General features: G+C 69.1%; 36 protein-coding genes (1 of these 36 running past the window's edge). 15 read left to right on the top strand and 21 right to left on the bottom strand.

All coding sequences use genetic code 11. The annotated features are described in order from the left end of the window. The 6 genes from nirB to AB4089_RS10745 all read left to right on the top strand — a co-directional run. On the top strand, nt 1-1,773 hold the 3' portion of the coding sequence (gene nirB, locus AB4089_RS10770) for a nitrite reductase large subunit NirB (protein WP_441409279.1). Its footprint begins 909 nt before the window's first position; only the last 1,773 of its 2,682 coding nucleotides appear in the window; its start codon lies beyond the left edge, outside the window; it ends in the stop codon at nt 1,771-1,773. A gap of 2 nt (nt 1,774-1,775) precedes the next feature. Continuing rightward, complete coding sequence (gene cobA, locus AB4089_RS10765) at nt 1,776-2,810, top strand: uroporphyrinogen-III C-methyltransferase (protein ID WP_441409278.1); 1,035 nt, start codon at nt 1,776-1,778, stop codon at nt 2,808-2,810. 8 nt (nt 2,811-2,818) lie between these two features. After that, the gene (locus AB4089_RS10760; RefSeq protein WP_441409277.1) at nt 2,819-4,060 is read left to right on the top strand and encodes a uroporphyrinogen-III synthase; all 1,242 of its coding nucleotides are present in this window, start codon (nt 2,819-2,821) and stop codon (nt 4,058-4,060) included. Nucleotides 4,061-4,244: 184 nt separating this feature from the next. Then, a complete protein-coding gene (locus AB4089_RS10755; RefSeq protein ID WP_441409276.1) occupies nt 4,245-5,162 on the top strand; it encodes an FAD-dependent oxidoreductase in 918 nt (305 codons plus the stop codon). 163 nt (nt 5,163-5,325) lie between these two features. After that, complete coding sequence (gene deoC / locus AB4089_RS10750; protein ID WP_441409275.1) at nt 5,326-6,024, top strand: deoxyribose-phosphate aldolase; 699 nt, start codon at nt 5,326-5,328, stop codon at nt 6,022-6,024. Nucleotides 6,025-6,077: 53 nt separating this feature from the next. Beyond that, nucleotides 6,078-6,302, top strand: coding sequence for a hypothetical protein (locus AB4089_RS10745; protein ID WP_441409274.1), 225 nt, complete (start codon nt 6,078-6,080; stop codon nt 6,300-6,302). A gap of 51 nt (nt 6,303-6,353) precedes the next feature. Here AB4089_RS10745 and AB4089_RS10740 read toward each other — a convergent pair whose 3' ends face one another. Continuing rightward, nucleotides 6,354-7,178, bottom strand: coding sequence for a metal-dependent hydrolase (locus AB4089_RS10740; protein ID WP_441409273.1), 825 nt, complete (start codon nt 7,176-7,178; stop codon nt 6,354-6,356). A 4-nt stretch (nt 7,179-7,182) separates the two neighbouring features. Then, the gene (mfd, locus tag AB4089_RS10735) at nt 7,183-10,839 is read right to left on the bottom strand and encodes a transcription-repair coupling factor (RefSeq protein ID WP_441409272.1); all 3,657 of its coding nucleotides are present in this window, start codon (nt 10,837-10,839) and stop codon (nt 7,183-7,185) included. Nucleotides 10,840-11,103: 264 nt separating this feature from the next. Between mfd and AB4089_RS10730 the strand changes: the two genes are divergently transcribed. From AB4089_RS10730 to AB4089_RS10710, 5 genes are all read left to right on the top strand, one after another. Next, a complete protein-coding gene (locus tag AB4089_RS10730; protein WP_441409271.1) occupies nt 11,104-12,627 on the top strand; it encodes an SDR family oxidoreductase in 1,524 nt (507 codons plus the stop codon). 46 nt (nt 12,628-12,673) lie between these two features. Beyond that, on the top strand, nt 12,674-13,171 hold the full coding sequence (locus tag AB4089_RS10725) for a DUF2505 domain-containing protein (protein ID WP_441409270.1): 498 nt from the start codon (nt 12,674-12,676) through the stop codon (nt 13,169-13,171). A gap of 4 nt (nt 13,172-13,175) precedes the next feature. After that, on the top strand, nt 13,176-13,397 hold the full coding sequence (locus AB4089_RS10720; RefSeq protein WP_441409269.1) for an SCO4848 family membrane protein: 222 nt from the start codon (nt 13,176-13,178) through the stop codon (nt 13,395-13,397). 111 nt (nt 13,398-13,508) lie between these two features. Further along, nucleotides 13,509-13,952: a VanZ family protein gene (locus AB4089_RS10715; protein ID WP_441409268.1), complete on the top strand. Its 444-nt coding sequence runs from the start codon at nt 13,509-13,511 to the stop codon at nt 13,950-13,952. A 29-nt stretch (nt 13,953-13,981) separates the two neighbouring features. Beyond that, a complete protein-coding gene (locus AB4089_RS10710; RefSeq protein WP_441409267.1) occupies nt 13,982-15,295 on the top strand; it encodes a UDP-glucose dehydrogenase family protein in 1,314 nt (437 codons plus the stop codon). Between the two features lie 54 nt (nt 15,296-15,349). Here the strand turns inward: AB4089_RS10710 and sufU are convergent, their stop codons facing one another. The 5 genes from sufU to AB4089_RS10685 all read right to left on the bottom strand — a co-directional run bounded on the left by sufU (nt 15,350) and on the right by AB4089_RS10685 (nt 21,581). Continuing rightward, complete coding sequence (sufU, locus tag AB4089_RS10705) at nt 15,350-15,805, bottom strand: Fe-S cluster assembly sulfur transfer protein SufU (RefSeq protein ID WP_441409266.1); 456 nt, start codon at nt 15,803-15,805, stop codon at nt 15,350-15,352. A gap of 11 nt (nt 15,806-15,816) precedes the next feature. Beyond that, nucleotides 15,817-17,124 (bottom strand): SufS family cysteine desulfurase, encoded by a 1,308-nt coding sequence (locus AB4089_RS10700; RefSeq protein WP_441409265.1) that lies wholly within the window; start codon nt 17,122-17,124, stop codon nt 15,817-15,819. An 88-nt stretch (nt 17,125-17,212) separates the two neighbouring features. Further along, a complete protein-coding gene (locus AB4089_RS10695; RefSeq protein WP_441409264.1) occupies nt 17,213-18,766 on the bottom strand; it encodes a glycerophosphodiester phosphodiesterase in 1,554 nt (517 codons plus the stop codon). Beyond that, nucleotides 18,763-20,076: a hypothetical protein gene (locus AB4089_RS10690; protein ID WP_441409263.1), complete on the bottom strand. Its 1,314-nt coding sequence runs from the start codon at nt 20,074-20,076 to the stop codon at nt 18,763-18,765. The genes AB4089_RS10695 and AB4089_RS10690 overlap by 4 nt, the downstream gene beginning before the upstream one ends. A 74-nt stretch (nt 20,077-20,150) precedes the next feature. Then, a complete protein-coding gene (locus AB4089_RS10685; RefSeq protein ID WP_441409262.1) occupies nt 20,151-21,581 on the bottom strand; it encodes a polysaccharide biosynthesis tyrosine autokinase in 1,431 nt (476 codons plus the stop codon). A gap of 481 nt (nt 21,582-22,062) precedes the next feature. Here AB4089_RS10685 and AB4089_RS10680 point away from each other — a divergent pair, with 481 nt between their 5' ends. The 4 genes from AB4089_RS10680 (at nt 22,063) to AB4089_RS10665 (ending at nt 27,242) form a co-directional block, all read left to right on the top strand. Continuing rightward, on the top strand, nt 22,063-23,223 hold the full coding sequence (locus AB4089_RS10680; protein WP_441409261.1) for a glycosyltransferase family 4 protein: 1,161 nt from the start codon (nt 22,063-22,065) through the stop codon (nt 23,221-23,223). Further along, complete coding sequence (locus AB4089_RS10675) at nt 23,220-24,734, top strand: lipopolysaccharide biosynthesis protein (protein WP_441409260.1); 1,515 nt, start codon at nt 23,220-23,222, stop codon at nt 24,732-24,734. The genes AB4089_RS10680 and AB4089_RS10675 overlap by 4 nt, the downstream gene beginning before the upstream one ends. After that, complete coding sequence (locus tag AB4089_RS10670; RefSeq protein WP_441409259.1) at nt 24,727-25,773, top strand: glycosyltransferase family 2 protein; 1,047 nt, start codon at nt 24,727-24,729, stop codon at nt 25,771-25,773. The genes AB4089_RS10675 and AB4089_RS10670 overlap by 8 nt, the downstream gene beginning before the upstream one ends. Nucleotides 25,774-26,189: 416 nt before the next feature. Then, the gene (locus AB4089_RS10665; protein WP_441409258.1) at nt 26,190-27,242 is read left to right on the top strand and encodes a hypothetical protein; all 1,053 of its coding nucleotides are present in this window, start codon (nt 26,190-26,192) and stop codon (nt 27,240-27,242) included. A gap of 93 nt (nt 27,243-27,335) precedes the next feature. Here AB4089_RS10665 and AB4089_RS10660 read toward each other — a convergent pair whose 3' ends face one another. The 14 genes from AB4089_RS10660 to AB4089_RS10595 all read right to left on the bottom strand — a co-directional run bounded on the left by AB4089_RS10660 (nt 27,336) and on the right by AB4089_RS10595 (nt 57,319). Continuing rightward, entirely contained in the window at nt 27,336-29,072 is a 1,737-nt protein-coding gene (locus tag AB4089_RS10660; protein ID WP_441409257.1) for a hypothetical protein, read from the bottom strand. A 100-nt stretch (nt 29,073-29,172) separates the two neighbouring features. Then, nucleotides 29,173-31,806, bottom strand: coding sequence for a PKD domain-containing protein (locus tag AB4089_RS10655; RefSeq protein ID WP_441409256.1), 2,634 nt, complete (start codon nt 31,804-31,806; stop codon nt 29,173-29,175). A gap of 89 nt (nt 31,807-31,895) precedes the next feature. After that, nucleotides 31,896-35,717, bottom strand: coding sequence for a PKD domain-containing protein (locus AB4089_RS10650; protein WP_441409255.1), 3,822 nt, complete (start codon nt 35,715-35,717; stop codon nt 31,896-31,898). A 30-nt stretch (nt 35,718-35,747) separates the two neighbouring features. Beyond that, nucleotides 35,748-39,335: a PKD domain-containing protein gene (locus tag AB4089_RS10645; protein ID WP_441409254.1), complete on the bottom strand. Its 3,588-nt coding sequence runs from the start codon at nt 39,333-39,335 to the stop codon at nt 35,748-35,750. Between the two features lie 86 nt (nt 39,336-39,421). Further along, nucleotides 39,422-40,345, bottom strand: coding sequence for a hypothetical protein (locus AB4089_RS10640; RefSeq protein ID WP_441409253.1), 924 nt, complete (start codon nt 40,343-40,345; stop codon nt 39,422-39,424). Beyond that, nucleotides 40,342-41,166 (bottom strand): hypothetical protein, encoded by an 825-nt coding sequence (locus AB4089_RS10635; protein WP_441409252.1) that lies wholly within the window; start codon nt 41,164-41,166, stop codon nt 40,342-40,344. Before AB4089_RS10635 ends, AB4089_RS10640 begins: the two co-directional genes overlap by 4 nt. Further along, nucleotides 41,163-41,960: a CDP-alcohol phosphatidyltransferase family protein gene (locus AB4089_RS10630; RefSeq protein ID WP_441409251.1), complete on the bottom strand. Its 798-nt coding sequence runs from the start codon at nt 41,958-41,960 to the stop codon at nt 41,163-41,165. The genes AB4089_RS10635 and AB4089_RS10630 overlap by 4 nt, the downstream gene beginning before the upstream one ends. Beyond that, nucleotides 41,957-43,132, bottom strand: coding sequence for a DUF1972 domain-containing protein (locus tag AB4089_RS10625; protein ID WP_441409250.1), 1,176 nt, complete (start codon nt 43,130-43,132; stop codon nt 41,957-41,959). Before AB4089_RS10625 ends, AB4089_RS10630 begins: the two co-directional genes overlap by 4 nt. Next, nucleotides 43,129-43,590: an adenylyltransferase/cytidyltransferase family protein gene (locus AB4089_RS10620; protein ID WP_441409249.1), complete on the bottom strand. Its 462-nt coding sequence runs from the start codon at nt 43,588-43,590 to the stop codon at nt 43,129-43,131. Before AB4089_RS10620 ends, AB4089_RS10625 begins: the two co-directional genes overlap by 4 nt. Nucleotides 43,591-43,644: 54 nt before the next feature. Beyond that, nucleotides 43,645-45,231: a sugar transferase gene (locus AB4089_RS10615; RefSeq protein ID WP_441409248.1), complete on the bottom strand. Its 1,587-nt coding sequence runs from the start codon at nt 45,229-45,231 to the stop codon at nt 43,645-43,647. Nucleotides 45,232-45,885: 654 nt separating this feature from the next. Next, entirely contained in the window at nt 45,886-48,759 is a 2,874-nt protein-coding gene (locus AB4089_RS10610) for a helix-turn-helix transcriptional regulator (RefSeq protein ID WP_441409247.1), read from the bottom strand. A 71-nt stretch (nt 48,760-48,830) separates the two neighbouring features. Further along, nucleotides 48,831-51,569 (bottom strand): LuxR C-terminal-related transcriptional regulator, encoded by a 2,739-nt coding sequence (locus tag AB4089_RS10605; protein WP_441409246.1) that lies wholly within the window; start codon nt 51,567-51,569, stop codon nt 48,831-48,833. Nucleotides 51,570-51,855: 286 nt separating this feature from the next. Next, entirely contained in the window at nt 51,856-54,552 is a 2,697-nt protein-coding gene (locus AB4089_RS10600; protein ID WP_441409245.1) for a LuxR C-terminal-related transcriptional regulator, read from the bottom strand. Nucleotides 54,553-54,574: 22 nt separating this feature from the next. Continuing rightward, nucleotides 54,575-57,319 (bottom strand): LuxR C-terminal-related transcriptional regulator, encoded by a 2,745-nt coding sequence (locus AB4089_RS10595; RefSeq protein WP_441409244.1) that lies wholly within the window; start codon nt 57,317-57,319, stop codon nt 54,575-54,577. Between the last annotated feature and the right edge of the window lie 352 nt (nt 57,320-57,671).

Genomic DNA, 57,671 nt, shown 5'->3' with positions numbered 1-57,671 from the left:
GAGGTCGCCAACTTCGGCGGCATGTGCCTGGGCCTCGTGGCCCCAGCCAACACCATGGCCGAAATCGTCGCGGACCGGCTGCACGGCGGCGATGCAACCTTCCCCGGCTTCGACACGGCCACCAAGCTCAAGCTCTCCGGCGTCGACGTCGCCAGCTTCGGCGACGCGTTCGCCCGCACCGAACACTCCCTCGAAATCGTCTACGCCGACCCCGCCCGCGGCGTCTACCAGAAGATCGTCACCACCGATGACGCCAAGACCCTGCTCGGCGGCATCTTCGTAGGCGACGCCACCCCCTACACTTCCCTGCGCCCCATGCTGGGCCGCGAACTGGCCGCCGAGCCCGGCGCCTACCTCACCGCGGCCGGCGGCGGCGACGCCCCGGAAACCGAACTGCCGGACGACGCCATCCTGTGTTCCTGCAACAACGTCTCCGCGGGAACCATCCGCGACACCGTCAACGGCTGCGGGGCCTGCGACGGCAACGCACCCGTCCAGGAACTCGGCGAGCTGAAGGGCTGCACCCGCGCCGGAACCAGCTGCGGCTCCTGTGTCCCGATGCTCAAGAAGCTGCTCGAAACCGAACTGACCAAGTCCGGCGTCGAAGTTTCCAAGGCCCTCTGCGAACACATCGAACTGTCCCGCCAGGAACTCTTCGACGCCATCCGCGTCCTGGAACTGACCTCCTTCGAGGAGATCATGGCCAAGTACGGCACCGGGGACGGCTGCGATATCTGCAAGCCGACCATCGCCAACATCCTGGCCAGCCAGAACAGCGCCTACGTCCTGGACGCCGGCCGCGGCACCCTGCAGGACACCAACGACCGTGCCCTGGCCAACATGCAGAAGGACGGCACCTACTCGGTGGTTCCGCGCATCGCCGGCGGCGAGATCACCCCGAAGAAGCTCGGCGTGATCGCCGCGGTCGCCGAGCAGTACGGCCTCTACACCAAGATCACCGGCGGCCAGCGGATCGACATGTTCGGCGCCCGGCTGGAGCAGCTGCCGGAAATCTGGAAGCTGCTGGTGGATGCCGGCTTCGAATCCGGCCAGGCCTACGGCAAGAGCCTGCGCACGGTGAAGTCCTGCGTCGGCTCCACGTGGTGCCGCTTCGGGGTCCAGGACTCGGTGGCCATGGCCATTCAGCTTGAGCTGCGCTACCGCGGCCTCCGCAGCCCGCACAAGCTGAAGATGGGTGTCTCCGGCTGCGCCCGCGAATGCGCCGAGGCCCGGGGCAAGGACGTCGGCGTCATCGCCACCGCCGACGGCTGGAACCTGTACGTCGGCGGCAACGGCGGGGCCACCCCGGCGCACGCCCAGCTGCTGGCCAAGGACCTCGACGACGAAACCCTGATCAAGTACATCGACCGCTACTTCATGTACTACATCCGCACGGCCGACCGCCTGCAGCGCACCGCGCGCTGGCAGGAAGAGCTCGACGGCGGCATCAAGCACGTCGAGGACGTGGTGGTGCACGACACCCTGGGCATGGCCGCGGACCTCGAGGCCGCCATGGCCAAGCACGTGGACACCTACATCGATGAGTGGGCCGACACCCTGAAGGATCCCGAGCGCCTGCGCCGCTTCCGCTCCTTCGTCAACGCCCCGGACCAGAAGGACGACTCCATCACCTTCGTCCCCGACGAGCGCGGCCAGATGCGCCCGGCCACGGCAGAAGAGAAAGCCTTGGCCGGACAGCAGCCAGTCCTGATCGGTTCGTCCATTCCGGTCCGTGCCACCACCCCTGAACTGCTTGACCAGAACGAGGTATAGCCATGCAGCTCACCATTGACCTCACCGGACGCGAAGTCCTGGTCACCGGCGCGGACCACGCCGCGCGGCAGGCCGTACGGCGCTACGAGGCGGCCGGCGCCGTCGTGCACCGCCTGAGCACCCCGCACGGCGCCGGCATGAACGGGCCGCTGCCCGAGCGCCCGTTCCTGGTGGCGGCCGTCGAGGACGGCCAGCCCGGCTGGGAGGCCCTCCTGGACCGGTGCCGGGCCACCGGCATTCCGGTCGCAACCGAGCCGGCTGCCGGCCCGGTGGGACACGTCACGCTGGTCGGCGGCGGCCCCGGGACCACCGAGCTGCTGACCGTTGCCGCCGTGACGGCGCTGCGCGATGCCGACGTCGTCTTCTACGACCGGCTCGCCCCCTACCAGGAGCTGCCGTCCCTGACCTCGGCCGAGCTCGTGGACGTGGGCAAGAAGCCCGGCCACCACAAGGTCAGTCAGGCCGACATCGAAAGGCTCATGGTCGAAAGCGCGGTGGCGGGCAACAACGTGGTCCGCCTCAAGGGCGGGGACCCCTACGTCTTTGGCCGCGGCGGTGAGGAAGTCGCGTCCTGCGTCGCGGCCGGGGTTCCGGTCCGCGTCATCTCCGGAGTCACCAGCGCCATTTCGGTTCCGGCCGCCGCCGGTATCCCGGTCACGCACCGCGAAGTCAGCCACATGTTCACGGTGGTTTCAGGCCATGCCCCGCTGACGGAGAACGAACTGAAGCACCTGGCCGGGCTCGGCGGGACTATCGTGGTCCTGATGGGCATCGGCACACTGCACCACCTCGCCGCCGGACTCCACCGGGCCGGAATGCGGGCCGACATGCCGATGGCCGTGGTTGAACGCGGTTACCGGCCCGGCCAGCGCACCACCATCGCCGAACTGGGCACCATCACCTCCGCCGCCGCGGGCTGCAGCAACCCCGCCGTCCTGGTGATCGGGGAGGTTGTCCGGGTTGCCGAGGCCAACCGGGGCTGCGCCGAGGCCACGGCGGAGCTTGACCGCCTGGCCGCATCACTGCTGGAAGCATAAGGATTTTCATGAACGCACTGAACGCCGCCGCCGCAACCTTCCCGGAGCCCGGCGCACCCCTGACCCCGCTGACTCCGGCCACCCTGATCCCGGCGACCCTGATCCCGGCGTCCGCCGGGACGCCCCCGCCGGAACCTGCCGACGATGCGGCCGACCGGGACCTTCCCCTGGACGGTTTCCGGATCGGCGTCACCTCGCACCGCCGCTCGCAGGACCTCATCGAGGCCCTCGAGCGCCGCGGTGCCGAGGTGCTTCACGCCCCGGCGCTGAAGATCGCCCCGGTCCGGGAGGACGAGAGCCTGATCGAGGACACCCGGGCCATCATCGCCGCCCGGCCCGATCTCTGCGTCGCCACCACCGCCTACGGCATGCGCCGCTGGTGCGAGGCCGCGGACACGTTCGGCATTGGCGACCAGCTGCTGGAGACCCTCTCCGCCACCCGGATGTTCGTCCGCGGTCCCAAGGCCCGCGGCGCCGTGCGTGCGGCCGGGCTCGCCGACGTCGGCATCAGCAGCGACGAAACCACCGCCACTCTCGTGGACATGCTCCTTGCCGAGGGTGTCCGCGGCAAGACCGTCGCGGTGCAGCTGCATGGTTACACCGACGTCCGCCAGCTCGAACGGCTGCGCATGTCCGGCGCCACCGTCCTGACTGTCACCCCGTACCGCTGGGTCAAACCCGACGGCGCCGACCGGCTGCCCAAGCTCATCGAAGCCGCCTGCAGCGGCAACCTGGACGTCCTGACCTTCACCAGCGCCCCCGCCGTGGACGCGATGTGGAGCACGGCCCACGAGATGGGCGTCTATAAGCAGCTCGTGGAGAGCCTGAAGACCAACGTGGCGACCGCCGTCGTCGGCCCCATCACCGCGCAGCCGCTGATCGACGCCGGGCTGCACCCGCTGATCCCGGAACGGTTCCGGATGGGCGCGCTGATCCGGCTGGTCTGCGAGCACCTGGCGCTGAACCACGTCCGCCGGCTGGACACCGCGTCCGGCAGCGTGGAGCTGCGCGGCCGCTCGCTGCGCATCAACGGTGAGCCGGTCGAGATGGCCCCCGCGCCCCTGTTGCTGCTGCGTGCGCTGATCGGCGCCGGCGGGGCCGTGCTCTCCCGCGAGGCGCTCTCGGACCTGCTGGAACTGCGCGGCTCCGTGCACGCCCTGGACATGACCGTCAGCCGGCTCCGGTCAGCGCTGCCGGACACCCGGCTGGTGGAAACCGTGGTGAAGCGCGGCTACCGGATCCGGGTCTAACGGCGGCGGGCCGGTGGCTCTCCGCTGGGTGTGACCTACGACATTACCGGCCGGTAAATACTGGCGAACAGGCAGGTCAGAAGCGGCAACACCCGGGAAACACCCCGGAAAAATCGGAAGCCTACGCTGGGTTTCATCAAGCACACCGGCCACACGATAGCCACCCCAGCGAAAGGGCCAGCACATGTCCGCTCCGGCATTGTCTCCCACCTCCGGCACGTCTTCCTTGACCGCAGCCGCCTCCGGCACCGCCTCTCCGACGACCTCCACAACGGCCGCCCGGCCACGGATCGTCATCGCCGGCGCGGGTCCGGCCGCCCAGGCCCTCGTCCGGCACCTCACCCGGACCCCGTTCGCCGGCGCCGTCACGGTCCTCAGCAACCGCGATGACGCCCCCGAGGAACTGCTGGAGCTGGCCGCCCTGCCCCAGGTCTCCGTCCGCTTCGGCCAGCCGGCCAGCCACATCGACGCCGACAACCACGTCGTCACGACGGCCGACGGCATGGACTTCACCTACGACGAGCTCGTGGTCGCCACCGGTTCCGCTCCCGCCGAGACGCCGGTGGAAGGTGCCGCACGGTGCCTGAGCTATGCCACGATCGACGACGCCGCCCGGCTGGGCGAAGCCGTCAAGGACGTCACCCGGGTCCTGGGCCGGCGTCCCCTCGGCATCCTCGTCGGCACAGGCTCGGCCGCCGGCCAGGCCGAGGCCGTCCTCCGGGCCCGCGGCGTCCGCCCCGTCCGCACGACGGTCCGCCCGTCCGCCATCGTTCCCACCATCGCAGGGTCCGTCCTGCCGGCGTCCGGCATCGTCTTCGAGGACGGCTCCAGCATGAACGGCGACCTCGTGATCCTTGCCGAGGAGCGCATCGCGCGCGACGAACTGGCCGCCACGGCCGGGCTGGCCGCCGCTCCCGGCGGCGGGATTGTCATTGGCCAGGACTTCCGCACCTCCGTGCCGGGCATCTGGGCGATCGGCGACGCGGCAGCGTACGACGGCGTCCGGCTGGGCCTGCTGGTGGCCTCCGGTTCGGCCGCATCCGTGTGCGCGTCCCAGTTGCTGCAGGCCACCATGGCCCGGCCCCTGGCTGCTGCCGCCTGAGCGGACGGAGCATGCCCGGCCGGGGCATCGGCCGGGCATGTTCCTATGGCAAGATGGTCACCTGATAAGCCGCGCACCATGCGGCGCCGCCAAGGGCCCCGCAGGCCCACAAGGCCCGGGAAGGGACCGCCGTGTCCCCAGGCCCGCCAGGAAAGGGACCACCATGAGCCACGAAGCCGCCACCGGGGGCACGCCCGAGATTGCCTCCTACATCGACCACACCCTGCTCAAGCCGGAAGCCAGCGAGGCGGAGATCCTCAAGGTCTGTGCCGAGGCGGCCGAGTACCGGTTCAAGTCCGTCTGCGTGAACCCGGTCTGGGTCAAGACGGTCAAGAAAGCGCTGAAGGGCTCCGGTGTCCTGACGTGCTCCGTGGTGGGATTCCCGCTGGGCGCCACGCCGAGCGACGTCAAGGCCTTTGAGGCCCGCGGCGCGGTCCTGGACGGGGCCGAAGAGGTGGACATGGTCATCAACATCGCCGCGGCCCGCGCCAATGACAAGGGCGCCCTGGTGGATGACATCGCCGCCGTCGCCGAGGCCGTCCACGACGGCGGGGCCATCCTGAAGGTCATCATCGAAACGGCGCTGCTGGATGACGCCCAGAAGGTGCTGGCCTGCCAGGCTGCGGTGGAAGCCGGCGCGGACTTCGTCAAAACCTCCACCGGCTTCAACGGCGGCGGGGCCACGGCCGAGGACGTCGCGCTCATGCGCCGCACCGTGGGCCCGGACCTGGGTGTCAAGGCCTCCGGCGGCGTGCGGTCCCTGGCCGATGCTCAGGCTATGATTGCTGCAGGTGCAACACGTATTGGCGCCAGCTCCGGCATCGCGATCGTCAAGGGTGAACAGGGTTCGTCCGCGTACTGATCCGCGCCGGCAGCGCCCACAGTTTTGAGCCCCCAGGGGCCGAGGAGGAACACATGTCCAGCAACAACACCCAGTCCCGGCAGGTCGAGAACAGCCTCGGATCCAGCATCGCCGTGTTCGTGCCGATGATGGTCCTGTTCCTCGGCGCGATCTACTCGCTGTCCTTCCTGACGCTGGACAACGTCTGGCCGATGGCCATCTGCCTGGTCCTCTTTGCCCTCTCGTTCTGGATCCCGCAGACGCTGCTGGGCCGCTCGGATTCGGCCGGCGAGAACTAGGCGCCACGCTTAAAAGACTGAAGCTCCGGACATGTCCGGAGCTTCAGCCATTTAAGCGAGCCTAAGTAAGCCCTTCACCAGCCCCGCGCCCAGCGCCAGGACTGCCGGGAAGTGCGCCTTGGCCACGGCCAGGCCGGCGCCGAACATCCCCACCATCGCGTAGCCGCTGACCGGGATGAGGACGAACCATTCCCGCCGTGAGCCCGCCCGGCCCAGCAGCGGGATGGAGAACGCCCCGTTGGCTCTCCAGATGTTCTTGAGCAGCGGCAGTTTCCGCAGGACCTTCGGCGGCTTGATCACAATCGGCCAGAGCAGCGGCACTCCCCCGGTGGTGATCATGTCCCCCACAATGTGCACCAGCACGCCGGTGAGCATGGAGACCGGCAGCCAGGTCCACTGCTGCGGCGCGAACCACGTCACCAGGCCCGCCATGAGCAGCGCGAAGATCCAGTTGCTGACCACCCCGGATTTCGGAAAGAGCTTCAGCGCCTTCGCGGCGATGTTGATCATGAACATGCACAGCAGGCCGGCCCCGACGGACAACAGCCCCCACTGGGTCTGCACCTGGAACTGCCCGGCGAACGTGGCCAGCAGCACGAAGAACGCCGCGCCCAGCACCGAATGCGTGCCCTGCCGGTGGCCGCCGCTGACGTTCTCTATGCCGCGCGCCACCAGGTTGGACAGCGGCGGCAGCGCGTGCGCCACGGTGCTGGCGCGGTGGTCCCAGTCGCAGACCAGCGCGGTCCCCGCCGTCGCCATGGCGCCGATCACGATTCCCGTGGGATCCAGCGGGTACCAGCCGAGCGCGTACGGGCCGGTCGAGGCAATGGCTACCCACGCCGCGGCTCCCGACGCGGCGTGATGTCCTCCCATCATTCTTTTACTTCACCGCCGGTGTTGCTGCTACAGGAGTGTCAGATAAGATGTTGCGGATGACGCCGTTGGCCCACTCGAGGATCTCGGCGTCCTGCAGGTCCCGTCCGCCGATCTTCGCGGTCTTGGGCTTGGGGATGAGCACCGCGTCCAGGGCAGGCTTGGCCTGGGCGCCCGGGTACATCCGGGTCAGGCGCATGAGCTTGGACTCGGGCAGCTGCGCCGGGGAGAACTTGATGAAGTTGCCCTGCAGCGCGACGTCGGACAGCCCGGCCTCGCGGGCGCCCACCCGGAACCGGGCGACGTCGATCAGGTTGGTTGCGGGCAGCGGCAGTTCGCCGTAGCGGTCCACGAGTTCGGCGAGGACCTCGTCGATCGCCTCGTACGTGATGGCGCCGGCGAGTTTGCGGTATGCCTCCAGGCGCAGCCGTTCGCCGGGCACGTAGTCGTGCGGCAGGTGCGCGTTGACGGGCAGCTCGATCTTCATTTCGGCGGCCTTTTCCTCGGCCTCGCCGCGGTATTCGGCCACGGCCTCGCCGACCAGCCGGATGTAGAGGTCGAAGCCGACGCCCTGGATGTGGCCGGACTGCTCGCCGCCGAGCAGGTTGCCGGCGCCGCGGATCTCCAGGTCCTTCATTGCCAGCTGCATGCCGGCGCCGAGTTCGTTGTGCGTCGCGACGGCCTTGAGCCGTTCCAGCGCCACCTCGCCGAGCGGCTTTTCCGAGGGGTAGAGGAAGTAGGCGTAGGCGCGTTCACGGCCGCGGCCCACCCGTCCGCGCAGCTGGTGCAACTGGGACAGGCCGTACTTGTCCGCGCCGTCCACGATCAGGGTGTTGGCGTTGGAGATGTCCAGGCCGGTCTCGATGATGGTGGTGCAGACCAGGACGTCGAAGCGCTTTTCCCAGAAGTCCACGATGATCTGTTCCAGCCGGCTCTCGGACATCTGCCCGTGCGCCACCTCCACCCGGGCCTCCGGGACCAGTTCGCGGATCTTCGCCGCGGTGCGGTCGATCGTGGACACCCGGTTGTGGACGAAGAAGACCTGGCCTTCCCGCATGAGCTCGCGGCGGATCGCGGCGGAGGTCTGCTTGTCCGTGTACGGGCCCACGTAGGTCAGCACGGGGTGCCGTTCCTCCGGCGGGGTGGCCAGGGTGGAGGTCTCGCGGATGCCGGTCAGGGACATTTCCAGCGTGCGCGGAATGGGGGTGGCGCTCATGGCCAGGACGTCCACGTTGGTGCGCATCTTCTTGAGCGCCTCCTTGTGTTCGACGCCGAAGCGCTGCTCCTCGTCCACGATCACCAGGCCGAGGTCCTTGAAGCCGAAGTCCTTGGACAGCAGCCGGTGGGTGCCGATCACGACGTCCACGGAGCCGGCCTTGACGCCGTCGGCGGTTTCCTTGGCTTCCTTGCCGCTCTGGAAGCGGGACAGCGGTTTGACCACCAGCGGGAAGCCGGAGAACCGTTCGGTGAACGTTTCGTAGTGCTGCTGGGCCAGCAGTGTCGTCGGCACCAGCACGGCCACCTGCTTGCCGTCCTGGACGGCCTTGAACGCGGCGCGGACGGCGATCTCGGTCTTGCCGTAGCCGACGTCGCCGGAGATCAGCCGGTCCATCGGGATCTCACGTTCCATGTCGGCCTTGACCTCGTTGATGGTGGTCAGCTGGTCCGGGGTCTCCACGTAGGGGAAGGCTTCCTCGAGCTCCCGCTGCCACGGGGTGTCCGGGGCGAAGGCGTAGCCGCGGGAGGCCATCCGGGCCGAGTACAGCCGGATCAGCTCGCCGGCGATCTCCTTGACCGCCTTGCGGGCCTTGGACTTGGTGCTGGCCCAGTCCGCGCCGCCCATCTTGCTCAGTGCCGGGGTGTCGCCGCCGACGTACCTGGTGACCTGGTCCAGCTGGTCGGTGGGCACAAAGAGCCGGTCGCCCGGGGCGCCGCGCTTGGACGGGGCGTATTCGAGCACCAGGTACTCGCGCACGCCGTCGCCGCCGCCCGCCACCCGGCGCTGGATCAGCTCGACGAACCGGCCGATGCCGTGCTGTTCGTGCACCACGGAGTCCCCGGCCACGAGCTGGAGCGGGTCCACGGCGTTCCGCCGCTTGGACGGCATCCTGCGCATGTCCTTGGTGGAACTGGCTGAGGTCCGGCCCAGCAGGTCAGCCTCGGTCAGCAGCGCCAGCTTGAGCGGGTCCAGGACAAAGCCGCGGCCGACGGCGGCGGTCGTCACCTCGATCAGCCCGGCCTGCGGATCCGCCTCGAGGGTGTCCACCCGCGCGCAGGGGATGTCGTTGTCGTGGAAGAGTTCCGCGAGGCGCTGCGCCGGGCCGGGGCCCTCGGTGACCACGACGATCCGCCACTGGTCGCGGACGCGGGAGCCGATGAAGTCCATCATTTCCGCGACGTCGCCCTGGTATCCGCGGGGTTCGCGGGCGTGCAGGTTCAGGACGTCGACGTCGGGCAGCAGCTCTTCGTCGCTGGCCAGCGAGGTGATGGACCACCAGGAGACGCCGTGTTCCAGGGCGGCGGTGCGGGTTTCGGTCAGGGAACGGAAGCTGGCCGAGTGCAGCGCTTCGGACGCCGCGGAGGTCAGATCGAGCGGCGCGGTGCCGCCGTCGGACGCCGTGGACCAGGCGGCCTCGAGGAATTCCTCGTTGGTGGCGGCGAGGTCGTGCGCACGGGTGCGGACCTTTTCCGGCTCGATCACCACGGCGATGGAACCCGCCGGGAGCTGGTCCAGGAACGGCACCATGGCGTCCACCAGGACCGGGGCCAGGGATTCCATGCCCTCGACGGCGATGCCGCCGGCGATCTTTTCCAGCATGTCCGCCGCGGCCGGAAGCTGGGACTTCAGCGTCGCCGCGCGGGACATGACGGAGGGGGTGATCAGGATTTCGCGGCACGGCGGGGCGTGGAGCTCGGTGGGGTGGTGCAGGCCGGGCGCGGTCAGCGAGCGCTGGTCGGCGACGGCGAACCAGCGCATCTGGTCCACCTCGTCGCCGAAGAACTCGACCCTGATGGGGTGGTCCTCGGTGGGCGGGAAGACGTCCAGCATGCCGCCGCGGACGGCGAATTCGCCGCGGCGGGTCACCATGTCCACCCGGGCGTAGGCGGCGTCGGCGAGGCTCTTCACGACGCTGCTGAAGGGGGCCTCCTGGCCGACCTTCAGGGTCACGGGCACCAGTTCGCCCAGGCCGGCGACGATGGGCTGCACGACGGCGCGCACGGGGGCCACCACCACGCGCAGCGCACCGGCGGTGGACGATTCGGGGTGTGCCAGGCGGCGGAGCACGGACAGCCGGCGGCCGACGGTGTCCGAGCGCGGGGAGAGCCGTTCGTGCGGCAGGGTCTCCCAGCTGGGGAACTCGGCGACGGCGTCTGCCGGCAGGAAGGCGCGCAGGGCTTCGGTCAGGTCCTCGGCCTCGCGGCCGGTGGCGGTGACGGCCAGGACCACGGGCACCGGGCTGCCGGCTTCCTTCCCCGCGAGCGTGGCCAGCCCGTCTGCCATTTCCGCGAGCAACGTGGAGCGCATGCCGGCCGGGGCGCTGATCTGGTAGTCCTCGCTGCGGCCGGCGAACCCGCGGGCCGCCTCGGCCTGGATCCGGGCGTAATTCCGGTCTTCGGCGAGGACACGGCGCAAGCCGGTGAGAGAGGGGCCGTTGAGGCTCATGGCTGGAGCTCCTGATGGGATCACGGGGATGCAGGCAACACGAATAGCCGAAATTCGTGAGAATCCCGGGTGTTCCAAGCGTACCGCGCGGCCGGGGGCGGCCCGCACCGGCCCCGCACCCGGGCCGCATCCGGGCCAGCAGGCTCGCGGCCGCCGGGGCTAGGCTGGAAGGACCGCGGCGGGCCTGGCGGCAGTCCGCAGCCGGCCACACTCCGAATGCCTTGTATCCGAATGCCTTGCATGCGCAACGATCAGGAGCCTCCCATGAACGGCAAGCCCCCAGGCCCGAACCACGATTCGACCCCGAAAACCGTGCTGGTCACGGGCGCCACCGGCTACATCGGCGGCCGGCTTGTCCCCCGGCTGCTCGAAGCCGGGCACCGGGTCAAAGTCGTGGTCCGGACGCCGGCCAAGATCGCCGGGGTGCCGTGGCTGGAGGACGTCGAGGTGGTCCACAGCAGCCTCGACGACGGCGACGCCCTGCGGGAAGCCCTCGACGGCGTCGACGTCCTGTACTACCTGGTCCATTCCATGGCGGCCGGGGCCGGTTTCGAGGCCAAGGAAAAGGCGATGGCCGGGACGGCCGCCCGGGCCGCGGCCTCGGCCGGGGTGGGCCGGATCGTCTACCTTGGCGGCCTGCACCCGGCCGGGGCCGAACTGTCCACCCACATGCGGTCCCGGGAGGCGGTGGGAAAAGTCTTCCTGGACAGCCCCGTGGACGCCGTGGTGTTCCAGGCCGGCGTCGTCATCGGCTCCGGCTCGGCGTCCTTTGAAATGATCCGGCACCTGTCCGAGACCCTCCCGCTCATGCCGGCCCCGAGCTGGGTGCGCAACAAGATCGAGGCAATCGCCGTCCGCGACGTCCTGTACTACCTCGTGGCGGCCGCCTCACTGGAAGAGACCACCAACCGGACGTTCGATATCGGCTGCCGCCAGGTGCTCAGCTACGCCGGAATGATGCAGGAATACGCGGCCGAGGCTGGCCTGCCGCACCGGGTGGTGCTGGCGCTGCCGGTGCCCGCGCCCAAGCTGGCCGGCATGTGGGTGGCGCTGACCACGCCGATCCCGCTCTCCATGTCGCTGCCACTGGTCGAATCGCTCCAGCACGATGCCGTCTCCCGGGAGCACGACATCGATCACTACATCCCCGTGCCCGACGGCGGCCTGACCCCCTACCGGCGGGCCGTGGCCCTGGCCCTGGGCAAGGAACGCGACGGCCAGGTGGAGACCACATGGGCCAGTGCCGGCGTGGACGCCGATCCCCTGCCCAGCGACCCGGACTGGTCGGGCCACACGGTGTACGTGGACGAGCGAAGCTTCCGCAGCGACGTGGACCCCCGGCACGTGTGGACTGTCATCGAAGGAATCGGCGGCCGGAACGGCTGGTACTCCCTGCCCCTTGCCTGGCAGGTGCGCGGCTGGCTGGACAAGCTCACCGGCGGGGCGGGGCTGCTGCGCGGCCGCCGGCACCCCCACCTGCTGGCGGAGGGCGAGGTGGTGGACTGGTGGCGGGTCGAACGGATCGACCGCGGCTCTCTGCTGCGGCTGAGGGCCGAAATGAGGGCCCCGGGCCGGGCCTGGCTCGAGCTCTCCGTGGAGCCGGACGGGGCGGGCAGCCGGTACCGCCAGCGCGCCATTTTCTTCCCCAAGGGCCTCAGCGGCCGCCTCTACTGGCTCGCGGTGCTGCCATTTCACAGCGTCATATTTCCCGCCATGTCGCGGAATATCACCGCCGCCGCCCGGGAGCTGGACCATCTCGAATCGGAGCCTGCCGGGCCCACCACGTAGGATGTTGGAGCCCGAATCGTCCACTTCCACATCCCGGAGGACCCCTATGGCCCTGAGTGCATCCACCAACGTTCCGCACAGCGTCGACCGCGTTACCGCGGTTTTCGTCAATGAAGACTTCCTGCGCCACACGAGCGAACTCGTCGGCGGCACCCTGGAATCCTTTGCCATTGACGGAGACCCCGCCGGCGCTTTCAGCACCACCACCGTGCGCACCATCCCGACCACGCGGATGCCTGACCTCGCCCGGAAATTTGTCGGCGAAACCCTGAAGGTCACCCAGCTCGAGGCGTGGGAAGCCCCCGCCGCCGACGGCTCCCGGCAGAGCCAGATCTCCCTCAAGGTCGCCGGCGCCCCGCTGGACGTGAAGGCTGTCCAGCGCCTCGTGTCCGAGGGCGGCAGCACCCGGATCGAGCTCGAGGGCAACGTGACCTCCTCGGTGCCGTTCCTTGGCGGCAAGATCGCCGACGCGGCCGAACCGATGGTCGGCAAGGCCCTGAACCTGCAGTCCCAGCAGGCCCAGGCCTGGCTCGAAAGCCACTGACGCCGTGGAACTGCCCGCAGTCCTCGCCGTCGTCCTGATCGTCGCCGGCGTCTGGTCCCTGGCCGTCTGGCCGCAGTTCCTGCGCCGGGTCATGAAGGACCCGCGTGCCCGCGACGCCAACGGCAAGGCCACGCGCTTCCTGACCGTCCACGTGGTCCTCGTCAGCATCTCCATGCTGCTGGGGGCCGCGACGGCGGCGATCGGCATTGCCGGGCTGTTCAGCTAGCATCCGGCGCGCCGGCGGCCATACCGCCGCCGGTGTGCCGGATTTCCTGCCCTGGCAGCGTACCGACGGCTAGAATCAGCAAAAAGGTGGACCGCTGAAAGGGGACGCCAATTGCTATCCCGCCGCGCGGCCATCTGGGCACTGGGCGCCTATGTGCTGGTCCTGGGCGTCATCGCCCTCTGGCCCGTTCCTGTGGACCAGGGCGCATCCGATCTGCTGATGCGGTCGCTGCGGAAGCTGCACCGCTGGGGCGTCCCCACCTGGCTCGACTATGGAGTGGTGGAACTGGCTTCCAATGTCATCCTGTTCCTCCCCCTGGGCGCCCTCGTCGCCCGGATCCTTGGCCCACGGCTGTGGTGGGGCGGGGTTGCCGTCGGTTTCGTCGCCTCGGCCCTGATTGAGCTCGCCCAGCTCATCTTCCTCCCGGCGCGCTTCGCCTCAGTGGCCGACGTCGCTGCGAACACCTTTGGCGCCATGATCGGCGCCCTCGCTGCCCTGCTGCTCATGGCATTCTCTGCTGCTGTGCGGTTCCGGCGCCCACCGCGTACGCTGTGAACAGGCCACCACGGGAGGACAACGAAAGCATGCGGATCTCGGTTATCGGTTGCGGATATCTGGGCGCGGTTCATGCCGTGTGTATGGCAAAGCTGGGTCATGAGGTTGTCGGCATCGACGTCGACGAGCACAAAGTAGCGCAGCTCTCGGCGGGCCACGCCCCGTTTTATGAACCTGTCCTGGACGATCTCCTCTCCGAGCTGGAAGAGTCGGGCCTCCTGCGCTTTACCACTGACATGTCAGCCGCCCGCGGTGCCGAGGTTCACTTCATCTGCGTCGGAACGCCACAGAAACGCGGCGAGAACGGTGCCGACCTGCGCTTCGTTGACGCGGCCATCGCGTCGCTCGCGCAGTATGTGTCCCCCGGCGACATCGTCGCCGGGAAATCCACCGTGCCGGTGGGATCCGCCGCACGGCTGGCCGAGGTGCTGGCAGAATCAGAGCCCGGCGCCACGCTGGTCTGGAACCCTGAATTCCTGCGGGAAGGCCATGCCGTAACGGACACCCTGAACCCGGACAGGTTTGTCTACGGGGTGCCGGACGGCAGCGAAGACCATCCAGCGGTGGCCGTCCTCGACCGGGTCTATGAGACGCCCCTCGCGAGCGGGACGCCCCGGCTGGTGACGGACTACGCCACCGCAGAGCTCGTGAAGACGGCCGCCAACTCCTTCCTGGCCACCAAGATTTCCTTCATCAATGCCATGGCCGAGGTCTGTGAAGCCACGGGCGCCGATGTCACCAGGCTCGCCGACGCGATCGGCCTCGATGATCGGATCGGCAGGAAATTCCTGAACGCCGGCATCGGCTTCGGCGGCGGCTGCCTGCCCAAGGACATCCGGGCCTTCATGGCCCGCGCCGGTGAGCTGGGCGCCGACCAGGCGCTGACGTTCCTGCGGGAGGTGGACGCCATCAACATGCGGCGCCGCACACGCGTTGTGGAGCTCACGCGGGAGCTCTGTGGCGGCACCCTGATGGGACAAAGAATTGCCGTGCTGGGTGCGGCCTTCAAACCCGAAAGCGACGACGTCCGGGACTCGCCCGCGCTGAGCGCCGCCGCGCAGCTGCAGCTGCAGGGCGCCGTCGTGACCGTCACCGACCCGCAGGCGCTGGCCAACGCCGCCAAGCGCTTCCCGGAGCTTCCGCTGGAACCGGATCTGGACACGGCGCTGCACAGGGCCGACGCCGTGCTGCTGCTGACGGAGTGGCAGGCATACCGGGAGCTGGATCCGCATGCAGCCAAGGCGCTCGTGGCCGCGCCGCGCATCCTGGACGGCCGCAACGTCCTGGATCCGGCGAAGTGGCGGGCCGCCGGCTGGATCTACAAGGGCCTGGGCAGGCCCTGACGCGGTGCGGTCAGGACGCCTTCAAGATACGTTCAAGGTGCGGTCAGGCCGCGGTCAGGATGCCTGCGCCTGGCCGAGGGCGTCTTCCGCGGCAACCCATGAGAGCATGGCGCACTTGACCCGGGCAGCGTAGCGGGACACGCCCTCAAACGCGGCGGCGTCGCCCAGGATCTCCGGATCGGCCGGCACCTTGCCGCGGGACCGCAGCACTTCGCGGAAGCTGTCAATGACGGTGCGGAGTTCCCCGACGGTCATGCCCTCGGCGAGGTCCGTCAGCACGGAGGCCGACGCCATCGAGATGGAGCAGCCGTCGCCGTCCCAGCGCAGCTCACTGACTTTCCCGCCGGCCACGGACACCCGGACCGTGATTTCGTCCCCGCAGGTCGGATTCAGCTGGTGGGACTGGCCGCTGCTCGCGCCATTGGGTGCGGCCGCGGCGGCCAGGCCGCTGCCGTGCCGGGCTTTGGAGTGCTCCAGGATGATCTGCTGGTAGAGCTGGTCAAGACTCATGGATGGCCGTCCTAGGCTTTGAAGTAGGCACGGACATCGGCGACCGCGTTGAGGAACGCGTCCACATCGTCCGTGGTGTTGTACAGGTAGGTGCTGGCGCGCGTGGTGGCCGTCAGGCCGAGCCGGCGGTGCAGCGGCTGGGCGCAGTGGTGGCCCACCCGCACGGCGATCCCGCGGCTGTCCAGGAACTGGCCGACGTCGTGCGCGTGGACGCCGGCGACGTCGAACGCCGCCAGGCCGATCCGTTCCTGCCCAGCAGCGGGACCCAGCACGCGGATGCCGGGGATGGAGTCCAGGCCCTGCACGAGGCGCTGGCCGAGTTCGGCTTCCCAGGCGTGGATGCGGTCCATCCCGGTTTCGCTGAGGTAGTTCACCGCCGCGGCGAGCGCCACGGCCTGCGAAATGCGCTGGGTGCCGGCCTCAAAGCGCTGAGGGCTGGGCAGGAAACCCGCACGTTCCATGGTGACGGTTGTGATCATGGAACCGCCGGTCAGGAACGGCGGCATCGCGTTGAGCAGCTCCGAGCGGCCGTAAAGGGCGCCGATTCCGGTCGGTGCGAGCATCTTGTGGCCGGAGAACACCGCGAAGTCGACGTCGAGCGCCTTCACGTCCAGGGGCAGGTGCGGCGCGGACTGGCACGCATCGAGCACCACGAGGGCGCCCGCGGACCGGGCCAGGGCCACCAGGGCCGCCACCGGGTTGATGGTGCCCAGGACGTTGGACGCGTGCGTGAACGCCAGGACGCGGGTGCGGGGGCCCATGATGCCGGCGGCGGCGGCCAGGTCCAGGGCGCCGGCGTCGTCGATCGGGATGAACCTCACGGTCGCGCCGGTCCGGGCGGCCAGTTCCTGCCAGGGAATCAGGTTGGCGTGGTGTTCCATCTCCGTGACCACGATTTCGTCGCCCGGGGCCAGGGCGAACCGGGCCGCCTCGGGTGCTGCGCCCGGCAGGGACGCGTTGAGGAAGGAGTAGGTGAGCAGGTTCAGGCCCTCCGTGGCATTGGAGGTCCAGATCAGCTCATCCCACTGCGCCCCGACAAAGTCCGCCACGGTTTCCCGGGCGTTTTCGAAGGCTTCGGTGGCCTCGACGGCGAGGTGGTGCGCCCCGCGGTGGACCGCGGAGTTCCGCTGCTCGTAGAACTCCTGTTCGGCCTCGAGCACGCTGAGGGGGTTCTGCGAGGTGGCCCCGGAGTCCAGGTAGACCAGCGGCTGGCCGTTGACGTGCTGCTGCAGGATCGGGAAGTCGTTGCGGATCCTCAGGACCTCTTCGTTTCCGAGCATGGCGGCAGAGCGGCGGAGGTGGGCTGGGGTGGCAACCATGGCGGAGACTCCTGGATCGGCGTTCGCTGCGGCGTACCCCTGCCGGCCTGGCAGCCGGTGCGAAATACGTCACACAGATTAAACCTAATTATCCCACGTTCCCGCAGCCCTCCTGCGCGGCCACCGCGCGGACCCGCACGCCGCGGAACTCGACGGGGGGTCCGGCGTCGTAATTCTTCAGCAGGGTCAGCCATGCCCCGCCGTAGCGGGTGTCCTCGGCGGAGACGCTCCAGCCGGAAGTACCGCCCCCGTCCCGGCGGACGGCGATGCTCCACGGCCGCAGCGACACCACGAACTTCATCCACTCTCCGGCCCGCGGCGCGGGGCTGCCGGCTTGGGCGAGCCGGACCGGATCCGTGGTCCCGGCGTCGTGCCGGTAGAGCGCCAGGGTGCCGTCCGCGGCGACGTCCAGGGAATAGCCGGAGACTTTCGGGGCGGACCCGGGACGGTACGGTGCGTCGCCGTCCTGGCCAAAGGCCACCCCCGCGCCGGGCCCGTCAGGCGGGAGTCCGGAGGGCCAGCGGAGTTCGAACTCGTACTCCCAGTCAGCGGAGTTGACCGCCTCCGCCAGCGAGCCCAGCACGTAGCCGGACTGGCCCGGGCTGGAGATGCTGACGGCGCCGTCGGCAAATGCCGGCTGCCCGTCCCAGACGGCGTCGGCGGCCCACGGCAGGTCTCCGGTTCCCCGGCGCCCTGCGGCGAAGCCATCTTCGCTGAGCGGTTCGTCCTGGTGCAGGACATAACGGATGTTGGCGCAAATGAAGCCCCGCACACCGAGATCCTGCAGGCGGGCGTACTCGCTGCGCCGGTGCAGCTCCCAGGCGAGCACCGGTTTTCCGGAGGCCACCACCTGCCGGATCATGGCCTCCGGCACGGTGTAGTGGATCCCCAGCAGGTCCGTGCGCGGGATGAGCTCCGGCACCCTGGCCTGGTCGCGCGCGACCATGTAGCCGAAGGTCGTGTAGCCTTTCGCGGCGGCGAGCTTGTGCCCCGGCGATGCGGACGGCTGCTTCCACACCACGTGCTCCCGGGCCGCGGGATACTTCTCCAGCAAGGCCAGGATTTCGTCGGCGTTGGTCCCGGGCTTGTCCTCAAGGAAGATCACGTGGCTGGCCACGAAGGCGTCCAGGACGTCGGAGAGCAGCGCGATGGGTTCCAGCGGTGTGGCCGGGCCGAGCCAGGCACGGGCATCGTTGCGCAGAGGCTCCAGCGCGGCGTAGGGCGCCCGGGCGATGGTCAGGTCAATGCCGGTCAGCCGCTGGGTGTTCAGGTCGTGGTGGCAGACCAGCACGCCGTCCGAGGTGGCGGAAACCGACACTTCGATCGCCTTCAGCCCTGAGGCCACCGCCCCCTTGTAGGCGCGCATCGTGTGCTCCGGCCAGTTGTCCCCCGAGCCCCGGTGCGCGACAAAGAACGACGGCGCTGCCAGCAAGGCGGCGATCGTGAAGGGCCCCTTGTCCCCCGGCGCGGCGACGGCACCAGCGGTGACGAATTCCTTGGCCGCGGACGCCGCGGGGACGATCCGGGGCCGCGGCCGGGCAGTGGCGCCGGGCGCGGGGCTCCCCGGACAGGCCGAGCAGCCGGCTACGCCCAGTACGGCCCCGGCTGCCGCGAAGCCCAGGAACTGCCGCCGCGCGATCACGGCGATCCTGCGCCCTGCAGGGTCACGGCAGTGCGGGCGGGGACGGCTGCGGGGACCCGTGCGCGCGTGGACGCCCTGTGTGCCCTGGCCTCGTCGGTCGCGATGACCACCATGGCCAGTACCGTCCAGATGACGATGCCGGCGGCGGACCGGGTGGCCAGGGAGCTGTAGGTCTGCGGAATGACCAGCGCCATGATCCCGGCCAGGGTCAGGCCGGGATAGCCGGTCCTCATGCCGCGGCACACCAAGACGGCCATGGCACCGAAGTAGAGGACGGAGAACAGGAGGCCGATGTCGATGCCGTACATCAGGGTCGGATTCTCGAAGCTCGTTTGCAGCCCGGCCTGGACCGCCACCCGGTAGCTGGAGCCGATGCCCTGGCCGGCCACGGCAAAGTCGCTCCAGCGGCCCAGGAAGTACTCCAGGGCAATGCCGCGGGCCTCACTGGAGCCGGTGTCGTCGGCCACCCGTCCCGCCACGCCGGCCACCAGCGGGGACACCATGATGGCCGCGCCCACTCCCGTCATCACCAGGAGCATGGCCGTCTTGACCCAGACGGGCCGGCGGGCAAAGAGCACCACCACCACGATGGCCACGGCCAGGGCCACCAGGCCCACGCGGGACTGCGAAATCAGCATCCCTACGGCCATCAGTGCCAGCAGCCCGGCCTGCAGCCATTGCCGTGTCAGGCCCGCCACCAGCGGCGCAGCAACGGCGACCACCAGAGACAAGGCCAGTGGCTGGTCGAGTGTCCCCATCCAGCGCCCGGCATCCCTGGCGAACCAGTACTGGGTTTTGAACCCTGCCTCGTAGAACAGGACGTTCCCGCTCAGCCACTGCGCGACGGCCACGGCACACACGAGCGCAACGAGACCCAGGAGCACGGTGCGCAGCATCGCCACCAGGCCCTGGCCGCGAACGGCGTCGGCGAGCAGCAGCAGGAAGAACAGCACCGGCACCACGATCTGGTCCACCAACAGGACCATGCCGCCGCCGTTGCCGGAGGTCGATGTGGCCAGGTAGGCCGCCAGGATGACCAGCCCCAGGACCAGGAACAGAAGGAAATGGGCACCCAGGACCGTCCGGATGCTGGCGGGGTCGTGAAGCAGCCGCACGAGGAAGACCGCGGCCACCAGCCACGTTGCGGCATGGACGGACATGGGACCGGAGGACACCCCGGTGAGCGTCGCGGATCCGATCGCCGGCACCAGCAGCCACAAGCCCAAGACCGCAGCCAATGGTACCCTGACGCGTTTGCGGAAGAGGAAGGCCGCCGCGAGGCACACTCCGATCCAGGCCGCCAGCTGCATCTAGGCCACCTGGCCGGACTTCACGGCCCGGCCCGGAACGAGGAGAGCTGCAGCGACACCGACGCCGTCCACGGTCACCGCCGGGCGGCAGAATGCTTGACCGGAGCCGGCTCTGCAGGGGCCTCCGGGGCCGCCACCGTGGCACGTTTCTTCGGCTTGCGCAGCTTTGTCCGCGGCTGCTTGCGGCCTTCGGACAGGCGCAGCGGGAGGGCGTTCAGCACCACGCCCGCGACGGCGCCTTTCACCAGTTCCAGGTTCCGCAGGGACGCGCCCAGCAGTTCGCGCGTCACCTTCTCGTACCGGACCACCAGCACTGTCGAGTCCGCCTGCACGGCCAGCAGGGCGGCGTCGCTGAACGGCTGCATGGCCGGCGCGTCGAGGATGACGCGGCTGTAGCTGCCGCGCATCTCGCCCAGCACGGCCGTCATGGGCTGTCCCGCCAGGAGTTCGGTGGGGTTATAGGGAACCGAGCCGGCAGCAACAATGTGGAGCCTGTCGCTGGCTGTTTTCTGGATGACACGGGGCAGGGCCGCCCGGCCGGCGAGGACGTCGGCCAGGCCGAGCGGGTTGCCGAGTTTGAGTTCGGATTCCAGCCGCGGGAAGCGGAGGTCCGTTTCCACCAGCAGGACCTTCTCCCCCGCCTCTGCCCACGCGCGGGCCAGCATGAGTGCCACGGTGGTCTTGCCCTCCCCTGCCCGGGCCGAGGTAATGAGCACGACCCCGGAGGCCGGCAGTGCGGGCAGGTGTTCGATGTTGGTTCGGAGGCGGCGTGCCGCCTCGTCCAGCAGCGAGGCCGGGCTGCGTTCCAGGACTGCCGAGAACTGCCTGGCCTGCGTGCTGGCCGGGACGCGGGCAAGCAGCGGCAGTCCGGACGCATCTTGGACCTCTTCCGGGGTCCGCAGGGTGTGGTCTGTCATCCGGCGGGCGACCGCGATGGCGATGCCGGCGCCGAGGCCGAGCAGCGCGCCCAGGGCCAGGTTCAAGGAAAGCCGGGGGGACACCGGATCCGCCTCGTCGGTGGGTCCGGCCACGACGTTCAGCAGCGTCTGCCCGCCGCCGCTCTGCGTCCGGCCGGCGCCGACGTCATCCAGCGCCGAGTTGAGGCCGGAGACGATCTCACGGGCGATCTCAAGGGCCTTGGCCTGGTCCGGCAGACTGACCACAACTGTCAGCATCAGGGTGTCCTGGTCCGCGGAGGCACTGACGCTCTGCGCAATGTCCGATGCCGTCAGGCCCGTCGAACTGCTGCTGACCAGTTTCTCCACGAACTTGTCGCTCTTGATCAGGCTCGCATACGAGGCAATACGTCCCCGCGACAGCTCGAGGGACTGCAGGGACGACTGTCCCGCTGACGGCGGCGAGACCACATAGAACTTGACGGTGCTTTGATACACCGGCGTTGTCCTCTCCGTCACGCCCCAGGCAACGGCCACGCCCGCCAGCAGGCACAAGAGCACGATGAGCCAGCCGCGCACAATTGCGCGCCCGTATTCAGACAGTTCCAAGCGAACCCCCCATGCGGCCACCACGCCGTGCCTGCCGCGGCACGGTCCTTCATGGTCCCTTGACGCACCATTATTGACCGCGTCCGTGCCGTGCGGAAGCTTTTTGGTTCTATGTCTTTTTAGGCACGCGTCGGGCCCCCACACCTCCCGGCCCCGACGCGAACACTGCCCGGCCGGCGGACGGTCACGCTGGCCGGCCCTGAATCCTAGCCAAATTCGGGCACCGGCCGTAGTCTTTGCGTAAGCCAGGGCGGACCGGCAGGTCCAGAAACACTTTGGGATTCAAGTCCTGGAAGCAGGGCTGGGACCCAGATCCTGGCGGGTCTCAGCAGCAGGTCTCAGCAGCAAATCTCAGCGGCAGGGTCCCAGCAACGGGTCCCGGGGCCCGTCCCCGGCGGCCGGACCGGTGTTCCTGCGCCAGCAGCAGCGCGGTCCCGTTCAGGGATGCCTTCCGCCGGGGTTCCGGATCGAGGGGGGCACTATGACGACTGACGACGGGCAATTCTCGGTACTGGTGGCGCACCCCAGCGCCGATCTCTACGGCTCAGACCGGGTGCTGCTGGAAACCATCGACGGGCTGCACCGCAGCGGCGCCCGCGTCCTGGTGGCCCTGCCGTCGCCCGGGCCGCTCGTGGCAGAACTCAAGCGCCGGGGCGCCGCGGTGGTCTTCTCGCCGACGACGGTGCTGCGCAAGAGCCTGCTCACGCCCGCTGGCCTGGTGAAGCTCGCGGCCACCTCGGTGTACGGGCTGCTCCGCAGCATCGGTGTGATCCGGGGCTCCCGTCCGGACGTCATCCTGGCGAACACCATCACTGTCCCCCTGTGGACGGTTGCGGGACGGCTGACGGGGGTCCCGGTGGTCACCCACGTCCATGAGGCGGAGGCCAACGCCCCGCGGGTCCTCCGCGCAGCCCTGGCCCTGCCGCTCCTGTTCTCTCGCGGCATCCTGACCAACAGCCAGTTCAGCTCTGACACGCTGGCCGCATCGCTCCCGGCGCTCCAGGGCCGCCCGCACGTGCTCTATAACGGAGTCCCCGGGCCAGCCGAGCCGGTCCCGCCCCGGCCCGAGCTCCACGGCGGGCTCCGGATCCTGTACGTCGGACGGCTGTCCCACCGCAAAGGCGTGGATGTGGCCATCGACGCGCTGCTGCGGCTGCGCGGCGATGGCGTGCCCGCCCGGCTCTCGCTGGTCGGCGCCGTCTTCCCCGGTTACGAGGACTACGAGGCCGGCCTCCGGAGCCAGGTTCAGGCCCATGGCGCCGAAGAGCACGTCACTTTCCATGGTTTCCAGGATGTCGTCTGGCCGTTCCTTGCCGAGTCCGACGTCGTCGTGGTGCCTTCCCGGCTCGACGAGCCGTTCGGCAACACGGCTGTCGAAGCGGTCCTGGCTTCCCGGCCCGTGATTGTCAGCAACACCTCGGGCCTGAGGGAGGCCGCCGCCGGTTACCGTTCGGCGCAGTTCGTCGAACCCGGCGATCCCGGTGAACTGGCCGCTGCCCTGGCCCGCGTTGCCGGCCGGTGGCAGGAGTACCAGTCCAGCGCAGTGCTCGACGCCGCCGAAGCGGGCCGCAGGCACAGCCCGGAACACTACGGGACACTTATGGCCGGACATCTGGCCCAGGCCGCCGGCAGGCTGTTGTGACGCGAAGCACGGCCCCCCGCGCGGCCGCGGTCCCGGCCGCGCCGCCCAAGACCGCACGGGGCGTCCGGTGGAGCTTCGGGGCAGTGCTGGCCCGGCAGGGATTCCAGATGCTCTGCGCCGTGGTCCTGGCCCGGATCCTGGGCCCGCAGAGCTACGGAGTCATTGCGGCGGCCACCGTGTACATCAGCCTGGTGGCGCTGCTGCTGGACCAGGGCCTCTCCGCGGCCCTCGTCCAGCGGCCCGATGTCAGCCGCCGCATGGCAGGTGCCACCGCCATGCTGAACATTCTGGTGGCGGTGCTGCTCGGGGTGGTGACGTGGTGGGCCGCGCCGTGGATCGCGCAGTTCTTCGGCGTAGCGGAGCTTGAGCCGATCCTGCGGCTGCTGGCGTTGGCCGTCCCCATCAAGGCCCTGGCCATCACACCGCGGGCCATGCTGTCCCGCAACCTGGCCCTCCACCGGGTCGGCGCGGCGGACATCGCGGCCGCCGCCGCGGGCTGCGCGGCCGGAATCGGCGCGGCGCTTGCCGGCGCCGGCCCGTGGTCCATGGTGTACCAGGTGGTCACTACCGACCTCGTCTGCAGCGCGTTGTTGCTCGCGGCGAACCGGGGTCCCGTCCCCAATTTTGCCTTCCGGACCGTGGCGCCCCTGTTGAAGTTCAGCGTCAGCGTCTTTGCCACGGACTGCCTGGCCTACTTCTCCCGGAACCTGGATAACATCCTGGTGGGCCGGGTCCTCGGCGTGGCCGCCCTCTCGCTTTACGGAATGGCCTACCGCATCCTGGTCATCCCGGTCCAGCTGATTGGCCAGACCGTCAACCGGGTCATGTTTCCCGCGTTCGCCCGCGCGGCCGGCAGCCCGGAGAAAGTGGCCGCAAGCCTCGTGGCCGCGACGCGGCTGCTGGCGATCTCCGCGGTCCCGCTGATGATCTTCGTGGCCTGCGCCGCCCCCGAGCTCGTGGGCCTGGTCCTGGGCCCCGAGTGGCTGCCCGCAGCCGGGCTGGTGAGCGTGCTCGCCATCGGGGGCGCCCGCGAAACCGTTTTCTACGTCACCCCCTCCCTGATGAAGGGCCTCGGGCAAAGCGGGTTGATCGTCCGGTACGAGATCCTGGCCGCCGTCGTGCAGGTGGGCGGAATCGTGATCGGACTCCAGTTCGGCGTGTTCGGCGTCGCCGTCGGCTACTCAACCGCCGGCTTCATCCTCACCCCCGTGCTCCTGCGCATCCAGTACCGGCTGACCGGTGTGACGGCGATGTCCCAGCTGGCGGCCATCTTCCCCGCAGTCCACGCCGCGGCCTGGGGCGCGGCAGGATACTGGGCGCTGTCCCTGGCCACCGTGCACGGCCCGTGGCACCTATTCGGCGGGCTGGCGCTCTATGCCGGGCTCGCCCTCGCCGCGCTGCGTGTTTTCCACCGGCGCACGCTTTCCGGCTACCTCGGGCAGGCGCGGGCGCTCATTGGACGGCCCGCCCGCCGGCCAGCCCACAGGACGACGAGAGGTCACAATGTCTGACATCACCCACCCCGGAGTCCGCCCCACGGGCGAGGAACCCGCCGTCGGGACCCCGGCGGACGGCCTGGTCATTGCGGTGTTGACCTACCGCAGGCCGGAGGACATCGCCCTGGCACTGCCGAGGCTGGCGGCACAGGCGGGAACCAGCCATCCCCCAGCCGGCCAGGCCGGTCCGGAACAGGAGCCCTTGGACGGGCCGGCGGGGCCGCCGGCCACGGTACTGGTGGTCGACAACGACCCCGAGGCCAGCGCCCGTCCCATCGTGGAACAACTCGCCGGCACCCTCCGGCCCGGGCTGGTCCGGTACGTCCACGAGCCCAGGCCCGGGATCGCGGCGGCGCGGAACCGCGCCCTGCGGGAGGCTGCGTCAAGTGCGCTGCTGGTCTTCATCGACGACGACGAAGTGCCCTCGGAGCGCTGGCTGGCGCAGCTGGTGGGGCTGCAGCGCTCCAGCGGCGCCGCCGCCGTCGTGGGACCGGTCATCAGCGAATACGAACACGCTCCCGAGCCCTGGATCGAAGCCGGAAAGTTCTTCCACCGCCGCAGGCTCGCCACCGGGACCCGCCTTGACGTGGCGGCGACGAACAACCTGCTCCTGGACCTGCGGCAGGTCCGTGACCTGCGGCTCTCGTTTGATGAACGGTTCGGCCTCAGCGGCGGCTCTGACACGCTCTTCACGCGGCAGCTCGTCCAGCGCGGAGGTTCCATGCTGTGGTGCGACGAGGCCATCGTGATGGACCGGGTCCCGTCCTCCCGGCTCACCCGCGGCTGGGTCCTGCGCCGCGCCCTGCGCAGCGGGAACTCCGCGATCCGCGTGAACCTGGAACTTGCCGGCGGCGCCACCGCCCGCCTGGGCGCCAGGGGCGTTGCCCTGGGATCCGGATCAGCCCGGCTGGTCGGCGGATCGGCACGCCTGGCGGCGGGCCTCATCAGCGGATCGGCGCAGCATCAGGCCAAGGGAGTGCGCACTGCCGCCCGCGGCCTGGGCATGGCCGCGGGCGCCTTCGGCTACGTCTACAGCGAGTACCGCAGAAAATAGTTTTCCTGCTGGTTCGGCGCCGCCGCGCCACCGGCCCCGAATCCCTGATCTGCGGGGAATTTTGCGGCGTGTCGCAAGCGACGCGCCCCGGCGTGATCAAGTTGGAATGCCCAATGAACCGAAGTTATCAATTTGCAACACTGCGGGGACCTCGACTAGCGTGTCTGCACAGACGCCGGGGTCGGGGAACGCCTCCCGGTAAGTCAGCCGCGAGAGCCACGGGTCCGCCCGTGCCTCGCCCGGGTCGCAGCCACCCGGGCCCCACAAGCACTACTTGCGCTGACCATGCACCAGGCAACATACCGGCGCGGTCTCCAAGCCGCCGGCAGACAGGCCCTCGCGGGCCTCCCGCCACTTCCGCTATGTCCGTGCGATTCCCCGTGCCCGGATAGCTAGACAACAGAGGTTTTGACACTATGGCCATTGGCTCGAAGAAAATCCAGCGCAAGAACGTCCGCGCAACATATGCCGCCGGCGCCGCGGCAGTGACAATCACTGCCCTCGCCATGTCCGCGGCACCGGCCGTCCAGGCGGCGCCCGCGATGGCGCCCGCCGCGCTGACCATCGGGTCGTACCAGCCGAGCGCGTCCACCACCGGGGTTCCGGCCGGAACGGCGCTGAAGCCCTACAACACGTCCGGCGCGGACCTCGTCATCACCCAGGACGGCACGGTCCTGGACGGACTGGACATCTACGGCGACATCAAGGTCCGGGCCAAGAACGTGGTCATCAAGAACAGCCGGCTGCACGGCGGCAAGGCAATCCCGAAGGCCAACACCGGCGTCGTCGACGCCAACAACGCCGCTGTTGTGAACCTCGTGGTCCAGGACAGCACGATCATCCCTGACAGCCCGTCCTACTACCGCGACGGCATCGTCGGCCACGATTACACGGCCCGGCGGAACCACATCCAGGGCTCCAACGACGGCCTGGGCATCTTCAACCGTCCCGGCGGCCCCGTGACCGCCAACGTGACGGCCGAAGGCAACTACATCCACGGGCTGACCTATTGGTCCAACGACCCCGCCCACAGCGACGGCACGCACAACGACGGCATCCAGGTCCAGGGCGGCCAGAACATCCGCATCGTCGGCAACAACATCGTGGCCACCTCCAAGCCCGGCCCCGGCAGCGCAGCGAACCCGCGCGGCACCCACGCTGGAATTGGCATCATGCTGCAGCAGAACGTTGCCAAGCTCGCCAACGTCGTGGTCGACAAGAACTGGGTGGATGATGGCCAGACGTCCATCAACATCGACAACGGCAAGTACTCGAACATTACTGTCACGGTCTCGAACAACAAGCTCGGCCGCAACCAGTTCGACTTCGGCAACGGCTCGAAGTACCCCATCCGCGTTATCAACCGCGCCGCAAGCACGGTGGCCGGCCTGACCAGCAGCAACCGCTGGGCCGACACCCAGGGCATGCTGGTGGAGGGAAAGACCGGCGGCATCCGCTACAACTCCTAGGATCCCCTGCCTCCTAGGATTCTCTGGGGGCCAAAGCCCTGGCCGGGTCCTGAAACGGGCCGGATCCGCAACGGATCCGGCCCGTTTTGTGTCTCACTTGGCTCTCAGGCTCACAGTCGGGGACGTCTTGGTATTGCCGAACGTATCGGTGACCACCAGCTTGTACTCATGGGTGCTCCCGGGCGGCACTAGGTCGAGCTGCTGGATGGTGGGTCGATTCCAAAACCGGGACGAGACCGTCCGGGTGCTGATGAGCGTCCCGTCCCGGTACAGCCGGTAGCTGAGCCTGGAATTGTCACGGTCCCAGTTCGCCTGCCAGCTGATGTTGATCGCCCCGGCGGACGGCGATGTCAGCACCGGGTTGGTGGACGCGGCCGAGGACCTGGGACCTTCCTTGTTCGGGGCGAGGCTGCTGAGCGCAAAGCGTGCCAGCCCCTGCTGTCCGCGCAGGTTGACGTTGCGGAATTCGCCGCCCATCACCACGTACTGGTCGTTTCCGGCAACCGTCCACGGGCCCTGGTTCTGGCCTGTGGCCGTCCCGGTATCCATGTCCGGGAACCAGACCAGCAGCGTCGGCATGGGTTGGCCGATGAAGCTCGGAAGTCGTGAACTGGGCCGGGTGAAGGTCCCGGTCGCTGCCTTGCTGTAGGCGAGCGCCCGGTGATAGGACCGCGTATCGGTTTCCGGGAAGCCCCCGATCTTCCCGCAGTCGTGCGAGTGCCCGGCCTTATAGACGGCGGTGTTGCTGGCAAAGGTGCTGTAGGAGTCACCGCTGCAGTCATCGATCCATTTGATGGCGAGGTCGGACCAGTTCGCGGCAAACGATCCCTCGAGGTTTCCGGTGCCGCCGCTGTCAATGAGGATGAATGCCGTCCCGTACCAGCTGGTGCCGTCGCTGGAGAGGGACGTGATGCCCGCGTAGGTCCCGGCGTTCCGCACGATTTTGTTGGCAGGGGTTGCCCGGTTCTTTCCGGTGGCCGCGTCCACTGCCCCGAGGCCGAAGCCTGGTTCGCTGCTGCCGTTCAGCGTGGTGAAAGCCCCTCCGACAACCAGCTTGCTGCGGTCAGGAGCCAGAACCAGGGCGTTGACCCGTCCCCCGCCGGCCGCGGGCTTCCAGGCCAGCAGGCCGCCGTCGGAGGCGCGGACCGCCGCCAGCCGCGATCTCGCGGCGGATCCGACGGCGGTGAACGAGCCGCCCATGAAGACTGTGTCCGGCGTGGCCACGATCGCCCGGACGGACCCGGACATGGGCGGCGCCCAGCCTGGAATCACGGCCCCTGTCGCGGGGTCCAGGGCCACGACTTTCCGCGCTGCATGACCGTTGACCTGGGTGAAGTCACCTCCAACGTAGAGCCGTTTGCGGTCCGGGGACGCCGTCACCGCCAGGCCTTGGGCGTTGAGGGACGCCGTGAAGCTGGTAATGAGCTTTCCGGTAGTCAGGCTGAACGCCAGGATGTTGTTCCGCGGCGTGGTCTGTGTGCCGGCCGCGGCGCCGGCGGGGCGGGCTGTGCTGAATTTGCCCACGGCGTACACCGTGTTCGCGATGACGGCCTGCTGCCAGACCACCCCGTCAACCTGCACCGTCGGCAGGGAATCCGCCGTCACGGTGACAGGGCTCGAGGGAAGGCTTGGATCGGCCGGGGCGGAGTCGGCGCTTGCGCCCGGGGCCGCGGTAAAGGCCAGGGCCGTGGCCAGCACAGCAATGGCAACCGCCCGCCAGGCCCGGGCCGCGGCCGGCAAGCGGTGCCACCACGCACGCAGCCTAAGAGTTCTCCGGGGCAGCTCTCCGTGTGCGTCAAGCGCGGTTGCGCCCCCAATCATCCTGGACATCGGTGTCCTCCTTCGCTCGGCTTCGGCATTCCTTGGGTGACTTGCCCGGTTCGCGGCTGCCCGTTCCCGGTCCTCCCGGTGGCCCCTTCCGATCGCCGCGTCAGTTGGGCGGCACCTGGAGGTTGTCGAAACGTGCCAGTACCGGCGCGTTGGTTGCCGAACTGGAGAGGTAGGACAGCAGCCCCACTGATCCCGCGCCCTGCAGGCCGGCGGTGGAGTCGGCGGCCGTGACAGCCCACGTGCCCGGCTCCTCGGTTCCCGTCCGCCAGGTCTTGGCCCGGATCGTGGTGGGTGCGGCCCCGAAGACCTCCACCCGCAGCTGCAGCTGCTGGCCGGCCGCGAGTGTGATTCCCGGGGCGAACTGCCCGAGCACGGTCTCCGCGCCGCCGGCGAGCCGGGTCAGTTGGACGGTGGTGGCCCCGTTCGAGGCGACCTTGACCTTGCCGCGGTACTCGGCCGTGCCCACACGCCGTCCGATCACGCCCAGGTAAGTGCCGCCTCCGTTGCCGATCTTGTCCAGCGATACCGTCACGAGCGAGTTGCTGGCCGCGGTGGATACCGACGGTAGGAAGGCTGACGGGCCCCGGCCTGCGGCCAGGTTCATGGTTCCCTGCCCTCCGGCCACCGAGAAGAACGACGCCGAGCCGTTCAGCGACCATGCCCCGCCGGAGTCCGCCGTTCCCCAGCCCGATGCCAGGGTCCGGCCAAAGGCGTCCTGCGCCATTACCCCGCTGGACATGACGCTGACGGCTTGGCTGGTGGTGCCCGTGGCGCCGCTGTTATCCGTCACGGTCAGGGTCACCGTGTACGTGCCGGAAGCCGCGTAGCTGTGCGAAGCGGTGACGCCGCTGGCGGTGGCGCCATCGCCGAACGTCCACGAGTAGCCCGTGATCGAGCCGCCGGGGTCCGAGGAAGCTGCGGCGTCGACGCTGACGGTCAACCCCGTAGTGCCGGCTGTGAAGGCGGCCATCGGCGGAGTGCCGGTGGAACCCGCGATGGTGATGCTGCCGGAGTCGCCCGTAGTGGTGTTTCCCAGCGGATCCCGGACTGCGATCCGGTAGCTGTGCGCACCGGCGGTGAGTCCGGCGTCGGTGAACACCAGGGTGGGGCGCTGCCAGAAGGTGGACTGCGCGGTGACCGTGTGGACCGGCACGGGGTTCCCGTCGCGCAGGACACTGTAGCTGAGGTTCGAATTGTCGCGGTCCCAGTTGGCCTGCCACTGCACCCGGACCTGTCCGGCGCCGGGGCTGGAGAGGGTGGGCACGAACGCTGCCCCGGTGACGCGCGGGCCCTGCAGGTTGGGCGCCGCGTCCCGGCGCGCGAACCGGGCCATGCCCTGCTGCGGCTGCTGGTTGACGTTGCGGAACTCCCCCACCATCACCACATAGGTGTTGTTGCCGGTCACGGCCCAAGGTCCCTGGCTTTGGCCGCTGGCAGTTCCGGTGTCCATGTCCGGGAACCAGTTCAACAGCGACGGCGCAGGCTGGCCGGTGAAGGACGGGTAGCCGAGGGGGTCCGCCGTCAGGGTCCCCGTTGCGGCTTTTCCGAAGGAGACGGCCCGGTGCCAGACGCGCGGCGTAACCTCAGGGAATCCCCCCAGGTTGCCGCAGTAGTGCGGATGGCCGGCGACATAGACGGCAGTATCGGTGGCGAAGGCCCCGTAGGAATCGCCATGGCAGTCCTCCACCCACTTGATCCGGCCGTCGGACCAGTTGGCCGCGAACGCGCCCTCCAGGTTGCCGCCGGTCCCGAAGATGTAGCCGGTGCCGTAGAAGCTCGTGCCGTCCGTGGAGAGCGAGAGCACGGCCGAGTCCGTTCCGGCGTCGCGCACCACGTCGTTGGCCTGCAGCGGCAGGTTGGTGCCGGTGACGGCGTCGACCATGCCGAGCCCGTAGCCCGGACGGGACGAGGTGTTCAGCGTGGTGAACGCGCCGCCGGCCACCACGCGGGTTCCCTCGGGAGAGAGGGCCAGGGCGTTGACCTTGCCGCCCGCGGCCACTGGGGCCCACGGCAACAGCGCTCCGTTCGCGGCGCTGACGGCGGCGAGCCGCGAACGGCCGGCAGTTCCGACGCCCGTGAAGGTGCCGCCCATCCACACCGTCCCGGCCGATGCCGCGATGGCCCGGACGGAGGCGTTCATCATCGGCGCGAACGAACTGATCAGGGCACCCGTTACGGGGTCCAGGGCGGCCACCCGCAGGCGCTGCACGCCGTTGACGGTGGTGAAATCCCCGCCGATGTACAGCCGCGATCCGTCCGGCGACGGCGCGACGGCGAGCGCCTGGGCGTTCAGGACGGGCGCGAAACCGGTGATGAGCCGCCCCGTGGTGATGTCGAAGGCCAGGATGTTGGCCCGGGCGCTCAGTTGCGTCCCGGCGGCCGCGCCGAAGGGGCGGGCATTGTTAAACTTGCCGACCACGTAGACGGTGTTGCCGATCACGGCCGATTGCCACGCCACGCCGTCGTGCTGGACGGTGGGGAGGCTGTCCGCCGTGACGGTCACCGGCGTCCTGGGGTCGTTCGGGTCAAGGGGCGCCGAATCGGTGACCCCGCCGGGTGCCCCCACGAGGGCCGCGGCGACGAACAGGAGCAGGGAAAGGGCCAAGGTACCCGCCAGCGCCGCGGCGCGGCGGACGGGCCGGCTGGTGGAGAAGCGGGCCCGCCGCCCGGTTTCCGCCCCTCCTGTCCCGGGCTCCGCTGTGGTCCCGGTCCCGGCTTCTGGTCCCCACGTCATGCTCGTCCTTTCGTCTGGACTACAGGTTTTCCCTCCTCAGCCCCGCTCACCCGCAGTTTCTTTAGCCCGCATTCTTTAGCCAGCCGATGTCAGTTGAGCCGGACCTCAAAATCGTCGAACCTTGCCTGCACGGGCGCGTTGCCCGCGGTGCTCCACAGGAAGGACATCAGCCCGGCCGAACCGGCGCCCTGGAGCGAGGCCGAGGCGTCGCCGGCCGTTACGAGCCACGCTGCCGGTTCGGTGGCCCCGTCACGCCAGACCTTCGCCCGGAGGGCAGCCGGCGCGGCACCGGTCACGGTCATCCGCAGCCGCAGCTGGTCGCCGGCGGCCATCGTCAGGCCGGGGACGGCGATGGCCTGCAAGGTGGTTTCCGTGCCGCCGACGAGCTTGGTCAGATAAAGAGTGGTGCTCCCGGTTGCCGAGACCTTGAGTTTGGCCCGGTACTCGTCTGCCCCGGACTTCCGCCCGATGATGCCCAGGAACATGCCGCCGCCGCTGGCGATCTTGTCCGTCGAGGTCTTGACCTGGACGTCGGCTGCCGCGGCCGAGACCCCGGACAGGTAGGCCAGGCGCTGGACCCCTGCTGCTCCCAGCGCCATGGAACCGGCCCCCGAGCCCACGGCGTAGCTGCCCGCAGTGCCTGTGACCGTCCAGGCCCCTCCGGTGTCCGCCGTGCCCCAGCCCTGGGCTGCCGTGCGTCCGAAGGCGTCGGCGGCGAGGGCCTGGTTCGGCGGCGGGTCTGTCACCGTGACTGTCTTGGTGAGGGTGCCGGCGGCGCCGTCGTTATCCAGCACTGTCAGGACGACGTCGTAGCTGCCGGCCGCGGCGTACGTGTGCGATGGCGCGGCCCCGGCGCCTGTGGCGGCGTCGCCGAAGTCCCAGGTGTAGGACGCGATGGTGCCGTCCGGGTCCTGTGTCCCGGCGGCGTCGAAGGCTGCCGTGCGGTTGGTGACGGCTGCGGTGAATTGGGCGGTCGGCGCCTGGTTCGGCTGCACCGAAACCTGTGCGGCGCTGGTGCCGGCGGCGCCGCTGTTGTCGGTGACGGTCAGGGTGACCGTATAGGTTCCGCCGCTGAGGTAGCTGTGGGAGGCGGTTTTCCCAGTTCCTGTGCCGGAGTCGCCGAAGTCCCAGGCGAAGGAGGCGATGGTGCCGTCCGGGTCGGCGGACGAGGACGCGTCCAGGCTCGCTGTGAGCTTGCTGGTGGTCGAGGTGAACGCTGCCACGGGCAGTTGGTTGCCCGGCGGGGCCGTGGCCGTGACCGTTCGGGTGGTGCTCGCGGAGTTGCCGTCGCCGTCGGTCACGGTCAGGCGGACGGTGTAGGAACCGGGAGCCGTGTAGGCGTGCTGGGTGGTGACGCCCGTGCCGGTGCTCCCGTCCCCGTACGCCCAGCTGTAGGACGCGATGGGTCCGTTCGGGTCCGAGGATCCGGAGGCGTCGGCGCTGACATTGAGGTAGGTGATCGAGGAGGTGAAGGCCGCCGTCGGCGGCGTGGCCGGGACGGTGAGTGTGCGGCCGGAAGCGCGGTAGTGGTTCTGGACCTGCTGGAGGCCGAGCGCCGCGGGATAGAGGGCGACTTCGTCTATGTCGCCCTTGAGGCTGCCGCTGCTGGGCTGGCTCGGCCAGGTTCCCACCAGGTCCGACCCGACGCGCCAGTACCCGTCGAAGACCCTGCCCGAGGTGACGTCGGTGCGGAACGCGGCCCGGACGCCGTCGATGTAGAGGAACATGCCGCCGCCGCTGAGGCTGGCGGTGACCTGGTGCCATTGGCCATCGTTGTACCCGGCGCCGCTGTTGATGCTCCGGACGGCCCCGTTCCACAGGCCGAAGTAGATCCGGCCGGCGTCGTCCATGTAGACGTTCCGGTCGGTGACCCGTGACGTGCCGCTGGCAACGTTGCCGAAGCCGATGATCTTCCCGCCCGCCGTGCTGCTGGTCCTGACCCACGCTTCAGCGGTAAACACGTCCGGTGCGCGCTGGTATCCGTTGTCGGCGGCGACTCCGTTGACGGTGCCGTCAAAGGTTCCGGCGCCGGTCGCTTCAGCGACGACGGCGCCGTCGGGCCGCAGCCCGGCACCGGCAGCGGCGGTGAGGTCACGGGCGCCGGCCGAATCCACCAGGTTGGGCCCGGCAGGGTCATTGAAGCGCCAGAAACTCACCGGGCGGTCGGCCTGGATGGCGTCGGCATAGCCGCTAGCGGGCGTGGAGGCAGCGGCCGTGATGGATACGGTGTCGGACCGGGACTCGTTGCCGAGCGGGTCCGTGGCGAAGATCCGGTACCTGTAGGTCCGGCCCGGCACCAGCCCGGCATCGAGGTAGCTCATCCCGGGCCGCTTCCAGAAGGTGCTGTCCTGGGTGACCGTGTAGGCGGGGGTGGCGGTGATGCCGTCCCGGATCACGCGGTAGGTGAGCCGGACATTGTCCGGGTCATGGTTGGCCTGCCAGCGCACGCGCACCGTCCCGGCGGCAGGCGAGCTCAGGGTCGGGGTGCTGCGCGCGCCGCTGAGGGCCGGGCCGCGAGTGTTGGGTGCCTTGTCCCTGACGGTGAACCGGACCAGGCCCTGCTGGCGTGTGCCGTTGACGGTGGTGAATTCGCCGCCGAGGACCACGTATTGCCCGTTGCCGGTGACGGCCCAGGCCCCCTGGTTCTGGCCGGTGTACGTGCCGGTGTCCAGGGCCGGGAACCAGTTGAGCAGGGACGGCGAGGGCAGCCCGGCCCAGTTGGCGTAGCCGAGCGGGTCCCGGATGATGGTGCCGGTGGCGGCCCTGCTGAATGCGAGGCCGCGTTGGAAGTTCCAAGGCTCGGTTTGCGGGTAGCCGCCGATGTTGCCGCAATAGTGGGCGTGGCCCACCTTGTAGATGGTGTCCCCGGCCGGATAGACGGCGTAGGTGTCTCCGTGGCAGTCCTCCAGCCAGGTGATCTGGCCGCCGTCCCAGCCGGCGGCGACCGTTCCTTCGAGATTGCCGCCCGCGCCGAAAACGTAGCCGGTCGCGTAGACGTTCTCAGCGTCCCCGCTCAGGCTCGTGATGGCGGAGTTGAGTCCGGCGTTACGTACACGCCCGTTGACGGCCCACGGCAGGAGCCCGCCGTTGGCGGTGTCCACGGCGGCGAGCCCGTAGCCGGGGTTGGCGGAGCCGTTGAGCGTGGTGAAGGCGCCGCCGATCACCATGCGGGTCCCGTCCGGCGCGAGGGCCAGGGCGTTGACCCGGCCGCCTTCCGCCGAGGGCGCCCAGGCCGTCAGGGCGCCGTTGCTGGCCTGCACGGCGGCGAGCCGGCTGCGCGCGACGGATCCCACCGCGGTGAACAGCCCGCCAAGGTAGACAGTTCCAGCCGTCGGCACGATCGCCCGGACGCTGGCGGCGACCTTGGGAAGGAAGGAGGGAATGAGCGCCCCGGTGCCGGGATCAAGGGCCGCGACCCGCCAGACGGTGGCCCCGTTGACGGTGGTGAAGTCACCGCCGACGTAGATCCGGGAACCGTCCGGCGAGGCGGCGATGCTGTACGCCTGGGCGTTCAGCGCGGGGGCAAAAGGAAGCAGTTCGCCGGTGGTGAGGTTGTATGCCAGGATGTTGCGGCGGACCACGGTGTTGGTCCCGGCCGGCGAGCCCGCCGGCCGGGCGGTGCCGAAGCTCCCGGCCGCGTAGACGGTGTTGCCGACTACCACCTGTTGCCAGACGACGCCGTCGATCTGGACAGTCGGCAGGGCATCCGCCGTCACCGTGGCCGGGTTGGCGGGATCGGCCGGCTCCGGCGGGGCGCTGTCCGCCACCGCCGGGGCCACTGCCGCCAGTCCCAGGGAGAGTGCGAGAGCCGAAGCCGCGAAGGCTGCCACGACTTTTTCCAGCAACCGTCGCGGGACCCTTCGCCGGGTCCGGCCGCCGGCCGCGGCCGGTCCGTGTTGTGTCTTCAGCATCGTCATAAGCCTTCCCCCCGTTCCCTTGGCCTACGGGATCTTCACGGCGAAGGTGTCAAAGCGCAACACCACCGGGACGTTGGTGGACGATCCTGAGAGGTACCCGACGATTCCTGCACCGCCAGCTACCTGGAGTTCCGCCGTCGAGTCGCTCGCGTTGAGCTGCCACGCCGCCGGTTCGGCCGCCGACGCCCGCCAGACCTTCGCGCTGAGCGCCGTCGGGGCGGTGCCGGTCAGGCTGAGCCGGATGTTCACGGGATCGTTGGCGGCCATAGTCAAACCGGCAATCGCCAGGGGCCCGGCAATGGTCGTCTCGGCGTTGTTGATGACCCGGGTCAGGTACAAGGACACGGCGCCGTTGCTGCCGACCTTGATCTTGGCCCGGTAGTCGTTGTTGTTCGCCCGCCGGCCGAGCAGTGAGGCGAACATGCCGCCGCCGTCTGCGATCTTGTCGGCGAACACCGTGACCGTCCCGTCGAAGGCTGCGGTGGACACGGAGTTCAGGAACGCGCTTCGGCTGGCTCCGGCGGCCCCGAGGGTCACAGCCCCGGAACCATTGTTGACGGCGAAGTTGGTGTTGCCTCCCGAGAGCGTCCAGGCCCCTCCAGTGTCCGCCGTGCCGAAGCCTCCGGTGACGGTCCGTCCGAATGCGTCCGCGGCGACCACGGTGTTGGACGCCGGGGCCGTGACGGTGACCGCCTTGCTGAGCGTGCCCGTGGCGCCGCCGCCGTCGGTCACCTTCAGGGTCACGGTGTAGGTTCCGGCATTGGCATAGGAGTGCGAGGCCGTCGCCCCGGTTCCGGTACTCGCGTCCCCGAAGGTCCAGGCGTAGCCCGTGATGGTCCCGTCCGGATCGGAGGATCCGGTGCCGTTGAAGGACACGGCCAGGTTGGCGGCGGTGGAGGTGAACGCGGCCGTCGGGGCCACGTTCGCCGGCGGAGCCACCACGGTCACGGAGTGGACGATCGTGGCGGTGTTTCCGGTGTTGTCCGTTACTGTCAGCCGGACCGTGTAGGTGCCGCCTGCCGCGTAGGTGTGCTGGGCCGTGACCCCGGTGCCGGTGCCCCCGTCGCCGAAGTCCCAGGCGTAGGCGGCGATGGGTCCGTTGGCGTCCGAGGACGTGGTCCCGTCCACTGAGGCCGTGAGTCCGTTGGCGGTGGACGTGAACCCGGCCACCGGTGCAGCGGGAGGGGCGCTGACCGTTCGGCCGGAGGCCACAAAGTGCGCCTGGACCCGGGACAGCGGGAGCACGGTCGGGTAGATGGCGACGTCGTCGATCTGGCCGTTGAGGTACCGGCTCGTCGGACGGCTGGGCCAGCTGGTCAGGTTGTCGCCGCCGAGGCGCCAGAACCCGTCGATCGGCCACGCCGAGGTGGTGTCGGTCCGCCCTGCCGCCAGTACGCCGTCGAGGAACAGTTGCATCCCGTTGGGACCCAGCGTCGCCACGACGTGGTGCCATTGGTTGTCGCTGAAGGTGTTGGTGGTGTTGACGGTGATCCGGGAGGCCGTTCCGCTGCCGCCGGTCGGGCGGACGCCGAAGAAGATCCGGCCGCTGTTGTCCATGTAGACGTTCCGGTCGTAGTCAGCCGATACGCCGGTCTGCGAGTTGCCGAAGCCGATGATCTGGCCGCCTTGCTTGGTGCCGGTCCGGAACCACGCCTCGGTGCTGAACACCTGCGGGCGGGCGGAGAGCGTCGGGCTGCTGGCCACCCCGTCGGTGGTGGCGTTGAAGGTGGCGGCAGTGTCCGAGTCTCCGGTCATTGCGCCCGGGGCGCCGAAGCTCACGCCCGGCCGGACGATCAAATCGTCCTTGCCCGCGAGGTCCACGCCGGTGGCCCCACCGGTTTCGCCGAGGCGCCAGTAGTTGCCGGGCTTGTCGGCCAGTACCTGCTGGGCGTAGCTGCCCGGTGCCGTGACCGAACCGGGGACGGTGATGGTGACAGTCTCGCTGCGGGCCTCGTTGCCGAAGGCGTCCCGGGCGAAGATGCGGTAGCCGTAGCTCTGGCCGGGGGTCAGGCCGGAGTCCAGGAACGTCATGCCCGTCCGCCGCCAGAAGGTGGAAGCCTGGGTGACGGTGGAGATGACGGCGCCGTTGCGGCGGACCTCATACGTGAGGTTCTCGTTGTCCTGGTCCCAGTTGGCCTGCCAGCGGACCCGCACGGTGCCGGCGGACGGGCTGGAGAGCGTCGGGTTGAAGTTCACGCCGGTCAGGCGCGGCCCGCGCAGGTTCGGCGAGAGGCCGGTCCGTGGGAACCGGGTCAGTCCCTGCTGGGGCTGGTTGTTGATGGTGGTGAATTCGCCGGCCATCACGATGTAGTCGGCATTGCCGGCAACTGTCCAGGCGCCCTGGTCCTGGCCGGTGAAGGTGCCGGCGTCCAGGATCGGGAACCAGTTCAGCAGCGACGGCGACGGGTTCCCGGCGAAGTCGGTGTAGCCGTGGCTTTCGGCGGTCACCTTGCCGGTGGCCTTCTTGCTGAAGGCGATGCCGCGGTTGAACTGCCAGGGCTCGGCCTGGGGGAACGCACCGATGTTTCCGCAGAAGTGCGCGTGACCGGCCAGGTAGACGGCATCCCCCATCGGCTGGATCGAATACGTGTCCCCGTGGCAGTCCTCGAGCCAGGTGGTGGAGTCGTCGGCCCATTTGACGGAGAACATTCCCTCCAGCGTGCTGCTGCGGCCAAAGGTGTAGCCGGCGCCGTAGACGTTGACGCCGTCGGACGCGAGGGTGGTGATGGCGCCGGTGGTGCCGCCGTTACGGGCGATGGTGTTGATCTGGAAGGGCAGGACGGCGCCCAGGGACGTGTCCACCTTGGCCACGCCGTAGCCGGGGCTGCTGGAGCCGTTGATGGAGGTGAAGGCACCGCCCACCACCATGCTCGCGCCGTCCGGGGAGAGGGTCATGGCGTTGACCCTGCCGCCGATGGCAACCGGGTTCCAGGGCAGGAGCGCGGCGTTGGAGGCGCTCACAGCGGCGAGCTTGTCACGGGTGACGGAGCCGACGGCGTTGAACAGGCCGCCGAGGTACACCGTGGTGGACGTCGCCACGATCGAGCGGACCGACGCGGACATTCGGGGCAGGAAGCTGGTGACAAGGGCACCGGTGCCAGGGTTCAAGGCGACGGCCCGCCACACGGTGGAGCCGTTGTAGGCGGTAAACGCACCGCCGACGTACAGCCGCGATCCGTCGGGGGAGGCTGCCAGTGCGGTCACCTCGCCGTTGAAGCTGGGCGTAAACGTGCTCAGCAGCTCACCGGTGGTGAGGTTGTAGGCCAGGATGTTGTTCCGCGGGACGGTGCCGGTGCCGGCAGCAGCGCCCGCGGGCCGCGCCGCGGTGAAATTACCGCCGACGAACACCGTGTTGCCGATGATGACCTGGGCCCAGGCGACGCCGTTGATCTGGGCGGTGGGCAGGCCGTCGGCGGACACGGTGACGGGGGTGGCCGGGTTGGCGGGATCCGCGGGGGCGGTGTCCGCTGCGGCGGGCTGGCTGCCGACCAGCCCCAGGGACAGCGCGACGGCGCCGGCCAGCAGCAGCGCCAGCGCCCTTTTCGCACCCGCCCGCACGGTGGTGTAGGCGGTCCTCGTTGTTGTTGCGGTAGTTGCTGGTGCCGGTGCCATCGTCGGTGCCGGGCCGGCCGGCGGCCGTGTCCCTCTCCCCCGAGCGCTCCCCAGCGTTGCGTTCCTGAGCATCTCTTCTCGTCCCCTTAGTTCAGTTGATGACTGGCCGCACTGGCACCCAGCGCCGCCACATCCTCGGCCGAAAAGAGGCCTCGAATGCAGTGATCGTTTTGGTTCTCTCCCACGTTGGTACTCATGAGGGTCTGTCCCTGGCTGCCAGGAATGATCGGAAAGTGCCGGGGCACCGGGCCGACCTGGCGCACCGGGATGCCGGCACGCAGGGCCACCCACTTCAACCAGATGTCATCCGCGCGCCGGCACGAGTCCTGGAAGCCGTCCCCGCGCAGCCGCAGCTCCTCGAGCATGGCTGGGGGGTAGATGACACCGGACACGCCGGTGGCGAAATTGGCCGCCCGCTCGGCTGTGTCACGGGCCCGGGACCAGGTTCCATAGCCGGCTACTTGGTCCCCCTCGACCCCCATGATGCTGACCCAATGCGCACCTACGCTGCCGGGGTGGCGCTCGCCGGCATCCACCAGCTCGGCCAGCCACTTGGGCGGGTAGACGATGTCGTCGTCGGCCGTCACGAGCGGCACGGTGTGCCGTGGCGTGGAGGTGACGTAGGGGTAGTACTTGGTGTGCGGCCCGTAGTTGGGGGCGGCGAGGATCTCCAGGCCCCGGCGTTCGAGGCGGCGCAGCGAAGCGGGGCACGCCGCGAGGCCTTCGGGCGAATCCAGCCACAGCACGAGGCGTCGCGGCCGTACCGTGCCGCGGGCAATCGACTCGATTGCGATCGACACCGTGCGGATCCGGTCGCCGTGGGTGGTCAGGGACACCACGACGCCGGCAGCCCCGGTGACCGGCCCGCGTGCCAGGAGGTTGCGCCCCCGCAGAATGGCCACAGCGCAGGCGGCCTGCACCCGCTTGCCCAGCTTGCGTGCCCGCCGGACAGCGCGCCGCAGAATAGAAACGGGAGCGGAGACCGGCGGCCCGCCGGGCGCCGCCGTCATGGTTTGGTCCCGGCCGGGGCACGGCCGGCGAACGTCGCAATCGGCGTCTCGGCTTCCAGGTTGAAGTGGATCTTCACGGTGTCCCGCGCCTCGAGCGGCACGGCGAAGACGAACACGCCGGCCCCGGAGGCCCCGGCCGCGACGCTCGCCGGGAACGCGACGGGGTCCGGTCCGCTGAGTTGGCTCGCCGGGGCGTCGTCCTTGCCGTAGCTGACGTCCACGAGCGCCCGGTCCAGCGAGAGCGGTGTCGCGGTGGCGTTGACCACAGTGATCTTAAACCGCACGGCAGGTCCGGCCACTTCGCCGATCCCGGTTGCCACGCCTTGGACAGCCGTCATCTCCGTGATGGTCGCCGTTACACCGCCTTTGACGGCTTTCTTGGCCGTCAGGTCCACGGGGGCGGCAGTGGGCTGCGCGATCGCCGCGAGTTCCTGGTCCGACTTGCCCTTCCGGTCCACGGGTGCGGGGTCGACCTCCGGCGGACCGGACGGTTTCGCCGCCGCCGGTACGCCGGCAGCGGCGGACGGGGTCGGCGCGGAACCCGGGGTCGGCGTTCCGGAACCCGGGGCCGGCGTTCCGGAGCCCGTCTGCGCGGCAGCGGCGCCGGCCGAGTCAGGGCTGGCGGTGCCGGGCTGGGCGGAAGCGCCCACGGTGCTGTCCTGGGCTGCCGGCGCGTCGCTGCCGGAATACTTGAGCCCGGAAGCCCACGCGACACCGCCAACGGCCAGGAGTGCGGAGACTCCGAGGGCCGTCGCCACCAGGCGGGTTCGGCGGCCGGCCGGCCGGCGCTTGTCCGCGGGGGTGCTCGGTTGCTTGTTCATAGCCGGTCTCCCTGCATGACGTGCTGTCCGGCCGGACGGGATGCCGGCTGGGACGCGGAGAGCTCCCGGAACCACTTCACCGACGCCAGCACCAGGAACCCGGCCGTGGCGGCGAAGATCAGCGTGTAGACGGTCAGGAAGACAGGCAGCACGCCGTAGCTGACGAAGGACAGGCAGAGGACGCCGTAATCCATCGGGATCACCAGCAGCGAACGGATCCAGGAGCGGCTGCCGGGCTCTGCCACGGACACCCGTCCGGCTTGGCGCCGGAGCTGTTCAGTGAGGATCATGCCGAAGAACAGGACGGCGGACACCATCGCCGCGCCCAGCGGAACCACGAGCCACCACGGGTCCACGGCGTCGAAGCGAAAGAGCCCGACGGCGAGCGCCAGCGGCATCGCCGAGGTCTTGACGGCGTCGACCATGTGGTCCAGCCACTCCCCGGCCGGCGAACCGCCGCCGCGCATCCGGGCCACCTGGCCGTCAGCCGAATCAAAGGCGTAGCCGGCCGCGAGGCACAGTGCCACGCCGATGCCGAGCACGGCGGAGGGCGGGTAGAGCATCAGCAGGGCGATCCCGGCGAAGGTGAAGGCCGCGCTGATGGCTGTCACCACGTTCGGGCTCAGGCCTGCCCGTATCGCTGCCGCAGCCAGGAGCCGTCCCAGCCGGCGGTTGATGTAGCGCGAGTACGCGGGGGCACTGCGTGCAGCGGTCTTCTGGCCGACCGAGAGGGACCTCACGATGGCCCAATACCCGTCGACGGGACGTTTTACGTGCGGGGCGATGGCGGTCACTGGCCAGCTCCTAGGCTTTGCTGGGCCGATGCGGGGAGCCCGCGGTAGGCGCCGCGCGCTGAACGCACCCGCAGCCGGGCAAGGTCACGGCACAGCTCCTCATAGCCGTCCGTGACGAGGTCCCAGCTGTAGCGGTGCGCGATGATCCGCGCCTGCTCACCCCGCCACGCCACATCGGACCCGGGCCGCTCGGCGTCAGCGACCAGCCTGGCCACCTCTTGCGGCTCCGAAAAGTACCGGCCGGAGTGCTCCAGGACCTCACGGTTGAATCCGACGTCGAACGCGTTGGTCGCCGTTCCCGAGCCGATGGCCCGCAGGAGCGAGGGATTGGTTCCGCCGACCGAGTGGCCGTGCCAGTACACGAGTGCGTTGGCATACAGCTGGTCCAGCAGCTCCTGGTCCCAGATCCCGCCGACGAAGCGGACCCGGGCATCGGCCAGGGCGTGGACGTCGCTCGTGTACCGGTTCGAGTAGGGGGCTGAACCCACGACGATCAGTGGCAGCTCCGACCCGCTCCGGACGAACCCCTCAACAATCAGGTGGACGTGGTTCTCCGGCTCGAACCGGGCCACCACCAAGTGGTATTGCTGCGGCTTGAGGTCCAGTTGCCCGAGCTTGTCCGAGTTGCCCCCGGCCAGCAGCGGTGCGCCGTACGCGAGGTAGACGGTGTCGGCGTCGAATTTCTGCCGGTAGTAGTCCTGGATCCCGACGGCGTCGGCGATCAGAGCATCCGAGAGCCTGACTGCGAGCCGTTCCACGGCCCGGTAGTAGTTCTGGCCGCCCTTGCCCCACTTGGCGCGTTTCCATTCCAGACCGTCGACGTGTGTGGCCACGGGGATGCGCGCCGCCCGGAAGGCCGGCAGGTAGGGAGCGTTGGCGGCGTTGAAGAGGATGGCCGCATCCGGCCGGTGCCGGAGCAGGTGGGCGACGGAGAGGCCGGTGTGGCTCAACGTCTCCAGGGACCGTTTGTGCATCGCCGGAAGGTGGACAAGTTCCATGCCCAGGTGTTCAGAGGGCTTGTCTGTGCCTTCGCCCATGTCCCGGCAGTAGACGGTGACGCGGTGGCCGCGCTGCACCAGGCGCTGCCCGATTTCCTCGATCGCCGTTTCGAAGCCGCCGTAGTGCGCCGGGACGCCGCGCGTCCCCACCATGGCGACATGCAGGCCGCTCACCGCCGTGTTCCTTGCCTGAGGTGCGACGGCGACACGGACTGATTGATCAGTTCCAGGGCCGTGCGCAGGGCCGAACTTGAGGTGTGGACGGTGTATGGGAAGTGGACGACCTCGACGCCGACGGCGCTAAAGGCCGCTTGCAGCCGGTCTCCTTGCGGAGTGCCCTTCCAGTCGTCTCCCTTGAAAAAGATGTTGAAGCGCAGTTCCTCCCAGACCTGGAGCTTATCCGGGACGACTTCGGCGAAGACCTTGTCCACGTAGCCGATGCTGCCGACAATCTCCATCCTCTCGGCGAGCGGGACCAGGGGCAGCCTGCCCTTGGCCTCCTCGAGGATTTCGTCGGCCACGACCCCGGCAATCAGGTAGTCGCATTGGCTCTTGGCGTGCTTGAGGATGTTCAGATGCCCAATGTGGAACAGGTCAAAAGCCCCCGGGGCATATCCAATTTTGAGACCCATTGTGTTCTGCTGCCTTCCCGTGTGACGCCGGCCCAGTACCGGCGTTTAGTGTGTTTAGTAGGCCCCCACCGGATGAAGAATGACCCTGAACGTTCGCCACAGGATCATGATGTCGCCGGTCAATGACCAGTTCTCCACGTAGTAGAGGTCCCAGCGGACGCTCTCGTCCCAGCCCAGATTGGACCGGCCGTTGATTTGCCACAGACCCGTGATTCCCGGCTTGATCAGCAGCCGCCGACTCACATCGCCCTCATAGCCCTCCACCTCGACGGGCAGCTGCGGCCGCGGTCCCACCAGGCTCATGTCGCCCTTCAGGACGTTCCAGAACTGCGGCAGCTCGTCCAGCGAGTACTTCCTGAGCCAGCGTCCAGCGGTGGTGATCCGGGGATCGTTCTTGAGCTTGAACAGCAGCCCCGCCGCCTCGTTGAGGTCCTGCAGCGCCGCCAGGTCCTGTTCGGCCGTGGTGACCATGGAGCGGAATTTGACCATCTTGAACCGCTTACCGTTGAGTCCGACCCGTTCCTGGCGGAAGAACACCGGTCCTTTGCTGTCGCGGACGATGATCCAGGCCAGGGCGCACAGCAGCGGTGAGAGGACCAGAAGGGCCGCGGCGGCTGCCACGATGTCCACGAGGCGTTTGAGTGTGTGCTTGCCGCCGGTGAACCGCGGCAGTTCAACGTGCATGAGGGGCAGGCCCTCGACGGGCCGCCAGTGAATCCTGGGACCCGCGACGTCGGTCAGGCTCGAGGCCAGGACGAGGCCGGCCGGGGTGCCTTCCAGGGCCCACCCCAGCTGCCGGATGGACCGGGTGCCGCCCTCGAGGCGTCCGGCCACGACGACGGCATTCGCCCCTGTCTCTTCGACCTTGTCGGCGACCGAGTCGACGTCGCACAGGACCGGGATCCGCTCGGCGGAAATTTGCAGGTGGTTTTCGGTGTAGCCGGCCGGCAGGGCAGCCCCCACGACTTCGTAGGCGGCGCCGGAGACTTTGCCGAACTGCCGGATCACGTACTCGACGTCCGCGGGTTCCCCGACGACGATCACCTTGGAAAGGTAGTGGCCGAAGAGCCTCTGGCGGTTCAGCCAGGCCCGCCATTGCCAGCGGTTGACCAGCAGGAGCAGGGCACCGGCCGGAAGCGCGAGGGCGAAGTGGCTGCGGACCACATCGACGCCCAAGAGGATCACCACGATGGCGATGCCGCCGAAGACGCCCAGGGTCGCATCGAGGACCCGTTTGTATTCCTCGGAGCCGATTCCCAGGACCGTCTCTTCGCGGGTGCGGTGCACCTCCAGCGCCAGGACCCAGACCAGGACAATGGCAATGCTGACTGCCAGGTACGATCCGCCGGCGGCAGCGCGGGTCAGGAAGGGTTCGCCCGCTTCGAGGTGGAAGGCATAGGCTGCCGCGACGGCAATCATCACGATGGCGGTGTCCGAGAGGCGGAGCCAGCGGCGATAGCGCTTGGCCCAGGACGTGCCCGAATCCACAACTGCGGCGGGAACGTCGTTGCCGACACCAGGGGCGGCGGTCCAGGGCTGGCCTAGCGGGCCGGCGCTTGAGGCCAGCACCGGTGCGGGCCGGCCGGTCAAACGGCTTCCCCGGGCCGTGTACCCCCTGCGGCGCTCGTCAACGGCGCTCATGCCGGGTCCGCGTCTCTTCGCGGCGCGGACCCGTGTGCAGACCGGTTAAGGGAGCCGGCGGCGGCTGGGGGGAGAGCCTCGGTCTCAGAAGGCTCTGACGCCGCCGGCTCCGACCTTGGCGTACGGCTGCCAGTTTCGGCACCGTACGATTCCAATGAAGGAGTTCGGTATAGGGAGGTTACGGCACGACCACCTCTAATGGTGGCAGTGGCTGCTTCAGCAAGCAAGATGGTTTGCGAGACCAAACTTCCCTGCAGGTCAAACCCGCGGTCGATTACCGCCCTGAAGTTCCTCATTTTGAGACCTTTGTGAGTAGTTCGTGGGACTGACTTAAGTCAATCCCCGGGGCCGGATCTGCACACGAGTAGCGTTTACCCGACTTCTGTTGTCCTGGCCGGGATGGCACTACTTGGGGATACTGCCGCCGGTCCCCCGGGCCACCCGGGGCCGTACGCGGCCACCGCACCTGCGGCCCTGCGGACGGTACCCGGCCACCGCAGCTGCGGCCGGGCGGGCAGGAACCGGCGGGGACAGGGGCGGCAGTCCGGCGGAACGGACGCCGGATTGATGGTGGGCGGGCCCCAGGTCTCAGACCGCATTCCCAGGCCGCACTTCTCAGGTAGGACTCAGGAATCAGGGCTCAGGGCTCAGGGCTCAGGGCTCAGGGCTCAGGGTTCCCTGGGCCGGCGTCTGCTGCGCCGGCCTCTCCTGCTCGAGGGTGCCGTGATCCAGGGTGCCGTGGTCCAGGGTGCCGCGATCCAGGGTGCTGTGGTCCAGGGTGCTGTGGTCCAGAGTGCTGTGGTCCAGCAGGTCCGCGCGGCGGCCGACGCCGAGTTTGGCGAAGATCCGGGACAGGTGCCCCTCCACGGTCCGGGGGGAGAGGCAGAGAGCCGTGGCGATCTCGGCATTCGTGGCGCCGCGGGACACCAGGTCCAGGACCTCTGATTCGCGGCCGGTCAGCGCCGCGCCGTGATCGCTGTGGACGATCTCCAAGTGCGCCGACATGCCGGCCTCCACGAGCCGGTGGTGGACACGGCGCTGGACCGCGGTGAGCCTCCACCGGTCCGGGTCATCTGCCAGGATCCGTTCCGCCTGCTGGGCGGCCTCGAGGGCCAGCAGTCCGTGCCCGCCGCCGAGCGCGTCGTCGCTGATGCCAATAAGGTCGGCCGCGTCGGACGCCGATACCGCCAGCGCGTAGGATTCCAGCAGCCGCGCCTCCGGGCCGTCCACGGCACGGCTGCTCATGGCGAGGGCATCGGCCCCCGAGACGTCACCGCTTCGGAACGCGAGCCTCCTGATATCGGTTTCAACGCCGCGCAGGCCCTCGCGCATCGCTTCGTCCGCCAGCCGGGACAGGGCTGATACGCCCGGCCCCTCTAAGCCGGCGCTGCCCGTGCCGGCGCTGCCCGTGCCGGCGCTGCCCGTGCCGGCGCTGTCCAGGCCGGCGCTGCCCGTGCCCGGCCCGTCGGCGCTGGCGCTGTCCAAGCCGCTGCCGAGCGGGCCGGCCCCCGGTTCCGCGGCCCGGCAATACGCCTCCGCCAGCAGGCGCAGGGTCTTTGGCTCGCGGTAGTCCGAAAGCCGGAAGTCCAGGCAGTGCTGGCTGGCCTCAAACTGGCGTCCCACGGCGGCGGCCGCGTACGCTGCGACGGCGTGCGCAAACGGCAGCAGGTTCAAGGGGTCGGCGATGGTGAGTTCCTCCACGCCCAGGCGTACTTCGGCCAGGCATTCACGCATCCTGCCCTGGCGCAGCCTCGAGTATCCGCGCATGAGGTGCAGCATGCCGCCGCTGTACAGCAGCCGTCCGGGCTCGCGGGCCGCGTAATCGTCAAGGACCCTCCCCAGCCCGTCCCAGTCCCCGGCCCGGATCAGGTTCAGGCAGTGGCGCACCACAAGGTCCTCGAACACCAGGGGAAGCCCCTGGCTTCCGCTGCGGGCACCGTTCCATGCCTCCCCGTCCAGGCGCAGCCCTGTTCGCAGCCGGCCCTGGGCGGTCAGCAGCTCGGCGAGGAGGGAAACTGCCGGGACGCGGATTTCGGGCGGGATGCCGGTGGTCTCGACCAGTTCGCGCAACCCGGTCCCCACTGCCATGAATCTGCCGTCCCAGGTGCGGTTCAGGAGTTCTGCGGCGACTCCCGCCGCGGCGGTTCCGGCCCACGGCCTATCCTCCGGAGCATGTCCCGGTGCGTGCGCGGAGGACTGGGACTCCCGGGCCGGCGTCGTGGACCCAAGCCGGGCCGCTAGCAGGGCGGCCAGATAGGACGGCCGTCCGGCGCGCACCGGTTGCGCGGTTTCCAGGCACGCCACAGCGGCCTGCGGGCGCCCGGCAATGAAGTGGGAGTATGCGAGCTGGATCCTGGCCTCTGACAGGAACCGGGCGTCCCGGATGGCGCCGGCGGCTCGGGCCGCGGTGGCAGGATCCAGGGCTGTGTTGGCGGCAACAGCGGCATGGAGCAGCTGCGCGGGAGGAATCTCCACGCCGCAGTCCAGCGACCAGCGCAGCCTGTTCAGGGCAGCTCCGGGCACCGCGGCGCGCTCCGAGGGAAGAGACAGCACGCTGGAGCGCAGGGCCGAACTGCGCCCGGCCGGGACCCGTTGGCGGATGATCTCGCCAACGATCGGGCTCGCGGGCCGGACGAGCCGGTCGTGCCCCGCGGAAACAGCGATTATTCCTGCCGTGTCGAGCGCATCGACGGCTTTGGGACCGCTGATCCGCAGGATCTGGGCCAGGGAGAGCGGTCCTGCCAGGGCAACGATCGTGGCCGCGGTCTTTTCCTCCGGCGTCATGGAGCGCAACTGCCGGTCAACGACGTCGGCGGCAGGAACCTGGGCCATGTCGGGGTTGGCCAGGAGGAACCACACGCCGTGCCGGCAGCCCAGTGCGCCGGTGGAGCGGGCATGCTGGATCAGGGACATCAGCATCAGCGGGTTCCCGTCGGCAGCGTCGTGAAACAGCGCGCTGACCCACGGCGAGACGTCGGCCCGCAGCACCTGTTCGCACAGCTGGTGTGTTCCGGTCCGGCTGAGCGGGACGAGATTGAACTTGGCGATGATTCCGTCGTCCCAGAGCGAGAGGAATTCTTCCGGGATCAGGGGCCCGGGCCGGCAGGTCGCCAGAATGGTTGCTGCGCCGGTGGCCGCGGCCTGGGCGAGTTGCCGGACGGTTCCGTGGTCCAGGCAGTGCGCGTCGTCGACGACGAACAGGGGGCACTCCGCCTCCGCTTTCAGACTGTCGGCCATTGCTTCGACGACGGCGGCATAGGAGTCGAGTTCCCGGTCGGGGAGCCGGGACAGGTAGGGCGCCAGGGCGCCAAAGGGTACGGCGGCCAGGGCCGGTGTGGCCGTCAGCCGGATCAGGTGTCTGCCGGGCCCGAGTTCGCGGATGGCGGCTTTGACGACGGCGGTCTTGCCCGTCCCGGCGCCGCCGACGACGATCGCACCTGAGCGTGTGTTATCGCGCAGGCAACGCACCAGGTCCTTGACCAGCGTTGACCGCTCGATGAGCGGGGCGGCCTCAGCCAGGCTTTCCATCGCAGGTTCTTCCTGCCGCCCGCTGCGTTGCCCGGGGCGCCGCCCGGGAAGCCGCCAGATTTATGCCGGGGTCAGCCGAGTCGGGCGCTGTCAGCCGGCGTTGAGATGACATCTTTGAGTTCCGTTCGGCTGGCTACATGCAACTTCGAATACACCTGGTAGAGGTGCCCTTCCACCGTGCGAACCGATACGTGCATCTGTTCGGCGATCTTGCGGTTCGATGTGCCGGCAGCGGCCCGGACGGCTACTTCGCATTCCCTCGCCGTCAGGGTCGACGTCGTGAGCGAATGGAGGCCGTTCTTGGGACTGCCGAACTTGTCATCGAGTGACTGCTGCGCCCGCTGGGCGATCCGCAGCGCGATCCGGTTGCCGGCGTCGTTCGCGCAACTGACGGCCTTCCGGGCCGCGTCCCGGGCGAAGACGGCGTTGCCGTTGGCGTCAGCGTCCTTGGACGCCGCCAGCAGCAGTTCGCTGTCGGCGTCCCGCATGCCTTCGGCCAGCCGCGAGCACAGGGCGGCGAATTGCCCGGTCACTTGTGCGCCGAGGTCGCCGAGCCTGTGGCCCATCTGGCGGTCCCCCAGCCTGGTGGCCGCGGACATGAACAGGAGCGCCGGGGCCACGGCCGAGGATTGGGAGTCGTTGTCCGCCTCGGCGGCCAGTGCGCGGATTGATGCTGCCCGCTGGCCGAGCTCGGCCTGGGCCGAGAGTTCGAAATAGCGCGTGAGCCGTTGCGCCAGCCAGGCCGTGGGTGGCCGAGGCTGGTCCAAATCGCCCAGCAGGAGCCCGGCCGTCTCCTCTTCTCCCTGGAGTGCGGCCGCGTAGGCGCAGGCAGCGGTGGCCAGGGCGGTCAAGGCATCGGGGTCCTGGGCGCGGAGCTGCCACCTGCCCGCCTGGAGCCGGGACAGTGCGTCGTCGAGGTGCCCGGCGTTCAGGTCGATGACGCCTGGGCCAATTTCGAATATGCCGCCGAGCCGGGTCTGGGGCTCTCCGCCGCCGTACGTCTCGTCAAGGTAGGCCGATGCCTCCCGGAACTTCGCCGAAATCAGCAGGAGCAGCAGGAACCTGCCCCTGATTTCACGCACCGCCTTGTCCGTGAGCTGCACGTTCGCTGTGGCCGCCAGGACCTGCTTGCCCAGGGCCAGCGCCCAGACTACGTTGCCGGTGACGGCCAGGGCCTCGCAGCGCACGCTGGCCGTCACGATGCGCGGTTCGCTGCCAAGGTCCGTCGTGTCCATGTGGTCGGTCGCGGCCAGGACATCGGCGTAGCGTCCCTGGAATGCGGCGAGCTCGGCCTCGGCCAGGGACAGCTGTTCGCGGGCCGCTCCCACCGCGGCGCTGCGCTCCTGTTCTGCGGCCAGCCGCTCCGCGAGCTCCCGCAGCCGGGCTTTGGGATCGGCTCCGGGGGCCGTGCTGCGCTTTTCCAGCTCTGCGCGCAAAAGCTGCAGGGCGGTCCATTCGGCGAGCGGCAGCTCCCTGCAGGCGGCCTCATCCAGTGCTTCCAGGACCCGGCGCGCCGATTCCTCGTTGTTGACCAGGATGTGGGCGTTCATCGATTCGATGGCCGCCTGGACGTCGCGTTCGCTTCCTTCCGCCTCCTGGATGAACCGCAGTGCGGCCACGGGGTCGGATGCGCTGTTCGCGGTGTGGGCCGCGGCCAGCGCCACTTCCGGGCGCACCTGTTCTCCACAGTCCAAGGCCCACGCGACGCCGGTCGCGCCGCCGGCCTCCAAGGCATCCGAGTCCTGGAGCACCGCTGTGAGCCGGCGGCGGAGTTCGGCGCTGCGGCCCGGCGGGACAACGCTGGCCACGATGCCGGCGGTTACCGGGTTGGCCACGCTGACCATCGGCGGATGCTCGTGGGTGACCCGGATCAGGGCCCGTTCCTGGAGCGCGTCCATGTCCTGGGGGTTGGCGATGTGCATGAGGGTCTGCAGCGGAACTGCGCCGGCCAGTGCCAGCAGCTCGAAGACGTCCCGCTGGCCGGCGCCAAGCCGGTTGAGGCGGGCCTTCACGACGTCCCGGATCTCACCGGTCAGGGCAATGGGGCCGTTGCCGAGGAACCACACGCCGTCCTGGCGGACCACTGTGCCCAGCTTGATCTGTTCCCGGGCGAGGGAATGCAGGAACAGGGCGTTGCCGCCGCTCGCGCTCCAGAGCGCCCGGGCAGCAGTCAGGGAGAAGCGGCCCCCGTATTCGTGGTGCAGCGTTTCTGCCGTCTCGGCGAAGTCGAACGGCCCGAGGTCCATCCGCCGGAGCAGGTCATCCTTCCAGAGGCCCATGATGTCACCGCCGACATGTGGCATGTCCACGCACGCCGCCAGCAGGGTGACATGGGCCCCAGCGCTCAGCTGGGCGACCATCATGCTCGAGAGTTCGTCGAGGTCGTGGGCGTTGTCCACGAACAGGACGATCCGCCGCCCGTCGGATTTGTTGTGGAGGAGCTGGGTCAGCCCGCGCAGCACCATCAGGGGGTGTTCGAGATGGGAGGCGTCGAGGTCATTGAGCAGGACGCTCAGGGCTCCATAGGGCAGCTTGGAGGAAATGGAGCTGCCTCTGACCTGGACTACCAGGTACTCGTCGCCGAGCTGTTCCAAGGCACGCTGGGCGATGAAGGATTTGCCGGCCCCATGGTCGCCCACGAGTACTATGCCGCAGCCGGACCCGGATGTCAGGGTCTCAACCACCTCGGCAACTACCTGTTGGCGGGTGAAGGGCTTGTCTTTGTTCCGGCCGTATCCGTTTCTTGGCGCCGGATATATCGTTTCTGTCTGGCCGCTGCCCGCAGGCAAGCCGGCGTCTTGCTGGAACATATGAGAGACCTTCGCAATCAAAGTGTGAGCGGTGATACAACAACCGTAGGGACTACGCGTATTTTGGGTATGCGTAAGTAGTACTCGAATACGCAACGAGTATTCGGCCCGCTCTACGTAGCTGTACTCAGTTGGACCCGCACCCTCGCAGGGTCCAAACCAAGTAGTCGGAATCAAGCTTCACGTGTCCCTGACCGTAGCGTCCCGGGCGCCGAAAAATCAGCCCGCCGCGGGCCCGGCTGGTGGCCGGAAAGGGCCCTTTGCCGCCCGGCGCGCTGAGGTGCCGCTAGCGTTCGTCAATGCCTGGCAGCTGTTCACGGCCTTTGACGTTGAGCTTGGCGTAGCTGCGGTAGAGGTGGCCTTCAACCGTGCGCACGGACACCTGGAGCTCGGCGGCGATCTGCCGGTCAGTGAGGCCGCGTACAGCCAGCGCCACGATGTCACGTTCGCGGCGGGTCAGGATGCCGAGCGAGTCATCGTTCTTGGCCGTGTCCTCACCGGGAAGGTCGTCTGCCCGGTCCAGGCACCGCTTCCGCTGGGCGTTCGCCATGCGCTCCCTCAGCGTGTCGCCCGCGGACCGGTAGGCGTGCGCCGCGGCGTCATAGGCCAGGGCGGCAAAGCTCCACAGTTCCGCAGCTTCGCAGGTCTTCGCGGCCTCGAGGTGGTCTGCGGCGTTGTCCGTGCTGATGGCGGCCGCGTAGGCGCAGATCGCCTCGGGCCGCGGACCTTCAAGCCCGGCCCGGAGTTCCAGCAGCCTCGTCGCCGAGTCCGTGTCCCCCAAGGCCAGGCAGAAGGCCAGCGCGTCGAGTTCGAGGCCGGCGGTGTCCATCTCCGGGTCCGGGCATCCGAGCCGCTTCAGTTCAGCGATGGCGCCGGGATAGTTCCCGAGCCGGGCTTTTCCGTAGACCACGGCCATCGCGGCCAATGAGCGCATGTACCGGGGCAGAGCCGCGGGTGCCGACTCGAAGTCGCCGAGGAAGAGCTCCGCTTTCGTCTGGGCCCCGACTTCTGCGGCCGCAGCAAAGGCCATGGCCGCCGTCAGGGGGAACAACTGCTGGGGGTCAGTCAGCCGCAGCGCTTCGAGGGCGGCGCTGAGCGTGTTCAGTGCCTGTGCGGCCTTGCCCTGGTAGAGCAGGACGATGCCGTGGGCCGCGTGGACTCCCCCGCCGAAGGAAATCAGGCTCGGCCCGGATCCGGCGACAAAGCCGGTCAGGAGGTTCTCTGCGGACTGCCAGTCCCCGGAGTGGATCGCGGCAGAGGCCGAACGGACCACGAGGAAGTCGGTGAGGAAGTACAGCTCGTCGTGGTCGGCTCCGGCAGCCTCGACCGCCTGGGACATCACGGCCAGCGCGCTGAGCCCCTTGCCGGCGGCCAGGAGCCGCGCCGCGTCGAGGCAGAGCCGGAACGCCCTTTGGAGGGTGTTCGCCGCCGGCTTGGTACCGGCCACCCCCGCCACGGGGGCCCCTTCCGCAGGAGCCCGTTCCGCGGGGGCCTGTTCGTACTCGCCTGCCAGCGCCAGAATCATGGCTTCCATGGTGTCCAGACGTTCCCTGACGGCAGCAAGAATGTTGCCGGCGTCGTCCGGGGTGGCCTCAGCGAGGCGCTCGGCGGCACGTTGAAGCACCTGTGCCCGGTCCATGATCTCTGCCGGCGCGTGGCCCAGTGCGGACATCACCGCTGCCCACAGGAGCGATCCGGCGAGAAGCCCGGGGATGCTGGTGCCCTGGCCGAAATCGGCGTCGAGGATGTCCCGTGCCGCCGCGTAGTCGGAGGCGTTGTAGCGGGTGCGTGCTATCACGGCCCGGGCCGCCATCTGCAGTTCCGGATCCTTGACGAGGCCGGCGGCCTTGCGGGCGAGCTCGTCCTCGTAGAGCCGGCTGGCCAGCACGGCGGCCCTGAGGAGTTGCCGGTCCTCTACCTCTGCGCCGCATTCGATCGACCAGCTCACGTGCCGCAGCAGTCCTTCGGCCGACGTCGGCTCGCTGTCCATCTTGCGCAGCAGGCTCTGCCGAAGCTGCAGGCTCCTCGCCGGCGAAATCAGGTTCCGCAGGGTGTCGCCGTACACGGTGTGCCAGAGCCGCAGCTCTCCGGTTCCGGAGTCCGTCACACGGATCAGTTCGCTGTCGATCAGCGCCCCCACGGCCACTTCGCCGGCCACGGATTCGATCAGCTCCCTGGAGACGGGTTCGGCCAGCGCCACCAGGTTCAGGGCCTGCCGCTCTTCCGGCGAGCGCAGCAGCAGCTGCCGGCGCACGACGTCGGTCAGCCGGTCGCCATGACTGTTCAGGTGCCGGGTGAACAGCCAGACACCATTGCGCCGCAGCAGTGTCCCGTCGTTCTTGGCGTCGTCGAGGAGCCCGTTGAGGAGCATCGGGTTGCCGCCGGAGGCCTCCCAAAGAATCTCGGCGACATTCGGCAGCACCTGCGAGCCGAGCTTGCCCTCCAGCATCTCCGTGGTCTGCGGGAGCGTGAGCGGGCGGAGGTCGTGCCGTTCGGCGATGCCTTCAAACCACAGCTGCAGGAGCGGTTCCGGCAGTCCGGGCCGGGCGGCCGCGCCCACAAGCAGTTTCGCCCAGCCGGCAGCGGCGAGCTCCGCCAGGATCCCCGCCGTCGCCTCATCGAGGTCGTGGGCGTCGTCGACGATCAACAGCAGGGGTTTTTGGGTGGCTCGCTTCTGCTCTTCCAGGTGCGCCCACAGCGTCCTCAACACGGCCAGCTGCGATGTTGCTTCCTGGACCGGCAGTTCCACGATGAACGGACCAAGAACGCCGTACGGCACCTTGCTCAGAGACGCGCTGCCGTGGATCGGCACCGGCGTCACTTCGGAGCCCAGCTCCGCCACCACGGCCTCGATGAGCCGGGACTTACCCATCCCGCTGTCGCCGAGGACGAACACGGCCACATGGCTGCCGCCTTGAAGGGCCTCGACTGCCGACATCAAATCATCAGACCGCCCGGTCAGGACGCGGGTCGCTGCCCCCATGCCGCGGTCCCCCGCCGGCCCCCTAGATGAGTCCAAGCAGATCACTTCGCGAAGAAACTCCGAGCTTCGTGAACACCTGGTACAAGTGGCCCTCCACGGTTCTGACGGAAATGCCGACTTCCAGGGCGATGTCCTTGTTGGAGACCCCGTTGCCGGCAAGGGTGGCGATCTGCCGCTCCCGGTCTGTCAGCAGCGGGCCCTTGTTTCGGGGCATGACCGGCAGTGCCGGCACCGACTCGGAGAGGCTCTCAAGCATGCTGTACGCTGCGTTGGCGCTGGCGGTCAGCCCGGCGCCCTTGGCGTAGTCGAACGCGAGCGCCGCGCACCTGGCCTGGACGGCGTCAAGTTCGAGGGCCGCGGCCTGGCCGGCGGCTTCGAGCATGATTGCCGCATCCTTCTTCCGGCTGCCGACGGCCACCGTGCGGGACATCTCGGCAAGCGGGCCCTGCCGCAGCCCGGCGAGTTCCTCCATGAACAGGAAGTCCTTGACGGTGCCGTTGACCGTGGCACCGAACATGCAGATGCCGGCAAGGGTGTGGCGGCCCTTGCGGAAATGTTCCTCCGCCGACCGTACCAGCCGGTCCTTGGCCTCCGGGTCGCCGAGCCAGCGCGAGGCCATGTCCATGCAGAACTCCGTGGCGCTGCCCACGGTGAAGCGGGACGGGCCTTCGGCAGAGCGGGCCCGGTCCAGGTAGATGGTGGCCTGGACCGAATTGCCGGTCTGCGCGTAGGCAAAAGCGGTGGCTGCGTAGGCCTGGCGCAGGGACTGCAGGCTCGCGCGGACCTCAAGCTGGGCGATCGCGGCGAGCAAAGGGTCCAGCGCCATGTAACCGCGGCCGGCATAGACGTAGGCCAGCCCGACGGCGAGGTCCGTGGCGGCGCTGCCGGAGTGCAGTCCGTGTCCTGCCCGGCCGCTCGCGTCCTTGAGCATGTCGATGGCCTGGCGCCACAGGCCGGAGAGGAGCAGAACGTTGAAGGAACGCCAGGCGAAGTTTTCGCGGATGCGCGGCACGTTGGACCAGTCGCCCAGCTGCCCGCCGATCTCCCGCATGAGTTTGCGGGCATCGAGCTCGTGGCCGGTCATGGACAAGGCTTCCATCAGGATGATGGCCGATCTGAGCCGGTGCACGGGGTCGGCGCCCGGGACGTCCGTGGTGGCCGCAGTGGTGAGCCGAGCCATCATGGGCTCGAAATCGCCGATGAAGGAGAAGTAGTTGAACTCGCACAGATCCAGGCACAGCCCTGCCCGGGAAAGGGCCGCCGGGTCGATGGACGGCTCGTCCAGGCTCAAGTCCTGGAGCCTGATCCTGGCCTGCCGGAGCATCTCGGGGACCTGGCCGGAGCGGTCCTGAAGCCACGCCATGCAGTCCGCCTTCGCGGCGATGAATTCGGCAAAGTTCTCGGCCGCGAGATCGTTGACCTGCTGTGCGGAGACGTCGTCCAGCGCGGACATGGCCTGCAGCGGCAGGCCGAGTTGGAGATAGGCAGCCGATTTCTGGAGCTGCCCTTCGGCCCACTCGGGGTCCGCGGGAGAGAGGCTGCCAGCACATTTGAGGGCAAACTTCGGGTCGAAGAGCTTCACGGCAGCGCTGGCAGCCGCCACGGCGTGGGCGGGCGCGAGTTGGGCGTTGCAGTCGTGCGTCCACGCCGCGTAGGCGAGCAGGTCCTCGACCGAGAGTTCATCCAGCTCATGTTTCTGGTGCCCGGGGACCTGGTCCCGAAGCTCCAGCCGGCGCTCCACGCTCAGCCAGTTGCGGACGATGTCGCCCAGGTACCGGTCGCCGAGGGTGACGAGGTGCCGGTCCGCGCGGTCGACGACGATCTGGCCGGCCTCTTCCATGTCGGCGATGACGCCGGGACTGTACATCCTGGCGAGCCGGGACAGGGGCAGCGTCCGGGCGCATGAGAGGACGTCGATTACCTCCCGCGCCTCGGGCGTCTCCCGGGCGTACCTTGCGCGGACAATATCTTCCAGCGCTGTCCGGCCATCCAGCACGACCTCGTCGACAAGTGTCCACACCGATCCGGACAGGACAAGGTTTCCGCGCTCGATCTGTTCGGAGACGACGGCCTGCAGGAGCGTGGGGCTACCGCCGACCAGCTGGTGCAGCTGGCTCGCCAGGGCGGTTGAGACCCGGTGACCCAGGGCTGACTGCAGGACCTCCAGCGTTTCGAGCTCGGTCAGGTTGGCGAGCCGGACCTCGGCGAGGTGGCCCGATGTGATGAGCCAGTAGAAATCGGGAGGAAGGTCCGTGGTGCGCTGCGCCGTCGCGATCAGCCGGGCGGTCCGGGTCTGCAGCAGGTTCAGCAGGACGCCGGTGCTCAGTTCGTCGAGGGCCCCGGCGTTGTCGAGCAGGATCACGCACTGGCGTCCGGCAGCGTCGTCGCGGATCAGCGAGGTAATACCGTGCAGAATGGCGGTCGGCGAGCCCAGGGAGCTCTGCGGCAGCCGCGCGAGGGTGAAGGCGAGGCAGCCGTACGGTGTTGCCGAGCCCGGCCCGGAGCTGCGGAGCTGGATGGTGTAGACCTCGGGGCCGAATCCCGCGAGGGCAGTCCTGCCGACAAGTGTCTTGCCCACACCGCGGTCGCCGGTGATGACAACGCCCATCCGGTCATGGGACAGCAGTTCCTGGCGGACATGCTCGGCGTCGGCGTTCCGCGCCAAACCGGACCAGCCGTGCCTTGCGACCTGGCTGGCAGCATGTTCTTCTTCGGCGGGTGCCAATGTAGTGGAAACATTCCCCCAGCCCAGCGAATCCCTCGACATGTAGTTTCCTTCGTACCGCTTTGCAGACAGCAACCCCGGGCTGCCCACTTAGAAGTAGCGTATCCCTATCCCCCGACATGAGAGTAGACAGATCATAACTGGAATGCCGAAACCTTGGAAGGAAACCCACCCTGCGGATACAACTAATACGCCCGGCGTCCGCCGCCGAACCGGTCCGGCCGGGTGGAAGGAGCGTTTAAGCTGCGTCTAGGTGTACTGCGCCGGGACGTTGTTGACACTTTGGGCTTGAAAACGAGGAGGACCTCCGGGCTTAGTGGAGCTGTCTAGTTCACACACTTTGCGCTCGGAGGTCCTCGTGTCCCACGTTAATGCCCGACTGACAGTTCATGGA

Origin of the sequence: Arthrobacter sp. 2MCAF15, from assembly GCF_052115605.1 — a bacterium.
GTDB lineage: Bacteria > Actinomycetota > Actinomycetes > Actinomycetales > Micrococcaceae > Arthrobacter.
Note: the sequence above shows the minus strand (reverse complement) of the source record. Positions and strands in the feature narration are given on the sequence as shown.

Excerpts from the sequence above, each read along its gene's own strand:
- AB4089_RS10760 (WP_441409277.1), top strand. The coding sequence starts at position 2,819 with ATGAACGCACTGAACGCCGCCGCCGCAACCTTCCCGGAGCCCGGCGCA.
- AB4089_RS10655 (WP_441409256.1), bottom strand. The coding sequence starts at position 31,806 with ATGACGTGGGGACCAGAAGCCGGGACCGGGACCACAGCGGAGCCCGGG.
- mfd (WP_441409272.1), bottom strand. The coding sequence starts at position 10,839 with ATGAGCCTCAACGGCCCCTCTCTCACCGGCTTGCGCCGTGTCCTCGCC.
- AB4089_RS10670 (WP_441409259.1), top strand. The coding sequence starts at position 24,727 with ATGTCTGACATCACCCACCCCGGAGTCCGCCCCACGGGCGAGGAACCC.
- AB4089_RS10650 (WP_441409255.1), bottom strand. The coding sequence starts at position 35,717 with ATGCTGAAGACACAACACGGACCGGCCGCGGCCGGCGGCCGGACCCGG.
- AB4089_RS10710 (WP_441409267.1), top strand. The coding sequence starts at position 13,982 with ATGCGGATCTCGGTTATCGGTTGCGGATATCTGGGCGCGGTTCATGCC.
- AB4089_RS10605 (WP_441409246.1), bottom strand. The coding sequence starts at position 51,569 with ATGTTCCAGCAAGACGCCGGCTTGCCTGCGGGCAGCGGCCAGACAGAA.
- deoC (WP_441409275.1), top strand. The coding sequence starts at position 5,326 with ATGAGCCACGAAGCCGCCACCGGGGGCACGCCCGAGATTGCCTCCTAC.
- AB4089_RS10620 (WP_441409249.1), bottom strand. The coding sequence starts at position 43,590 with ATGGGTCTCAAAATTGGATATGCCCCGGGGGCTTTTGACCTGTTCCAC.
- AB4089_RS10665 (WP_441409258.1), top strand. The coding sequence starts at position 26,190 with ATGGCCATTGGCTCGAAGAAAATCCAGCGCAAGAACGTCCGCGCAACA.
- AB4089_RS10730 (WP_441409271.1), top strand. The coding sequence starts at position 11,104 with ATGAACGGCAAGCCCCCAGGCCCGAACCACGATTCGACCCCGAAAACC.
- AB4089_RS10660 (WP_441409257.1), bottom strand. The coding sequence starts at position 29,072 with ATGTCCAGGATGATTGGGGGCGCAACCGCGCTTGACGCACACGGAGAG.
- AB4089_RS10615 (WP_441409248.1), bottom strand. The coding sequence starts at position 45,231 with ATGAGCGCCGTTGACGAGCGCCGCAGGGGGTACACGGCCCGGGGAAGC.
- AB4089_RS10600 (WP_441409245.1), bottom strand. The coding sequence starts at position 54,552 with ATGGGGGCAGCGACCCGCGTCCTGACCGGGCGGTCTGATGATTTGATG.
- AB4089_RS10740 (WP_441409273.1), bottom strand. The coding sequence starts at position 7,178 with ATGATGGGAGGACATCACGCCGCGTCGGGAGCCGCGGCGTGGGTAGCC.
- AB4089_RS10680 (WP_441409261.1), top strand. The coding sequence starts at position 22,063 with ATGACGACTGACGACGGGCAATTCTCGGTACTGGTGGCGCACCCCAGC.
- AB4089_RS10635 (WP_441409252.1), bottom strand. The coding sequence starts at position 41,166 with ATGAACAAGCAACCGAGCACCCCCGCGGACAAGCGCCGGCCGGCCGGC.
- AB4089_RS10690 (WP_441409263.1), bottom strand. The coding sequence starts at position 20,076 with ATGCAGCTGGCGGCCTGGATCGGAGTGTGCCTCGCGGCGGCCTTCCTC.
- AB4089_RS10645 (WP_441409254.1), bottom strand. The coding sequence starts at position 39,335 with ATGGCACCGGCACCAGCAACTACCGCAACAACAACGAGGACCGCCTAC.
- AB4089_RS10745 (WP_441409274.1), top strand. The coding sequence starts at position 6,078 with ATGTCCAGCAACAACACCCAGTCCCGGCAGGTCGAGAACAGCCTCGGA.
- AB4089_RS10640 (WP_441409253.1), bottom strand. The coding sequence starts at position 40,345 with ATGACGGCGGCGCCCGGCGGGCCGCCGGTCTCCGCTCCCGTTTCTATT.
- AB4089_RS10595 (WP_441409244.1), bottom strand. The coding sequence starts at position 57,319 with ATGTCGAGGGATTCGCTGGGCTGGGGGAATGTTTCCACTACATTGGCA.
- AB4089_RS10725 (WP_441409270.1), top strand. The coding sequence starts at position 12,674 with ATGGCCCTGAGTGCATCCACCAACGTTCCGCACAGCGTCGACCGCGTT.
- sufU (WP_441409266.1), bottom strand. The coding sequence starts at position 15,805 with ATGAGTCTTGACCAGCTCTACCAGCAGATCATCCTGGAGCACTCCAAA.
- cobA (WP_441409278.1), top strand. The coding sequence starts at position 1,776 with ATGCAGCTCACCATTGACCTCACCGGACGCGAAGTCCTGGTCACCGGC.
- AB4089_RS10700 (WP_441409265.1), bottom strand. The coding sequence starts at position 17,124 with ATGGTTGCCACCCCAGCCCACCTCCGCCGCTCTGCCGCCATGCTCGGA.
- AB4089_RS10610 (WP_441409247.1), bottom strand. The coding sequence starts at position 48,759 with ATGGAAAGCCTGGCTGAGGCCGCCCCGCTCATCGAGCGGTCAACGCTG.
- AB4089_RS10755 (WP_441409276.1), top strand. The coding sequence starts at position 4,245 with ATGTCCGCTCCGGCATTGTCTCCCACCTCCGGCACGTCTTCCTTGACC.